The 56,716-nt window shown below is 71.2% G+C and carries 50 protein-coding genes and 4 pseudogenes (2 of these 54 only partly in view); 24 read left to right on the forward strand and 30 right to left on the reverse strand.

What is annotated here, in order from left to right; all coding sequences use genetic code 11:
• A pseudogene (locus AC5WS8_RS08750) lies at positions 1-14 on the forward strand (pectate lyase family protein); its annotated part reaches 286 nt to the left of the window's first position; the annotation flags it as partial.
• A gap of 217 nt (positions 15-231) precedes the next feature.
• Here AC5WS8_RS08750 and metG read toward each other — a convergent pair.
• The 5 genes from metG to AC5WS8_RS08775 form a co-directional block, all read right to left on the reverse strand.
• Positions 232-1,947 carry a methionine--tRNA ligase gene (metG, locus tag AC5WS8_RS08755; RefSeq protein ID WP_496102721.1) on the reverse strand — a complete coding sequence of 572 codons (1,716 nt, stop codon included), beginning with the start codon at positions 1,945-1,947 and terminating at the stop codon, positions 232-234.
• A gap of 179 nt (positions 1,948-2,126) precedes the next feature.
• Positions 2,127-3,770, reverse strand: a complete 1,644-nt coding sequence (locus AC5WS8_RS08760) for a VWA domain-containing protein (RefSeq protein WP_496102722.1) — start codon at positions 3,768-3,770, stop codon at positions 2,127-2,129.
• Positions 3,771-4,153: 383 nt separating this feature from the next.
• Positions 4,154-6,088, reverse strand: a complete 1,935-nt coding sequence (locus tag AC5WS8_RS08765) for an FUSC family protein (protein WP_496102723.1) — start codon at positions 6,086-6,088, stop codon at positions 4,154-4,156.
• 241 nt (positions 6,089-6,329) lie between these two features.
• Positions 6,330-6,749, reverse strand: coding sequence for a DUF7144 family membrane protein (locus AC5WS8_RS08770; protein WP_496102724.1), 420 nt, complete (start codon positions 6,747-6,749; stop codon positions 6,330-6,332).
• A 131-nt stretch (positions 6,750-6,880) separates the two neighbouring features.
• Complete coding sequence (locus tag AC5WS8_RS08775; RefSeq protein WP_496102725.1) at positions 6,881-7,795, reverse strand: hypothetical protein; 915 nt, start codon at positions 7,793-7,795, stop codon at positions 6,881-6,883.
• Between the two features lie 503 nt (positions 7,796-8,298).
• On the opposite strand from AC5WS8_RS08775, the gene AC5WS8_RS08780 reads away from it, so the two are divergent.
• Positions 8,299-9,438 (forward strand): hypothetical protein, encoded by a 1,140-nt coding sequence (locus tag AC5WS8_RS08780; RefSeq protein WP_496102726.1) that lies wholly within the window; start codon positions 8,299-8,301, stop codon positions 9,436-9,438.
• Between the two features lie 230 nt (positions 9,439-9,668).
• Here the strand turns inward: AC5WS8_RS08780 and AC5WS8_RS08785 are convergent, their stop codons facing one another.
• Together AC5WS8_RS08785 and AC5WS8_RS08790 are read right to left on the reverse strand one after the other, a co-directional pair.
• Positions 9,669-9,851: a hypothetical protein gene (locus AC5WS8_RS08785; RefSeq protein WP_496102794.1), complete on the reverse strand. Its 183-nt coding sequence runs from the start codon at positions 9,849-9,851 to the stop codon at positions 9,669-9,671.
• A 152-nt stretch (positions 9,852-10,003) separates the two neighbouring features.
• Positions 10,004-11,848 carry an alkyl/aryl-sulfatase gene (locus AC5WS8_RS08790; RefSeq protein ID WP_496102727.1) on the reverse strand — a complete coding sequence of 615 codons (1,845 nt, stop codon included), beginning with the start codon at positions 11,846-11,848 and terminating at the stop codon, positions 10,004-10,006.
• Positions 11,849-11,998: 150 nt separating this feature from the next.
• On the opposite strand from AC5WS8_RS08790, the gene AC5WS8_RS08795 reads away from it, so the two are divergent.
• From AC5WS8_RS08795 to AC5WS8_RS08820, 6 genes are all read left to right on the forward strand, one after another.
• Positions 11,999-12,277 carry a ribosomal protein L7/L12 gene (locus AC5WS8_RS08795; RefSeq protein ID WP_496102728.1) on the forward strand — a complete coding sequence of 93 codons (279 nt, stop codon included), beginning with the start codon at positions 11,999-12,001 and terminating at the stop codon, positions 12,275-12,277.
• A 102-nt stretch (positions 12,278-12,379) separates the two neighbouring features.
• The gene (nicT, locus tag AC5WS8_RS08800) at positions 12,380-13,501 is read left to right on the forward strand and encodes a Nickel transporter NicT (RefSeq protein WP_496102729.1); all 1,122 of its coding nucleotides are present in this window, start codon (positions 12,380-12,382) and stop codon (positions 13,499-13,501) included.
• 264 nt (positions 13,502-13,765) lie between these two features.
• Positions 13,766-14,695, forward strand: a complete 930-nt coding sequence (locus AC5WS8_RS08805) for a hypothetical protein (protein ID WP_496102730.1) — start codon at positions 13,766-13,768, stop codon at positions 14,693-14,695.
• A gap of 213 nt (positions 14,696-14,908) precedes the next feature.
• A complete protein-coding gene (locus tag AC5WS8_RS08810; RefSeq protein ID WP_496102731.1) occupies positions 14,909-15,943 on the forward strand; it encodes a permease in 1,035 nt (344 codons plus the stop codon).
• Positions 15,940-16,725 (forward strand): TIGR03943 family putative permease subunit, encoded by a 786-nt coding sequence (locus AC5WS8_RS08815; RefSeq protein WP_496102732.1) that lies wholly within the window; start codon positions 15,940-15,942, stop codon positions 16,723-16,725. Before AC5WS8_RS08810 ends, AC5WS8_RS08815 begins: the two co-directional genes overlap by 4 nt.
• Before the next feature lie 238 nt (positions 16,726-16,963).
• Complete coding sequence (locus AC5WS8_RS08820) at positions 16,964-17,497, forward strand: hypothetical protein (protein ID WP_496102733.1); 534 nt, start codon at positions 16,964-16,966, stop codon at positions 17,495-17,497.
• A 10-nt stretch (positions 17,498-17,507) separates the two neighbouring features.
• Here the strand turns inward: AC5WS8_RS08820 and AC5WS8_RS08825 are convergent, their stop codons facing one another.
• The 8 genes from AC5WS8_RS08825 to AC5WS8_RS08860 form a co-directional block, all read right to left on the reverse strand.
• Complete coding sequence (locus AC5WS8_RS08825) at positions 17,508-18,188, reverse strand: DUF6445 family protein (protein WP_496102734.1); 681 nt, start codon at positions 18,186-18,188, stop codon at positions 17,508-17,510.
• A 100-nt stretch (positions 18,189-18,288) separates the two neighbouring features.
• Positions 18,289-19,509 carry a serine/threonine-protein kinase gene (locus AC5WS8_RS08830; RefSeq protein ID WP_496102735.1) on the reverse strand — a complete coding sequence of 407 codons (1,221 nt, stop codon included), beginning with the start codon at positions 19,507-19,509 and terminating at the stop codon, positions 18,289-18,291.
• 263 nt (positions 19,510-19,772) lie between these two features.
• Positions 19,773-20,681, reverse strand: a complete 909-nt coding sequence (locus tag AC5WS8_RS08835) for an SCO2400 family protein (protein ID WP_496102736.1) — start codon at positions 20,679-20,681, stop codon at positions 19,773-19,775.
• 398 nt (positions 20,682-21,079) lie between these two features.
• The gene (locus tag AC5WS8_RS08840) at positions 21,080-21,583 is read right to left on the reverse strand and encodes a hypothetical protein (protein ID WP_496102737.1); all 504 of its coding nucleotides are present in this window, start codon (positions 21,581-21,583) and stop codon (positions 21,080-21,082) included.
• Positions 21,567-22,058 (reverse strand): RNA polymerase sigma factor, encoded by a 492-nt coding sequence (locus tag AC5WS8_RS08845; protein WP_496102738.1) that lies wholly within the window; start codon positions 22,056-22,058, stop codon positions 21,567-21,569. Before AC5WS8_RS08845 ends, AC5WS8_RS08840 begins: the two co-directional genes overlap by 17 nt.
• Before the next feature lie 86 nt (positions 22,059-22,144).
• On the reverse strand, positions 22,145-22,756 hold the full coding sequence (locus AC5WS8_RS08850; RefSeq protein WP_496102739.1) for a class F sortase: 612 nt from the start codon (positions 22,754-22,756) through the stop codon (positions 22,145-22,147).
• The gene (locus tag AC5WS8_RS08855; RefSeq protein ID WP_496102740.1) at positions 22,753-23,181 is read right to left on the reverse strand and encodes a sortase-dependent protein; all 429 of its coding nucleotides are present in this window, start codon (positions 23,179-23,181) and stop codon (positions 22,753-22,755) included. Before AC5WS8_RS08855 ends, AC5WS8_RS08850 begins: the two co-directional genes overlap by 4 nt.
• Positions 23,182-23,815: 634 nt before the next feature.
• Positions 23,816-24,583: a TetR/AcrR family transcriptional regulator gene (locus AC5WS8_RS08860; protein WP_496102741.1), complete on the reverse strand. Its 768-nt coding sequence runs from the start codon at positions 24,581-24,583 to the stop codon at positions 23,816-23,818.
• Between the two features lie 247 nt (positions 24,584-24,830).
• On the opposite strand from AC5WS8_RS08860, the gene AC5WS8_RS08865 reads away from it, so the two are divergent.
• The 3 genes from AC5WS8_RS08865 to AC5WS8_RS08875 all read left to right on the forward strand — a co-directional run bounded on the left by AC5WS8_RS08865 (position 24,831) and on the right by AC5WS8_RS08875 (position 27,135).
• Complete coding sequence (locus AC5WS8_RS08865) at positions 24,831-25,583, forward strand: SDR family oxidoreductase (protein WP_496102742.1); 753 nt, start codon at positions 24,831-24,833, stop codon at positions 25,581-25,583.
• Between the two features lie 190 nt (positions 25,584-25,773).
• Positions 25,774-26,511, forward strand: a complete 738-nt coding sequence (locus tag AC5WS8_RS08870) for a flavodoxin family protein (RefSeq protein WP_496102743.1) — start codon at positions 25,774-25,776, stop codon at positions 26,509-26,511.
• An 87-nt stretch (positions 26,512-26,598) separates the two neighbouring features.
• Complete coding sequence (locus AC5WS8_RS08875; protein ID WP_496102744.1) at positions 26,599-27,135, forward strand: MarR family winged helix-turn-helix transcriptional regulator; 537 nt, start codon at positions 26,599-26,601, stop codon at positions 27,133-27,135.
• 482 nt (positions 27,136-27,617) lie between these two features.
• Here AC5WS8_RS08875 and AC5WS8_RS08880 read toward each other — a convergent pair whose 3' ends face one another.
• The 4 genes and pseudogenes from AC5WS8_RS08880 to AC5WS8_RS08895 form a co-directional block, all read right to left on the reverse strand.
• Positions 27,618-27,821, reverse strand: a complete 204-nt coding sequence (locus AC5WS8_RS08880; RefSeq protein ID WP_007383480.1) for a cold-shock protein — start codon at positions 27,819-27,821, stop codon at positions 27,618-27,620.
• A gap of 228 nt (positions 27,822-28,049) precedes the next feature.
• Positions 28,050-28,388, reverse strand: coding sequence for a MerR family transcriptional regulator (locus tag AC5WS8_RS08885; protein ID WP_496102745.1), 339 nt, complete (start codon positions 28,386-28,388; stop codon positions 28,050-28,052).
• 220 nt (positions 28,389-28,608) lie between these two features.
• Positions 28,609-28,751, reverse strand: a pseudogene (locus AC5WS8_RS08890) (MOSC domain-containing protein); the annotation flags it as partial.
• A gap of 115 nt (positions 28,752-28,866) precedes the next feature.
• Positions 28,867-30,309 carry a helix-turn-helix domain-containing protein gene (locus AC5WS8_RS08895; protein ID WP_496102746.1) on the reverse strand — a complete coding sequence of 481 codons (1,443 nt, stop codon included), beginning with the start codon at positions 30,307-30,309 and terminating at the stop codon, positions 28,867-28,869.
• Positions 30,310-30,495: 186 nt separating this feature from the next.
• On the opposite strand from AC5WS8_RS08895, the gene AC5WS8_RS08900 reads away from it, so the two are divergent.
• A complete protein-coding gene (locus tag AC5WS8_RS08900; protein ID WP_496102747.1) occupies positions 30,496-31,221 on the forward strand; it encodes a DUF4232 domain-containing protein in 726 nt (241 codons plus the stop codon).
• Between the two features lie 407 nt (positions 31,222-31,628).
• A complete protein-coding gene (locus AC5WS8_RS08905; protein WP_496102748.1) occupies positions 31,629-33,035 on the forward strand; it encodes a phosphatase PAP2 family protein in 1,407 nt (468 codons plus the stop codon).
• 125 nt (positions 33,036-33,160) lie between these two features.
• Here the strand turns inward: AC5WS8_RS08905 and AC5WS8_RS08910 are convergent.
• A pseudogene (locus AC5WS8_RS08910) lies at positions 33,161-33,472 on the reverse strand (MerR family transcriptional regulator); the annotation flags it as partial.
• A gap of 87 nt (positions 33,473-33,559) precedes the next feature.
• Here AC5WS8_RS08910 and AC5WS8_RS08915 point away from each other — a divergent pair.
• The 10 genes and pseudogenes from AC5WS8_RS08915 (at position 33,560) to AC5WS8_RS08960 (ending at position 45,678) form a co-directional block, all read left to right on the forward strand.
• Complete coding sequence (locus AC5WS8_RS08915; RefSeq protein ID WP_496102749.1) at positions 33,560-33,934, forward strand: GvpU-like protein; 375 nt, start codon at positions 33,560-33,562, stop codon at positions 33,932-33,934.
• A 447-nt stretch (positions 33,935-34,381) separates the two neighbouring features.
• Positions 34,382-34,912 (forward strand): SigE family RNA polymerase sigma factor, encoded by a 531-nt coding sequence (locus AC5WS8_RS08920; protein ID WP_496102750.1) that lies wholly within the window; start codon positions 34,382-34,384, stop codon positions 34,910-34,912.
• Complete coding sequence (locus AC5WS8_RS08925) at positions 34,909-35,694, forward strand: hypothetical protein (RefSeq protein ID WP_496102751.1); 786 nt, start codon at positions 34,909-34,911, stop codon at positions 35,692-35,694. Before AC5WS8_RS08920 ends, AC5WS8_RS08925 begins: the two co-directional genes overlap by 4 nt.
• A 331-nt stretch (positions 35,695-36,025) precedes the next feature.
• Entirely contained in the window at positions 36,026-38,449 is a 2,424-nt protein-coding gene (locus AC5WS8_RS08930) for a non-reducing end alpha-L-arabinofuranosidase family hydrolase (RefSeq protein ID WP_496102752.1), read from the forward strand.
• A gap of 265 nt (positions 38,450-38,714) precedes the next feature.
• Complete coding sequence (locus tag AC5WS8_RS08935) at positions 38,715-40,448, forward strand: RICIN domain-containing protein (protein ID WP_496102753.1); 1,734 nt, start codon at positions 38,715-38,717, stop codon at positions 40,446-40,448.
• Positions 40,449-41,006: 558 nt separating this feature from the next.
• Complete coding sequence (locus AC5WS8_RS08940) at positions 41,007-41,546, forward strand: hypothetical protein (protein WP_496102754.1); 540 nt, start codon at positions 41,007-41,009, stop codon at positions 41,544-41,546.
• Between the two features lie 68 nt (positions 41,547-41,614).
• Positions 41,615-43,285, forward strand: coding sequence for a M48 family metalloprotease (locus AC5WS8_RS08945; RefSeq protein WP_496102755.1), 1,671 nt, complete (start codon positions 41,615-41,617; stop codon positions 43,283-43,285).
• Between the two features lie 29 nt (positions 43,286-43,314).
• A pseudogene (locus tag AC5WS8_RS08950) lies at positions 43,315-43,452 on the forward strand (VapC toxin family PIN domain ribonuclease); the annotation flags it as partial.
• Positions 43,453-43,904: 452 nt separating this feature from the next.
• A complete protein-coding gene (locus AC5WS8_RS08955; protein ID WP_496102756.1) occupies positions 43,905-44,870 on the forward strand; it encodes a hypothetical protein in 966 nt (321 codons plus the stop codon).
• Positions 44,871-44,982: 112 nt separating this feature from the next.
• A complete protein-coding gene (locus AC5WS8_RS08960) occupies positions 44,983-45,678 on the forward strand; it encodes a class F sortase (RefSeq protein WP_496102757.1) in 696 nt (231 codons plus the stop codon).
• Positions 45,679-46,373: 695 nt separating this feature from the next.
• Here the strand turns inward: AC5WS8_RS08960 and AC5WS8_RS08965 are convergent.
• From AC5WS8_RS08965 to AC5WS8_RS08980, 4 genes are all read right to left on the reverse strand, one after another.
• On the reverse strand, positions 46,374-46,916 hold the full coding sequence (locus AC5WS8_RS08965; RefSeq protein ID WP_496102758.1) for an SMI1/KNR4 family protein: 543 nt from the start codon (positions 46,914-46,916) through the stop codon (positions 46,374-46,376).
• Positions 46,913-47,449 (reverse strand): hypothetical protein, encoded by a 537-nt coding sequence (locus AC5WS8_RS08970; RefSeq protein ID WP_496102759.1) that lies wholly within the window; start codon positions 47,447-47,449, stop codon positions 46,913-46,915. The genes AC5WS8_RS08965 and AC5WS8_RS08970 overlap by 4 nt, the downstream gene beginning before the upstream one ends.
• 40 nt (positions 47,450-47,489) lie before the next feature.
• Positions 47,490-49,478 carry a PE-PGRS family protein gene (locus tag AC5WS8_RS08975; RefSeq protein WP_496102760.1) on the reverse strand — a complete coding sequence of 663 codons (1,989 nt, stop codon included), beginning with the start codon at positions 49,476-49,478 and terminating at the stop codon, positions 47,490-47,492.
• A gap of 336 nt (positions 49,479-49,814) precedes the next feature.
• Positions 49,815-50,432 carry a hypothetical protein gene (locus tag AC5WS8_RS08980; protein WP_496102761.1) on the reverse strand — a complete coding sequence of 206 codons (618 nt, stop codon included), beginning with the start codon at positions 50,430-50,432 and terminating at the stop codon, positions 49,815-49,817.
• A gap of 310 nt (positions 50,433-50,742) precedes the next feature.
• On the opposite strand from AC5WS8_RS08980, the gene AC5WS8_RS08985 reads away from it, so the two are divergent.
• Positions 50,743-51,786, forward strand: coding sequence for a phosphotransferase (locus AC5WS8_RS08985; RefSeq protein WP_496102762.1), 1,044 nt, complete (start codon positions 50,743-50,745; stop codon positions 51,784-51,786).
• On the opposite strand, the gene AC5WS8_RS08990 is transcribed toward AC5WS8_RS08985, so the two are convergent.
• The 6 genes in view from AC5WS8_RS08990 to AC5WS8_RS09015 are tightly spaced (at most 32 nt apart) and all read right to left on the reverse strand, a layout consistent with a single transcriptional unit that may run on beyond the window.
• Positions 51,756-52,817 (reverse strand): glycosyltransferase, encoded by a 1,062-nt coding sequence (locus AC5WS8_RS08990; protein WP_496102763.1) that lies wholly within the window; start codon positions 52,815-52,817, stop codon positions 51,756-51,758. The two genes, AC5WS8_RS08985 and AC5WS8_RS08990, sit on opposite strands and share 31 nt — an antisense overlap.
• Before the next feature lie 7 nt (positions 52,818-52,824).
• On the reverse strand, positions 52,825-53,439 hold the full coding sequence (locus tag AC5WS8_RS08995) for a hypothetical protein (protein WP_496102764.1): 615 nt from the start codon (positions 53,437-53,439) through the stop codon (positions 52,825-52,827).
• A complete protein-coding gene (locus tag AC5WS8_RS09000) occupies positions 53,436-54,296 on the reverse strand; it encodes a PIG-L deacetylase family protein (RefSeq protein ID WP_496102765.1) in 861 nt (286 codons plus the stop codon). The genes AC5WS8_RS08995 and AC5WS8_RS09000 overlap by 4 nt, the downstream gene beginning before the upstream one ends.
• A gap of 32 nt (positions 54,297-54,328) precedes the next feature.
• Positions 54,329-55,060: a glycosyltransferase gene (locus tag AC5WS8_RS09005; protein ID WP_496102766.1), complete on the reverse strand. Its 732-nt coding sequence runs from the start codon at positions 55,058-55,060 to the stop codon at positions 54,329-54,331.
• Complete coding sequence (locus AC5WS8_RS09010) at positions 55,057-55,938, reverse strand: aminoglycoside phosphotransferase family protein (protein WP_496102767.1); 882 nt, start codon at positions 55,936-55,938, stop codon at positions 55,057-55,059. Before AC5WS8_RS09010 ends, AC5WS8_RS09005 begins: the two co-directional genes overlap by 4 nt.
• Positions 55,935-56,716 carry the 3' portion of a glycosyltransferase family 8 protein gene (locus tag AC5WS8_RS09015; protein ID WP_496102768.1) on the reverse strand. Its footprint extends 106 nt past the window's final position, so 782 of the gene's 888 nt are visible here — the last part of the coding sequence; its start codon lies beyond the right edge, outside the window; it ends in the stop codon at positions 55,935-55,937. Before AC5WS8_RS09015 ends, AC5WS8_RS09010 begins: the two co-directional genes overlap by 4 nt.

A 56,716-nucleotide genomic window follows, 5' to 3' on the forward strand; every position in this document is an offset into this window, starting at 1 on the left:
GCGCGGAGACCGACCTCGTCGCCGCGTACAACGCCGCCTCGTCGAAGAAGATCGAGACGACCGTGAACCGGACGCCGACCCTCACCGCGGGCCTTCGGACCTCCGCGAGGAACCTGCCGACGGAACTGACGGGCAGGACCGGTGCCGGGGTTCTCTCCCGGGGATGCGCACACAGCAGAGGCCCGGGAGCCCTTCGGCTTCCGGGCCTCTCAGCTCAGCGTGCCAAGGACATCACTCCGACTCGCCGCCGAAGCGCTCCTTGTACGCCGCCAGGTCCTCGTCCGTCAGCTTGGCGAACAGGACCGGCGGGACCGTGAAGGGGATGCCGGGGGTGACGGCGGTGAGGGACCTGGCCTCCTCCTGCGCGACCCAGCTCGCCGTGTCGTCCTTCAGGTCGAAGGCCGCGCGCATGGCCGCCGAGGACGCCGGGATGAACGGTTCCGAGACCACCGCGTACAGGTGGATCAGGTTCATCGCCGTGCGCAGGGTGAGTGCCGCGCCCTCCTTGTTGGTCTTGATCTCCAGCCAGGGGGCCTTCTCCTCGAGGTACGAGTTGCCGGCCGACCACAGGGCGCGCAGCGCCGCCGCCGCCTTGCGGAACTGGATGGCCTCCATGTGCTCCTCGTACTCCGCGAGCAGGCGCGCGATCTCCTCGCCGAGCCGTGCCTCGGCCTCGCCCGGCGCGCCGCCCTCGGGGACGGAGTCTCCGAAGCGCTTGCGGGAGAACGAGAGCACGCGGTTGACGAAGTTGCCCAGCGTGTCGGCGAGGTCCTTGTTCACCGTGGCCGTGAAGTGCTCCCAGGTGAAGGAGGAGTCGTCGGACTCGGGCGCGTTCGCCATCATGAAGTAACGCCAGTAGTCGGCGGGCAGGATCTCCAGCGCGTCGTGCGTGAAGACACCGCGCTTCTGCGAGGTGGAGAACTTGCCGCCGTAGTAGTTGAGCCAGTTGAAGGCCTTGATGACATCGACCTTCTTCCACGGTGAGCGGGTGCCCAGCAGGGTCGCCGGGAACATCACGCTGTGGAACGGCACGTTGTCCTTGCCCATGAACTGGGTGTAGTGGACGTCCGCGTCCGACTCCCACCACCAGGAGCGCCAGTCGCGGTTCTCCGGGTCCTGGTCCGCCCACTCCTTCGTCGCGCCGATGTACTCGATCGGGGCGTCGAACCAGACGTAGAAGACCTTGCCCTCGGCCGCCAGGTCCGGCCAGGTGTCGGCCGGGACCGGGACGCCCCAGTCCAGGTCCCGGGTGATCGCACGGTCGTGCAGGCCCTCGGTGAGCCACTTGCGGGCGATGGAGGAGGCCAGGACCGGCCAGTTGTCGGCACGCTCGTCCACCCAGGCCTCGACCTCGCCGGCGAGTGCCGACTGCAGGAGGAAGAGGTGCTTGGTCTCGCGGACCTCCAGGTCGCTGCTGCCGCTGATCGCCGAGCGGGGGTCGATCAGGTCGGTCGGGTCCAGGACGCGGGTGCAGTTCTCGCACTGGTCGCCGCGGGCCTTGTCGTAGCCGCAGTGCGGGCAGGTGCCGATGATGTAGCGGTCCGGCAGGAAGCGGCCGTCGGCGTTGGAGTACACCTGGCGGATGGCCCGCTCCTCGATGAAGCCGTGTCCCTTCAGCTCGCGGGCGATCTCCTGGGTGATCTCGCGGTTCTGCGCGGAGGAGCTGCGGCCGAAGTAGTCGAACGCCAGGTTGAACCCGTCGTAGACCGCCTTCTGGGCGTCGTGCGCCTGGGCGCAGAACTCGTCCACCGGGACACCCTGCTCCTTGGCGGCCAGCTCGGCCGGGGTGCCGTGCTCGTCCGTCGCGCAGATGTAGAGGACCTCGTGGCCGCGCTGGCGCAGATAACGGGAGTACACGTCCGCCGGGAGCATGGACCCCACCATGTTGCCCAGGTGCTTGATCCCGTTGATGTACGGAAGGGCGCTGGTGATGAGGTGTCGAGCCATCGCGGGCTGCTCCCGGGTCGATACGTGGGGTGACGGCCGCCGGTTGTCGGGCCGGCTGCCCATCGTCTACGAACCTTGAAATCGTAGCCGACACGGCTACGCCGCCCGCTTCCCGTTTTGTGGGCTGAGAAGCGGGCGGCGTCCTGGAGGGCCTGTGGGAGATCTGAGGGGTGTGGGGGTTACGGGCGCCAGTTCGCCAGTACGCCTTCGTAGACCTCCGCGTCCGTCAGTTCGCGCGGGGTCTCGCCGGCGAGGAAGTGGGACGTGTTGTCCGTCTTGAGCTTGCGGAGGTAGTCGAAGGCCTTGTTCTCCGGGTCGCCGAAGGCGATGAAGGAGAAGAAGAGCTGGGGGTGGCTCTTCGAGGCGTCGGTCAGGGACTGGGTGGCGGGGGTCTTCGCGTCCGGGGCGCCGTCGGTCTGGAAGATCACCAGCGCGGGGAGGTCAGGGTCCCCGGACTTGTCGTGGTGGGCGATCACCGCTTCGACGGCCGCGTGGTAGCTGGTGCGGCCCATACGGCCGAGGGAGGCGTGGAGGGTGTCGATCTTGTTCTCGTGGTCGGCGAGGGTGAGCTCGCCGGTGCCGTCCAGTTCGGTGGAGAAGAGGACGACGGGGACCGTGGCCTCCGGGTCGAGGTGCGCGGCGAGGGCCACGGCCTGCTCACCGAGGGCCTGCGCGGAGCCGTCCTTGTAGTACGGGCGCATGGAGGCGGAGCGGTCCAGCACGAGGTAGACCTTGGCCCGGGTGCCGGTGAGGTGGTGGTGGCCGAGGACGGTGGCGGCGGCCTTGTAGGCCGTGAGGAGGCCCGGGGCGCGGGTCTTCAGACGGGTGAGGGGAACGGCGGGGGCGGCCTCCGGCTCGGTCTCCGCCTCCGGCTCGGTCTCCGCCTCGGCCTCGGGTGTCGTGTCGGCCTGCGGCTCGGGCCGGGGCTCCGGCTCCGGCGTGGCCTCGGGCGTGGCCTCGGCGGGCTCCGGCTGAGGTTCGGGTTCCGCCTTCGCCTCCGGCTGAGCTTCGGGCTTCGCCTTTGCCTCCGGCTCGGTCTCCGGCTCCGGTTCCGGCGTCGCGTCGGCCTTGGACTCGGGCTCCTTCGTCACCTCGGCGGTGGGCTCCGCCTCCGCCTCCTGCTCCGGTTCGGGGTCGGCGTCGGCCTGCGGCTCGGGCGCCGTCTCAGCCCCGGGGTGGGTTTCCTCGGTCACCTCGGCGGCGGGCTCCGCCTCGGCCACGGGTTCGGCCTCCGGCTGGGTCTCCTGCTCCGGCTCGGTCTCCGGCTCCGGTTCCGGCTTCGTCTCGGCCACGGGTTCGGCCTCCGGCTGGGTCTCCTGCTCCGGCTCGGTCTCCGGCTCCGGCTTCGTCTCGGCTACGGGCTCGGGCTCCTGCTGGGTGTCCGGCTCCGGCTCCGCCTCGGCCACGGGCTCGGCCTCCGGCTTCCCCTCGGCCACCGGCTCGGGCTCCTGCTCGGCCGTCGGCTCCGGCTTCGCCTCCGGTTCTGCCGGGGCCTCGGTGGTGGGGGCCGTGTCGGCTTCTGGCGTCGCCTCGGCCGTGGGCTCAGCCGTCGGCTCCGGTGCGGTGGGCTTGTCGGTCACCGCCTCCGCAGCCGGAGGTTCGTCCCTGTGGGTCGACTGCCTCGGTACCGTCACGTTGTCGAACGCCGCCGCCACCAGGTCGTGCTCGTCCGAATGGCCCGACGACTGCGCCGGTACCGCGGGCTCCGCGGCCGTCGCCGTCGACTGGGCCGGGACCTGTGGCTCCCGCGTGGGCTCCTCCTCGGCGGAGCGACCCTTGCGTGAGCGGCCGAACGCGTTCCGCAGGAGAGTGAGAATGCCCATGTGCGCAACCCTTCGCGTGAGTTGATGCCCGTCGATCCCTGGCCAGGACGGACACGTAAGGTTAGCGGCCGAAGGCGGCGATTCCGGGTACCGTCCGAACATCGGAACCGCCGCCTGTCAATACCGCGATTCCGCCGTTACCCATCCTCGGGGGCGAGACGGCTCGGCTCGCGCGGCACGCCACGCCGAGTGCCGCCCAACCCCCGTACGGTTCCATCCGGTTCACCGATCGTTCTTCGCCCGGCATGGCTCCCGCACACCCGACCGTCCCGGCATCACGTCCACGTCAAGGTTTCGTATGGGCAGAGTAAAGGATGCGAGGACCGGCGTCCGAGGCCGTACGGCAGTACGTGAGGCGGTACGGCGCAGGGTCGGTCGCCGGCTCAGTGCGGGGACGCGATCGCCCGTGCCGCCGCCACCTCCTGCCGCAGCGGTTCCAGGATGCTCTCCGCCGGGCCGGTGAGGTCGGTGCGGACCGGGACCAGCACCTCCGTCACCCGCAGACCCTCCGCCAACTCGCGCAGTTGCAGGGTGATCTGGGCGATCTCGGCGGCGGACGGCGGCTGCGCCCCCTGCTTCACCCGCACCCGGGCCGCCGTCGTCGTGTCCACGATCCGTTCCACCGCGACCACCAGCGGCCACCAGGCGGCGGCCCGGCGCCCGGTCGGCGGCGGTTCGGTCAGGGCCCGCTGGAACTCCGTACGGACGGTGGACAGATCCCGGTACAGGCGGCGCCGCATCCGGGCGCGGGAGGCGGGGTCCGCCGTGTCCCCGAACGCCTTCTCCACGTACACCGCCGTGTCGGCGACCGCGGTCGCGAGCCGGTCGCCGACACGCGTCCGCCAGCTCTCCGGCCACAGCAGGTAGCCGGCCACGAGGGCGATCGCGCAGCCGATGAAGGAGTCGACCAGGCGGGGGACCAGAAGAGCCGTGCCCAGGTGGTTCAGGATGTCGGACAGGAGCAGGATCACCGGCGTGATCGCGGCCGTCTGGTAGCCGTAGCCGCGGGGCGTCAGCGCGGGGACGAGCGGGGCGAGGACCACGAGCGTCGGCACGTCCCACCAGCCGCGCGGCACCACGGCGAGCACGACGGCCGCCACCAGCAGGCCCGCCACCGTGCCCAGTGCGCGCAGCAGGGCCCGGGAGAAGACCGAGCCGAAATCGGGCTTCAGTACGAAGGTGATGGTCAGGGCGATCCAGTAGGAACGCGAGACCGGGACCAGGGACACCAGGGCCTGGGCGAGGCCGATGCACAGGGCGAGGCGGAGGCCGTAGCGCCAGGAGGTGCCGGAGAGCAGGACGTTGCGGGCCGTGCGGAAGATGCGGACGCGCAGGGACGCCGGGCGGCCGAGGCGGTCGACGAGGGTGCGGGGGTCGAGGGTGTCAGCCGTGACGACCTCGGCGGCGTGCCGCAGCGCGTGGTCGACGGCGCGGTCCGTCTCGCCGGCGGGGACGGGCAGTCCGAGGTCGAGGGGGGCGCGGCGGCCCGTGGCGATGGCGTCCGCGAGGAGCCGTACGGCGGCGGGGACCCGCCCGGGCAGTGGTCTGCCGTAGTGGTGGGCGGCCGGGGCGGCCTCCACGACCGGTGTGATCGCGTTCAACTCGGCTATCAGCCGGACCAGTTCGGCTCCTCGGCCGTGGTGGCGGGCGCGCCGGCCGAGGATGAGGTCGTAGGACTGGTTGAGGGAGTGGGTGACGGCGAACCGGGCGGCGTCGTAGGCATCCGTCCCGCAGGCGGCGAGCAGGTCGGCGACCGCGCGGTAGGTGTCCGCGACGGCGGCCCGTTCGGGTACGCCCGAGCGCAACGGCCAGGAGAGCAGGGCGAGGGTGAGAACGAGCAGACCGCCCCCGGAGAGCAGCAGCGGGGGCAGCCACCAGGGGTGGGGCAGCGGAAGTCCGGCGCCGATGACGCAGTTGAGGAGCAGCAGCAGTCCGGAGACGGAGGCGACGGCGCCGATCGAGGAGATCAGTCCGGACAGCAGCGCGACCGAGGTCATGGCGGCGACGGCGAGCCAGCCCTGCCCGAACACGAGCGAGCCGATGGTGACGCCGACGGCGCCGAAGAGTTGGGGGATCGCGATGTTGAGGATGCGCATCCGGTACGCGTCCGCGGTGTCGCCGATGACACCGGACAGGGCGCCCATGGAGGCGATGGTGCCGTAGGCGGGCTCCCCGAAGGCCAGTCCGATCGCCAGGGGCAGGGACATCGCGATCGCGGCGCGGACCACGGCGGGCCGGTTGACGGGGGCCTGCTGGGCCTGGAGGTTCCTGACCAGCCAGTCGGGAGGGGTGAGGCCGATGGGGAACTCGCGGGACATGCCCCCATTATCGCTAATGCGTACGAGTGAACCTTTGGGCTGTTCGGCGTCACGTGTGTCCGGTGGACGGCCCCCTCCACGACGGTCGCCTCCGTCGCCTCCGTCGTCCCCACCGCGCCGCCGCCTTCGCCCCCGGTGGACCGGATGCCCGAATCCTCCCTCGAGACGGGGAGTTGTGGGGGCTGGTTGCCGGAGCGGAGAGCGAGGAGGCGGCGCGGTGGGGCGCGGCGCTGCCGGAGTGCTACGGGACCCGTTCCGTGCGCGGTACCGTCACCAGGGACCAGATCACGAAGCCGCCGAGCGCGATGGCGATGATCGACCAGAGCGGGGCGTACGGCAGGAACATGAAGTACAGGATCATGTAGAGGGCCGCCAGGCCCACGCCCACCCAGCGGGCCCACTCCAGGCGCTGCAGGACGCCCCACCCCGTGACCGCCACCAGGGCACCGACGATCAGGTGGATCCAGCCCCAGGTGGTGAGGCTGAACTGGTACACGTAGTCGCCGACGCGGACGTAGACGTTGTTCGTGGCGATGCCGGCGATGCCGTTCAGCACGCCCACGATGCCGGCGACCATCATCAGGACCCCGGCGAACGCCGTGCCGCCGGTGGCCCACCCGGCCTGCCCGGCGCGCGTGGTGGGTGCGGTGTGCTGGACCATGGGTTGCCTCCTCGGGACGGGGCCTTCCCCCGCAGGTTCACCCCGAGGAGGGTCCGCCGCAGGGTGAACCGGTCCGAACGGGTGAGTGCGGAGCCCACGGGCACGGCGCGGAGGCGCCGTCGCCGACCGCGTCAGGCCTGGACCTGCGACGGTCGCTCCGCGGGAACCGGCGCGGGCTCCTCGGACGCCCGCCGGCGCCTCAGGTACCGGCCCGAGAGCCAGGCGGCCAGCGCCACCAGGAGTCCGAGGCCGAGCAGCAGCCACGACACCAGACGCAGGGTCTCGGTGAGCGCGTCGTAGACCGCGCCGGCCGCCGGGTGCGACACGTCCGGCGGCAGGTCCGCCAGCGTCATGCGGCGCCCCACCGCGATCGCGACCCCGAGCAGGGCGGCGCCCAGCGCGGTGCCGAGGCCGGTCGCCAGTACGGCCCGACGGCGGCAGACGGCCACCAGGATGCCGGTCACGGCGAAGGCCGCAGCGGTGACGGGAAGCCAGAAGCCCGCGACTTCGAGCACGTGGAACCCCTTCCGGAACGTCGTCAGGTCCTGTGACTGCAGCAGCGTGATCTCGGTGTGCGTGACGGGGATGCGGCCCGCGAACGGCACGTGCTCGTCGGCGAGCTGCCGTTTCATGCGCTCGGTGACGGGGGCGAGGTCGAGGGTGACGGGCCCGTCGCCGCGGTCGTCGTCGTGCAGGGCGCGCATGACGGCGTCGTGCGCGCTGAGGTTCGCGGTGTCCCAGGCGGCACGGAAGGCCTCCGTGCCCGTGAACGAGCGCACCGCGTCGTGGACGAAGGTGTGCAGGGAGCCCCGCAGGGGCGGGCTGACGTGCACGTCCCGCATGATGCCGTCGGTGACGGCACCGGTGATGGCCTCGCGGACCTCGGCGTCGGAGGCGAGCGGGGCGGTGCTGGCGGCGTAGCGGGCGGCGTCCTCGATGCCGTACTTCGCCCACGCGGCGAGCACGCCGAGCGGCGCGAGCAGACATGCCAGGCAGACCAGTACGGCGGACAGGACGCTGCGGACGCTGCGAACACGTCGGGACACGCCACCAGAGAAACGCCGGCGCGGACGGTCCGCGACCGCATCGCCTGCAAACGGGTGGACGGGCCCGGGCCGATCCGGTGACGGCGGGCGTCGCCGTACGAGCGCCCCGGCGGCTCGGGGGTGGGGGGCTTCCGCTCGGCTGGGCGCACTGGCCGGCGGGCCGCGCCCGTGCGGCGCGTACCGCTCGCACCGGGCGAGACGCTGGCGCCGGTCACGGAGGGGGTGTGCGAGGTGCGGGACAGGGCCGGGGAGTTCTTCCCGCTGCGGGAGACGGTGGCGCGCACCCTCGCCGAGGACCGCGCGTGGCGGACCCCGCTCGCCTGGTCCCGCTGGTGCGCGACGGCACCCTGCACCCTGCCGTGGCCGCCCGGCCGACGACACGACGATCTTCGCGGTACGGTCCTGCCCGCCCGCCGGCCGCTGAGCGTTCCCCGGACTTCGTCGCCCCTTTGCAGGCGCAGAGGTTACGGTGCTGACGTACCTGATCGATGGGGGAGGGAACGATGCCCGGAACCGTGCTGCTGCTCGCGGCCTCGCCGGCGGGCAAGGGGTGCCTGGTGGACGCGGCGTCGGTGCTTCCGGTGCTCGCGGCCGTCGCCCCGCCGGTGCTGTCCGGCACGGACACGGCGAACGTGGTGGAACTCGCCGACCCGCTGGAGCCGCAGGCCGTCCTCACCCGGCTGCGGGCCGCCGCGGCCGCCCCCGTCCCGCTGACCGTCTTCCTCACCGGGCAGCTCCAGCTCGACCGCCGCCAGCACCTGCCGCACCTGGCGCTGGCCCGCACCACCCCGGCCACCGTCCGCTACACCGGCTTCCCCTGGCACTGGTTCCGCGAGGAGCTGAGGCTGCGCGCGCCCGGTTCGACGACCGTGTTCGCCGATCTGCACGCGGATGCGGAGACCTGGCAGCACCTGCGCGGCATCGCGCCGGACTGCGGCCCCGCGGTCACCGTCTACGGCCGCGTCGCCGCACCGCCCCCGCGCCGCGCGGTCGCGGCCCCCGCGTACATGAAGGCCCTCGCGACCATACTGCGCAGCGGCCACCGTCCGGACCCGGCCACCCTCCACCACCAGGCGGTGACCCGGGCGTACCCGGAGGGCGGGACCCGGGGGGACATACTGCTCGCCCCGCACCGGCTGCCGGCGCAGCTCCCTCTCCACAGAAGCCCTCAGCCCGTCCCCGTACCGCCTCCGCCGCCGGCCGCGGCCCCCGACCCTCACGCCGCCCTCACCGCCGCCGTCCAGGACGGCCGGCACGCGGAGGCCGCCGCGCTCGCCGCCCAGTGGGAACAGGCCGCGCTGCGGCAGCACGGGCCCGGCTCGCAGGAGGCACTGCACTGGATGGAGGTCCGCGCCGACCTCGCGATGCTCGCGGGCGACGCGGGCCGCAGCTGCGAGACCTGGCTGACGGTCGCGACCGCCCGCCTCGCCGCCGGCCAGTCCCCCGAGGACCCGGCGGTGGAGGCGGCCGTCGACCGCGCCCACCACCAGTGGGGCCGCATGAGCGATACCACCCGCGCCCGCGAACTGGGGCCCGCGCTCGCTGAGTTGCGTGAACGGGTGCCGGGACGCCGGGAGGGGGCGCTCCGGCACGTCCGGCAGCACCTGGAGGAACTCGGGCAGTCGCAGCGCGTGCCGGGCTAGGCCTGTCTTCCGGATCGGCTCGACGGCCGGGCGGCGACCGGGTCATGCCACCGGGCAGCGTCCGCCCGGGCTGCGCGGCCCGCGCCGGGCCCGGGTCGGCCGTGGGTGGCCCCCAGGGCGGTCACGGCCGGGTGGGCCGGTGCCGGCCCCGGTGGCAGGCCTTTGGGCCGGGGAGCGGGAGGTCGGCGGTGAGGTCCGGCGCGGTGCGTGCGGCGGGGGAGGTCACGGGGTCAGTGGAGGCGGTCCGGGGAACCTCCGGCGGGATCGGGCGGGGTGTGGCCGTCGGGGGTCGCCTGGGCGGGCAGCGTCCGCCCGGGCTGCGCGGCCCGCGCCGGGCCCGCGTTGGCCGCGGTGACCAGGGCGGCCACGGCGACGACGGCCGCCGCCAACCCTCTGACGTGACGCGCGGATATGCGACCGTGGTGCACGGACGGGTGTGGGGGCACGGCGACCGACCTCGCAATGACAGCGGCGGATCAAGCACGTTTGACGCGTCTCCCAAGCTAGGGGCTGGGGCAGGCGCCGGGGAAGAGGCGCAGGACATTCGGCGTGTGCCGGTGGAGGCCTAGGGAGTGACGACCGCGAATCCCCGATCCGGCCGGGTGACGTGGGAGAAGAGGCGTTTCAGCAGGCCCCGGTCCCCCTCCGTCTCGATGCCGGCGAGGCCGTGGCCCGCGAGCAGGCCGAGCAGTTCGCAACGGGTGAGGGTGAGCGTCAGGCCCGCGTGCGGCCTCGGGGTGCGGTGCAGCGGCATGCTGCGGTGGGTGAGCGCGCCGTGCTCCAGGTTGATCCGGTGGCGGCGCTCCTCGTCGATCACCACCAGGTCGATGACCAGATGCGGTTCCCGGGCCGCGCGCGGCCCGTCGATGCGCACCGCGAGGGCGTCGAGCAGCATGCTCACGGTCAGTTCCGAGGTCAGCTCGGGCGTGTCCGAGGTGACGGCGGGGGCGCTCGGCCCCTCGCGCAGCTCCAGGGCGCCGGTCAGGTAGATGTTCCGCCAGGGCCCGTTCTCGGCGCCGTACGCGAGACGTTCGTACACGCCCGCCAGCGTCTGCTTCGCCTCCTCGTCGCCCGGCTCGGCGAAGACCAGGTGGTTGAGGAGGGTCGCGGCGAAGCGCAGGTCCCCGGCCTCCACGTATCGGCGGGCCGCCGCGAGCGCCGCCTCCCGGCCGCCCGCCACCTCCACGTACCGCTGCGCGAGGGCGGCCGGGGGATGCTCCCACAGGTGGGCGGGGTTGCCGTCGTACCAGCCCAGGTAGCGCTGGTGGACGGCCTTGACGTTGTGGCTGAGCGAGCCGTGGTACCCGCGTGCGTGCCAGGCGCGTTCCAGCACCGGCGGCAGCCGCAGCTCCTCCGCGATCTCCGGGCCGGTCATGCCGCTGTTGAGCAGCCGCAGGGTCTGGTCGTGGAGGTACGCGTACAGGTCGCGCTGCTCGGCCAGCAGGCGTACGACGCTCTCGCGGCCCCAGGTCGGCCAGTGGTGGGAGGCGAAGGCCACGTCGTAGCCGTCGCCGAACAAGTCGATGGCCTCGTCGAGGTAGCGGGACCAGAGGCGGGCGTCCCGGACGAGGGCGCCGCGCAGGGGCAGGATGTCGTGCAGGGTGTGCGTGACGTTCTCGGCCAGGCACAGGGCGCGCTGCTCGGCGAGGAGGAAGTTCATCTCGGCCGGCGCTTCGGCGCCCGGCGTCAGCTGGAACAGGATGCGCACGCCGTCGACCGTCTCCGTCTGCCCGGTGCGGGTGATGTCGACGTTCGGCGGTACGAGGGTGACGGTACCGGTGGACATGGTCAGGCCGAGGCCCGTGCCGATCTGCCCGTCGGGAGCCTTCGCCAGCCGTTCGCCGTACATGAAGGCGGCGCGCCGGGACACCGCGGGCCCCGCGTACACGTTCTCGCTGACGGCGTGCTGCAGGAACCCGGCCGGCGCGAGCACCGGTACGCCCGCCTCCGCCTCGCGCGGCAGCACGCCGCGGGCACCTCCGAAGTGGCCGACGTGGGAATGGGTGTAGATCAGCGCGGTGACCGGCCGCTCCCCGCGGTGCCGCCGGTACAGGGCCAGGGCGGCCGCCGCGCACTCGGCGGAGACGAGCGGGTCGACGACGACGACGCCGTCCCGGCCCTCGACGAGCGTCATGTTGGCCAGGTCGAGACCACGGACCTGGTAGAGGCCCTCGCACACCTCGTACAGCCCCTGCCGCGCGCAGAGCCGGGACTGCCGCCACAGGCTCGGATGCGCGGTGCCCGGGCACTCCCCGTCCAGGAACCGGTACGCCTCCCCGTCCCACACCACCCGCCCGTCCGGGCCGGTCACCACCGCGGGTTCCAGGGCGGCGACGAAACCGCGGTCGGCGTTCTCCAGGTCGGTCCGGTCCTCGAAGGGCGGCAGGCCGTCACGGGGCGGGGCGTCCATGCGGCCAGCTTCGGGGCGGGGCGGGCGGCGGGCCAGTGGTGGGGGACCGTTCGAGGTGCCGGGGTGCCGTCACGCGTGTGAGCAACCGCACCCGCACCGCCCCGCGCGCCCGGCCGTGCTCCCGCGGACAGCGGTCCCTACGATCCGAGCATGGACATGCTGATCTTCTTCACGTTATGCGCCCTGCTCGTCGCCGGTTTCGCGGGGATCGAGGCGAAGCTCAAGCGGGCCGACCGCCGGATGGCCCGGGTCGAGCGGAAACTCGACCTGGTCCTCGACCACTTGGGGCTCGCTTCCGACGAGCCGGAGCTCGGCCGGGTCACCGCCCTGCTGCGGGACGGCAGGAACATCGAGGCCATCAAGGCGTACCGCGAGATCACCGGGGCCGGCCTGAAGGAGGCAAAGGAGGCCGTGGAGCGGATGGGGTAGGGGGCCGCGCGACCCGGAGGCTTTACTGCAACTTTCTTGCAAGTAGGATCCTGCTGCATGAAAGTGGTCGGCGCAGCACCCAGAGAAGGAAGGCCTCCCTCCATGCCCCCGTCCTCCCCCCGGATGCGTCTGTCCATCACACGGCAGGAGTGGGGCCGGCTCGGCGGCATGGCCGCGTTCGTGCTGGCCCTGCACGTCATCGGGTGGTTCACGCTCGTGGGGATCGTCGCGCCCGAGCACTACACCATCGGCGAGAAGTCGTTCGGCGTCGGCATCGGCGTCACCGCGTACACCCTCGGCATGCGGCACGCGTTCGACGCCGACCACATCGCCGCGATCGACAACACCACCCGCAAGCTGATGAGCGAGGGGCAGCGGCCGCTGTCGGTGGGATTCTGGTTCTCGCTCGGCCACTCCAGTGTCGTCTTCGGGCTGGCGCTGCTGCTCTCGCTCGGCATCAGGACGCTGGCGGGGCCGGTCCGCGACGACCACTCCGACCTGCACGACGTCACCGGCGTCATCGGCACCACGGTCTCCGGCACGTTCCTCTACGTCATCGCCGCCATCAACCTCGTCATCCTGGCCGGCATCTGGAAGGTCTTCCGGCAGATGCGGTCGGGCGAGTTCGACGAGGCGGCGCTGGAGGAGCAGCTGAACAACCGCGGCTTCATGAACCGTCTCCTCGGCCGCGTGATGCGGTCGATCACCAAGCCGTGGCAGATGTACCCGCTGGGCCTGCTCTTCGGCCTCGGCTTCGACACCGCGACGGAGATCGCGCTGCTCGTCCTGGCCGGTTCGGGCGCGGCCTCCGGGCTGCCCTGGTACGCGATTCTCTGCCTGCCCGTCCTGTTCGCGGCCGGCATGTCGCTGCTCGACACGATCGACGGGTCGTTCATGAACTTCGCCTATGGGTGGGCGTTCTCCAAACCGGTCCGCAAGGTCTACTACAACCTCACCATCACGGGCCTGTCCGTGGCCGTCGCCCTGATCATCGGCACGGTGGAACTGCTCGGCCTGCTCGCCGAGAAGCTCGGCCTGCACGGGGCCTTCTGGGACTGGATCGGCGGGATCGACCTCAACACCCTCGGTTTCGTGATCGTCGGTCTCTTCTTCGCCACGTGGGCGCTCGCACTGGTGGTGTGGAAGGTCGGGCGGATCGAGGAGAAGTGGACGGCGGGACTGGTCCGGCCCGAGCCGCTGCCGGTGGAGCAGACGGTGGAGTAGGGCCCGGTGGGGCGCAGCGCTTCGGTCGCGTGAGCGGAGTGTGCTGTTCCTGATGTGGCCGAAACGTGATGGTGTTCTGAACTCGTCGTGGATTCAACGAGGTTGACACTGCCGCCACTGTGATCGAATATGTGCTCGCGCTGTGGCTCACCTGACCAACGAGCCACCCGCTCCTCTCGACCACTTCTTCCCGCCCACGGTCCCGGCGGCTTCGTGCTGCCCGCTGCCGTCGTCCGGGTCGGGCCGTCAAAGATGGGGGACCGTATGTCCGACACGGGACGTGTCACCGTGCGCCGCCTGCTGGGAACGGGCGCCGCGGCGCTCACGCTCACCGCGTTCACCGGGGGTGCCGCCTGGGCCTCCGGCACGCCCGGTGGTGACGGCTGGGGCCACGGGGGTCGCACGTACGCGTCCGGGAACGGGCCGGGCACCGTCACCGAGGCCGACCACTGCCAGTTCTCCCTGGACGGAAGGGCGTTCACCGACTCCGTCCGGGTCGACGACCAGAACCTCCGGCCCACCGGGGACGGCAAGGTGCACATCAGGGTGCGGGCCGCGGGCGACGCCACGACCTGCACCGCCTCCCTCGCCTCGTACCGCACCCACGGCGCCACCTTCGGCACCTCCGGGCTGCAGGTCTTCCACGACTTCGACTCGGTGACGGTGAAGCAGGGCGAGACCGACTCCCTGGACATCGCGGTGCCGGACGCGGGCTGCTTCGCGCAGGTCGACCTCTACCGCGGCAAGGTGAGGTTCGACGGGAACCTCGGCGCGCAGGACGGCTTCGAGCACGGTGACGTGCCCAAGGGCCCGGACCGCCCGGTCATCAAGGACAAGCTGATCGCGTCCTGGAACGGAGGGACGAAGGACTGCACGGCCCAGCCGCCGGGCACCCCGGCCACCACCCCGCCCGCGTCGGCCCCGGCCACCACCCCGCCCGCGTCCGCCCCGGCCACCCCCGTGACGCCTGCTTCTCCGTCCGCCTCCGTCTCGACCCCGCCCGCCGGCGGCGAGTCGAGCACACCTTTGGCGCCCACCCCGAACGGCGGCACGTCCACCCCGCCCGGCGGTCTCGCCGAGACCGGTGGCGGCAGCACCGCGCTGCCGATCGCCGCGGGCGCGGCGGCCCTGGTCGCGGCCGGTGCGGGCATCGCGGTCGCCACCCGGCGCCGTGCGTCCCGCGGCCGCGCCTGACGCCCCCCGGGCGTTCGCCGACCATCCCCGAAGGGCCCGGCGCTCTTGTCCCCCGGAGAGCGCCGGGCCCGTTTTTCGCTGCCCGGGACCTGTTTGTTCACGGCCACCCGGTGGCAGTTCCGCAGGGTGAGAGCGGCCCCTGCGTGGCGGTGCCGGTGAGGGCGGTCGGACCCCCGCTATGTTCGATCCGAACATCCGACAGTCGGAGCCGGCATGCAGAAGACAGAAGAACTGGCCCAGGAGGCGGAGGCGGCCGTCGCGGTCCCCGCGGCGCCCGAGCGCGCCCCCGCCCGTGGCCGGCCCGCGTTCTGGCCGCTGCTGCTGGCGGCAGCCGTCCTCGCCGGTCCGGCGCTCCTCCTGCTCGGCCGGTGGCTGGACGAGCCCGCGATGCAGGCGTGGCGCACCGTGTGTCTGGCCATCGCCGTGCAGGCGCTGCCGTTCCTGCTGCTCGGCACGGCCCTGTCCGGGGCCATCAACGCGTTCGTCCCGGCACGGGTGTTCAGCCGGGCGCTGCCCCGCCGCCCCGCCCTCGCCGTCCCGGTCGCCGGGGTCGCCGGGGTGGTGCTGCCCGGCTGCGAGTGCGCGTCGGTGCCGGTCGCGAACAGCCTGATCCGGCGGGGTGTCACCCCGGCCGCCGCGTTCGCGTTCCTGCTGTCGGCTCCCGCCGTCAACCCGGTGGTGCTGACCGCCACCGCCGTGGCCTTCCCCGGCAGCCCCCTGATGGTGCTGGCCCGGCTGCTCGCCTCGCTCGTCACCGCCGCCGTGATGGGCTGGCTGTGGCTCTGGCTCGGGAGGGAGGAGTGGCTGCGGCCCGCCGTGCGGCACACCGGGCACCGGCCGGGGCACAGCCGCTGGCAGGAGTTCCGTCTCGGCTTCCAGCACGACTTCCTGCACGCGGGCGGTTTTCTGGTCGTCGGGGCCATGGCGGCGGCGACCTTCAACGTGGCCGTCCCGCGCTCCGTGCTCGAGGTGTTCTCCGGCTCGACCTGGCTGTCGGTGCTGTTCCTGGCGGGGCTCGCCGTCGTGCTCGCGGTGTGCTCCGAGGCCGACGCGTTCGTGGCCGCCTCGCTCGCGGGCTTCTCGCCGGTGGCGCGGCTGGCGTTCATGGTGGTGGGGCCGATGGTCGACCTGAAGCTGATCGCCCTTCAGGCGGGCACGTTCGGCAGGGCTTTCGCGGTCCGCTTCTCCACCGCGACAACCGTCGTCGCCGTGCTGTGCAGTGCGCTGATCGGAGGGGCCCTGCTGTGAAACGGCCCTTCCAGGCGGTCCTGCTCGTCCTCAGCGGCCTCGGGCTGCTGCACGCCTCGCTCTTCACCGACCTGTGCCTGCGGTATGTGAGGCCGGGGCTGCGTCCGTTCCTGATCGCCTCCGGGGCGCTGCTGCTCGTGCTCGGGCTGGCGAGCGTGGCCCTCGACCGCGGCCGGGGCAGGCACGGGGAGCGGGGCGGCCACGGGGGGCACGGCGCGCACGGCGGTCACGAGGAGCACGGCGACACCGGCCACGGCCACGACCACGCCACCGCACCGCGCGTCGCCTGGCTGCTGTTCCTGCCGGCGCTCAGCCTGCTCTGCTACGCCCCGCCCGCCCTCGGCTCGTACACCGCCTCCCGGGAGCCCGCCAAGGCCGTCGCCCAGCAGCGGCACTTCGATCCGCTGCCCGCTGCCTCACCGCTCCCGATGACGCTCACGGAGTTCACCAGCCGGGTGCAGCAGGACCGTACGCAGGCCATCAAGGGGCGCAGCGTCGAGTTGACCGGTTTCGTCACGCCGGGCCGGCGGGAGGGGGACTGGTACCTGACCCGCATCATCTTCAGCTGCTGCGCCGCGGACGCCCAGTCCGTGAAGGTGCGGATCCACGGGTCCCCGGCGCTGCCCGCCGACACCTGGGTGGCCGTCACGGGTACCTGGCACCCAGGCGGGACCCTGGGCACCCGGTCGGCACCGGCCGCCCTGGACGCCCGTGCCGTCGAGCGGGTGGACAAGCCGGTGAACGCGTACACGGACGACCTGCCACTGAGGCCGTCCCGCTGACGCGGTCCCGCTGACGACGTGCCGTCCGGGCGGGAAGGCGGCACCGCCCGCCGTACACCTGGGTGAACCAACGCCCAAGCGCCGCCCATGACTTCACAAGCCGGGGCCTTCGTCCAGATAAACGTTCAACCAAGCTTCTCCCGGTCCCGCAAAGGGGTCTACCCGCATAGACGGCCCGGTGCTGTCATGCTCACGACCGCCCGGAACCGTGCCGGGCACCCCCACCGGGAGACTCCCCATGTCCCGAATACCGCGCCCCCTGGTGACCACCCTGTCCACCCTCGCCCTCGCCGCCGCGGGCCTGACCGTCACCACCGGCAGTGCGCACGCACAGTCGTGCAGCCAGGACTACCTGCCCCTCCCCGACCCCAGCTGTCAGCCCGGTGCCCTCAACCCGGACGTCACACAGGACACCATCGACTCCACGATCTGCGTCTCCGGCTGGACCGCGACCGTGCGGCCGTCCAGCTCGTACACCACCGCGCTGAAGAAGAAGCAGATCGTCGAGTACGGCTACAGCGACACCAGCACAGCGGACTACGAGGAGGACCACCTCATCCCGCTGGAGCTCGGCGGCAACCCCACAAGCCCCGAGAACCTGTGGCCCGAACCGCGCTACGACACGGGCTCCGGCGAGGTGGCCGCCGACAAGGACACCGTCGAGAACACGCTCAAGAGGGACGTGTGCAACGGCGAGGTCGGTCTCGACGACGCGCGCAACGCCATCGCCACCGACTGGACGACGGCGCTGTCCAGCCTCGGCCTGGGCTGAGCCGCAGCCGCTAGGCCATCCAGAAGAACACCGCCGTCATGCGCTTCTCCCCCAGGTCGCTGCCCCAGTAACCGGTGGCGCTGTGCATGATGTTGGCCTTGTACAGCAGCAGCCGGTTGTAGCGCTGCGGCACGCGGACGTCCTCGGTGAACGCGTCCGGTGAGACGTACCGCGTGCCCAGCGCCTCGACCAGGTTGGTGTGCGGCGCCTGCACCATGTTGCCCCCGAGGACGCCGCCCGGCAGGCTCTGCCGGTAGAAGCTCGTGCCGCAGTCCTTGGGGACGTTCGGGCTGAGGTAGAGCACGGCGGCGTACCGGCACAGGGCGCGCGAGTCGGTGTGCGGGCGCGGTTCGCCCTCGTCCTTCCCGACGACCTGGACGCAGTTGTGGTTGAGGGTGCCGCCGCCGGGGGCGGTCTCCTGCCAGAGCCTCTGCGCGCCGGTCTCCTTGCGCACCAGCCGTTCGATCCGGGCGAGTTCGGTCGGCTCGAGACCGGGCATCGTGCGCATCCCCGGCCAGCTCTCCTGTGTGTACGGGTACCCCTTGACCCAGTCGTCCTTGGCCAGACAGCGGGCCCGGACCTCGTCCACGTTCGGCAGCACGTCGTCGAGGATCCAGTAGTCGCGGCCGCGGGTGGGCCTGCGGTACGGCAACACGGGTAGGCGCGGAGGCTGTGGGGGCTGTGGGGGCATGCCGGTGAACCTACAGTTCGGGCCCACCGCCGTTTCTTTTCGTCGGGTCAAGCCTTTGTCATCAACTGTTCCGCTGAGCAGGGGAGTTGGGCGGACCGCGTCACGGTGCCGGCGCGGCCGGGCTCGACTGCCCCGTCTCCTGCGGTGTCTCCGCCGAGCTGCTGTCCGGGCTGAAGACGGACATGCCCACGTACATCGCGGTGAGGAACAGCAGCGCCGCGGAGATCAGCCCCACCGCGCGCGGCCGTCCGGCGACGAACGCGCGCAGCGACGGCCGCGCGCGCCGCTTCCCCGTCGACGACCGCGAGTGGGCCGCACGGTGGCCGGGGAGCGCGGAGGGGAGCTTGTACGTCGTCGCCGGGCCCTCCGCCCGGACCGGCACCGGTGACTTCGGCACCGCGACCGGGGCCGGGACTCCGACCGGTGCCGGTGCCGGTGCCGCTGTCACTGCCGGAACCGGGACGGGGGTGGCGGCCGGGAGCGGCTCCGGGCGGCCCCTCCAGGCCCCGGTGGCGAACCATTCGGCGGCCTGCCGTGCCGTGGGCCGGTCCTCGGGCCGCTTGGCGAGCAGGCCGAGCAGGTAGTTCTCGAAGGCGGGCGGCAGGGCGGCACCCAGCTCGCGCGGCGGCACGGGGGTCGCGTCCAGGTGCTGGTGGAGGATCGCGATCGGGGTGTCGGCGCGGAACGGCGGCCGTCCGGTGAGGAGTTGGTAGAGGACGCAGCCCAGCGAGTACACGTCGCTGGGCGGTCCCGCGGGCTTGCCGAGGGCACGCTCGGGCGCGATGTACAGGCTCGTACCGACGATCTGCCCGGTCGCCGTGAGCGCGGCCGACGGGTCGTCCATGAAGCGGGCGATGCCGAAGTCGCCGATCTTCAGGGTGCCGTGTGCGTCGAGGAGCAGGTTGCCGGGCTTGATGTCGCGGTGCACGATGCCCTGTTCGTGCGCCACGGCGAGTCCGGCTGCCGCCTGGGCGGCGATGACCGCGACCCGCTCGGCGGGCAGCGGCCCGTCGTCGGCCAGTACCCGGGCGAGGCTGTCGCCCTCCACCAGCTCCATCACCAGGAACAGCCGCCCCTCGTGCTCCCCGAAGTCCAGGACGCCGACCACATGCGGGTGGTGGAGCCGGCCGGCGGTCTGGGCCTCCAGGCGGAAGCGGGAGTCGGCGGTGGGGTCGGCGTTCCGGTCGAGCAGCACCTTGACGGCGACGGGACGGCCGAGCATCCGGTCGTACGCGCGCCAGACCTCTCCCATCGCGCCACGTCCGATGGCGGTGTTCAGCTCGTACCGGCCCGCGATCTGCACCTGTTGTTTCATCCTCATGCCGTGAGACGAATGCCGCGCGACGACTCGACCGCCGCCGGACAGGACTCCGCCAGGGCGGGTGAGGGCGGGTGCCGCGGCGGATCACAGCCTACTGGCACGAGCACACGGTTCGATCACGGTCTCCCCCGTCCGGTGATCGCGGGGTGACGACCCGGCCGCACAACTGCCGTGTGTCCGGCACTCCTTGACCCACTCAGCAAACCGCCCGCCCGCAGGAGCGCGGGGGGCGGTGAGGTGCCGCGGTCCGGGTTCGCCGACGGTCAGCCGAGGCAGACGACGAGCAGGCAGAGCTGCGACGGCGAGGTGGCCGCCGGAGGCGAAGCGGTCTGCGAGGTGCCCGAGGTCGTGCCGCCGCTGCCGCTGCCGCTGCCGGATGCCGGGGCAGATGTCCCGGTGGAGGACGATGCGGCGGAGGACGATCCGGTGGAGGACGAGGAGCCCGTCCCCGACTGGGACCGAGAGGTCCCCGTCGGGTGGGTCGAGCCGGTCGTGCCCGTGCCCGCCCCTCCTGTCGTGCCCGTCGTGCGGGTCGTTCGGGAGGAGGTGGCCGCGTCCTGCTGAGCGGCCGGCGTGGTGGGGGTCGTGACCGGCGTGGACCGGCGGGCGAGCTCGGCCGCGGGGGACTGCGCGGCCGGGGCGTGCGAGGCGCGGGCCGCGCCGGAGCGCGAGGTGCCGGAATGGAGTGATATGGGGGTGCTGTACTGCGACGTCGGTTCCTCCGCGCCGCCGAGGGCCGACGCCTCCGGAGCCGGGGCAGCCTGGGCCCGGTCGGTGGTGTGCCGGTCCATCGAGGCCACGGTCAGCCCGCCTCCGACGAGGGCCACGGCGGTGGCCACCAGCGCCTTGCGCTGGGTCTTCTTCCAGCGCGCCGTTCGGCGCCGCCGCGCGGCACGCCCTTCCGGCCTGCGCACCGGGTCTGTCGGGTCGGCGGGCGGGGGGCCGGCCGGCGGGGCCCCGTCGATGTCGGTGGCGGTGCCGATGTCCGGGGCCGTGAACTCCCATGCCGCGGTGGCCGCCGTCGCCGCGGTGGCCGGGGGTGCGGTGGCGGCCGGGTCCGGGAGTGTGCGGCCGTGGCTGGTGACCGGGGCGATGTCGGGGGCGTAGGCACCGCATCCCGGGCACACCAGGGCGCCGTTGAGATGTCGACGACACGAGGAGCAGTAGTCCATTGCGGTCTTCCTGTGTTGGTTCGCCGCCGCCCCGCCGGGCCGCGTTCGCACCTTGAAATCGAACGGCTTGCCACGCTAACGGGGCCATCGAAAGACGGTGTGCAGGCTGTGTGGGGCTCGTGGGGGGATTCTCCGGCGGCCTTGCAGGGGTGCCCTCAATGCCCTGCGGACCGGGGGGCGGTGACGGTGACCCGCAGACGCTGCCTGTCAGGGCTCTGGGCCGTGTGGGCCTCGAGCGCGGCACGGATCCCCGACTCGACGGCGCCCTCGATCCACGGCGGCCGGACCGAGGTGCGGTCACCGGCGAAGTGCAGCGGTGCACCTCCACAGGGGATCAACGGTGACCACCTGAGCGTGCGAGCGCGTCCCGGCCGCGCCACCGCCCGCCGTGCGCCCTTTCAGGCCGGTGGCGTGGTCGGTGTCGCCGACGGTTCCAGCCGTGGCGCGGTCGGTGTCGCCGACGGCTCGGGCCGTGGCGCGGTTCGTGTCGCCGACGGTTCCCGGGCGGCCGTGGGCGGGCCGCTCGGGACGCCGGAACCGCCGGGTCGGGGAGCCGTGGCGGGGGCCGTGGCGCTGTCCCCGGGCGACGCCTGCGGGGAGGGCGACGCCGACGGGCCGGCGGGCATCGGACGACCGCTGGGGGGCGGCGGTGCGAGAGGGACCGACGGGGGCGCGGGTGCCGTGGGCGTCGTCGGGTGGAGCGGCAGGGCGACGAGGACCGCGACGGCGGCGGTGACGCCGGCCCCGGCCGCCGCCCGGAGCAGCCGGCGGCGGGCCGCGGCGCGGCGGATCGTGCGGAAACGGTCGGGGGGCGGGCCGAGGCGGTCCGAGGGCGGCCGCAGGATCACCGTGAGGGGGTCGTCCGCTTCGAACTCCGCGCCGTCGTCAGAGTGTGTGGTCAAGGCTTCTCCTCAGGTGGACGCGGAGCAGTTCCCGGGCCGCGTGCAGGTCGGCCTTGACGGTTCCTTCCTTGCGCCCGGTCAGCGCGGACACCTCCCGGACCGGCATGTCAGCGTAGTAGTGCAACAGGATCGGGACGCGCAGTCGCTCCGGCAGCGACTGCACCAGCAGGCGCACCGAGGGGTCGGCCTGTTCGGGGTGGGAGCGGACGGCGGCCTCCGTGCCGGCGCGGTGCACGGCTCTGCGCTCGCGCTCCAGCTTGCGCCAGTGGTCCCGGACGAGGTTGGCCGCCGTGACGTAGAGGAAGCCTCGGGGCTCCTCCACGGACGTCCAGCGGGCCCAGAGCCGGGTGAACGCCTCCGAGGCGATCTCGTGCGCCGTCTCGTCGTCGTCGACGAGACGGCGGCACCAGCCGGCGAGGCGTGGATAGACGGCGGCGAACAGCTCGGACGCGGCCTTCTCACGGGACCGTTTCAACGCTCTCCATGGTCGTGGGGCACTCGCCGGGTAGGACCCCCGGCCACCGGCGTACGTTCCGGCGGCCCGGGATCCGTCCCGGCGGGTCAGGGGGTGGCGGTGGTCAGCGCGGCGAAGACGATCACGTTGTCGAGGTAACCGTTGCCGCTCCGGGGACCGCCGCAGGTGATCAGCCGCAGCTCCGGGCGGTCCACGTTCCCGTAGACCTCGTCCGCCGGGAAGTCGGCCTTGGCGACCGTCCGTACGGCGCCGACCGCGAACACCGCCGCGGTTCCGTTCTCCAGGCGCGCCACGATCCGGTCGCCGCGGTGCAGCGCCGCGAGGTGACGGAAGACCCCGTCCCCGTAGCGGCCGACCGTGACATGGCCGAGGATGACCGACGGCCCCGCCTGTCCCGGTGTCGGCGAGTGCCGGTACCAGCCCGCCCGGTCGTGCGCGGTGACCGGCGGCACCTGCACCGTGCCGTCCTGGGCCAGCCCCAGCTGCATGAGCGGGGTGTCCACCCCGATGGCCGGGATCTGCAGCCGGACGGGGGCCGAACGCTCCAGCGCGGGTGCGGCTTGCGCGGAGGCCGAGGCAGACGGTGGCGTGCTGCCGGGACGGGTGGCCGGTGCCCGGTCGGCCCGGGGGCCGCCGCAGCCCGTGAGCAGCACGGCCGTCGCCGCGGTGGCGAAGGCGCGCCTGGAGAACGGGGTCATGCCCCGGTCGCCCGTCGGCGACGCACGACGTACACCGCCGCGCCGCCTCCGACGAGCACCAGGCCGGCGCCCCCGCCGATCAGTCCGGGCCACGCGGACCGGGAGTTCCCCGCCGTCACACCGGTGTCGGGCGCGCCCTTGGGGACGACGGAGACCTGGTTGCGGTCCTTGGCCGGCGCGGTGGTCGGGACCGCGCTCGCGGCGGTCGGCGCGGCGGTCGGGACCGCGCTCGCGGCGGTCGGCGCGGCGGTCGGGACCGCGCTCGCGGCGGTCGGCGCGGCGGTCGGCGTGGGCCCGGTGGACGGGGAGGCGGTCGCCGCGGGAACGGTCGGGGTGGGGGACGCCCCGTGGGCGAACGCGGGCACGGGGCCCGCCAGCACGGCGGTGCACGCAAGTGCCATGGAGCTGAGGACAGTTCGGCGCATCGAATCGCTCTCTCTCGTCGGTCCGCCCGGTCGCGGCGGGCTGAGTCACGGATCGAGCGGAGAGACGAAGCGGCACGGCAGCGGGTTGTAAAGAGAAGGCAAAGCCGTCGGAGCGCCGGGCCGCGACGCGGTGGTGCACTCGATCGCGGCGAGGGCGGTGCGGGCCGACCTGCCGACTCCCCGATCGCCGACGAGCCGGCCGGCCGCCTTCATCGCACCGGCCGCCCAGAGGGCCTCCGGCCGGGCGCCCGCGCCGAGTGGTGCGGTGGGCGGGAGTCGGGACGGTCCCGGCCCGACCTGCGTGGACACCCCGGCGCACGGGGGGCCGTACCGGGGCTGACGGCCGTCACCGGGCGGTCATGCCGCCTGACCGGGGGCGCACCTGTCGCCGCTGCGGCGGCAGCGGGCCGCGATCCCCCGCACGACGACAGCCCCTCGTCCGGCGCCGACCCGATCCGCCTCACGCCGATCGCCGCAGCGACGCCCGGCGCGCCCCCGGAGCCGAGCGCACCCGGTCGGCAAGGCCCCGAGGTTCACCTCCGGCGGCGTCCCGCGCAGGGCCACCGGCACCACGGCCGAAGGCGGCGCCGTCTCCCCGACGCCCGGCGGGCTCAGGGCGGGAGGAACCCCCGCTTCACTCTCCGAGCCCGGCGGCACCGGCTTCCCGATCGTCCTCGGCGGCGATGCGGTCCAGCCACTCGCCGAGCAGGGCGCGCTCCCCGGAGGTCAGGGACCGTACTCCGTCGTCCATCAGGGACTTGAGGGCGACGGCGTGCACGGCCGCGGGGTGGGCCCCGGCACCCGGCCGGGCGGCGACGTCGTCGGCCGGGGCGAGCACCGAGTCGAGCACCGCTTCCCGGACGCTGTCGGACAGACCTTCGTAGTCCGAGAGCCTGCCGTCGGCCTGGGCGGCGACGAGGGTGAGCGTCACCCCCATGCCCGAGGAGTGGATCATCGCCGCGGCGGCCTCGACGCCCGTCCGCAGCCGGCCGGCCTTGGCCACCCGTTCGACGATGCGCAGCAGCACCTCGTGGGCGTCACCGGTCACCGCGAACTGCTGGCCGGGCCGCGGTTCGGTGTACAGCAGCCTGTAGAGCGCGGGATTGGACAGTCCGAAGGCCACGTGCATGTCCCAGCCGTCCCGCAGCTGCCGCACGGGGTCGCCGTCCTCGCCCTGGGCCTGCTTGGCGGCCAGATAGGACGCGTATCCGCGCCGGGCCACCTCGTCGAGCAGTCCCTGCATGTCGCCGAAGTGCCGGTAGATCGTCTGCGCCTGCACACCGGCGGCAGCGCTGACCGCGCGGGTGGACACCGCCTCCCGTCCGCCCTCGGCGAGCAGGGCGGTCGCGGCCTGCAGGATCCGCTCGCGGGGGTGCGCCGTCTTCGTGTCGACCGTTGCCATGCGATCGATGATAACGCTTGTATTGAATCAGTGATGTGTTAGCGTTGATATGTCAGCTCGGTTAGCGCCGATATGGCGGCGGCCGGTGACACGCACGCACCACGCCTCCTCGTCCGACCTCGTCCCGAGCTCGCGAACGCTGACCCTCACGGCCGACACCCATATCCACCGAAGCCCGAACCCCCACACCCCACCGAAGCCCGAAGCCCGAAGCCCGAACCCTCACACCCACCGAAGGACGATCACCATGACCGACAACCACACCACGGCCACCACGACCCGCGTCGCCCTGGTGACCGGAGGTTCCGGCGGCATCGGCCGTGCCGTCGTGGAGCGCCTCGCCCAGGACGGCATCGCCGTCGGCGTGCACTACGCCGGCAACAAGACCCGCGCCGACGACACGGTCGCCGCGGTCGCCGCGGCGGGCGGCCGGGCGATCGCGGTCGGCGGTGACATCGCCGACGAGCACGCCATGGCCGAGGCGTTCGATGCCGTGGAGCGGGAGTTCGGGGGCATCGACGTCGTCGTCAACACGGCGGGCATCGCGCTGCTGTCGCCGATCGCCACGCTGGACCTGGACGACCTGGACCGGATGCACCGCACCAACATCCGCGGCACCTTCGTGGTCTCCCAGCAGGCGGCCCGGCGGGTGCGCGCCGGCGGCGCGATCATCAACTTCTCGACCTCGGTCACCCGCCTGCAGTTCCCGGGCTACGGCGCCTACGCGGCGAGCAAGGGCGCGGTCGAGGCCATGACCCTGGTCCTGGCCCGCGAACTGCGCGGCAAGGACATCACCGTCAACGCCGTGGCCCCGGGTCCCACCGCCACGCGCCTGTTCCTGGACGGCAAGGACCAGGCCGTGATCGACAACCTGTCCAAGGCGGCTCCGCTGGAGCGCCTGGGCACGCCGGAGGACATCGCCGAGGCGGTCGCGTTCCTCGCCGGCCCGGCCCGCTGGATCAATGGACAGGTCCTGTACGCCAACGGCGGCCTGGCCTGACCACCCGGTGGGACGCCCGTCCGCCCGGCCGCCCGTCGGCCGGGGTGGCCGCCGACGGGTTCCGCCGGGGCCATTCGGAGGCGTTGTGGTGGCGGCCGTCAGGGGCGGCCCGCAGCCTGGATCCGAGTCCCGGAACGGGATGTGGACGCGCCGCCGAGCGCCGTGCGGCGCAGGGTTCCGGGAGGACCGTGTGACCGCTTCGCCGTCCGCCGCCGACGCACCGCCGGCCCGCTACGACGACCTGAGCGCCCTCGTGATCAACTGCACCCTCAAACGCTCGCCGGAGCCCAGCAACACCCAGGGGCTGATCGACCGCAGCACCGCCATCATGGAAGCGCAGGGAGTACACGTCGATGTCCTGCGGGCGATCGACCACGACATCGCCACCGGTGTGTGGCCCGACATGAGGGAGCACGGCTGGGAGAGGGACGCGTGGCCGGAGTTGTACCGGCAGGTCCTGGCGGCCGACATCCTCGTGCTGGCCGGCCCCATCTGGCTGGGCGACAACAGCTCCGTGACGAAGCAGGTGATCGAACGCCTCTACGCCTGCTCCAGCCTGCTCAACGAAGCCGGACAGTACGCCTACTACGGCCGCGTCGGCGGCTGCCTGATCACCGGCAACGAGGACGGCGTCAAGCACTGCGCCATGAACGTCCTCTACAGCCTGCAGCACCTCGGCTACACCATCCCTCCGCAGGCGGACGCCGGTTGGATCGGCGAGGCAGGACCCGGACCCTCCTACCTCGACCCCGGCTCGGGCGGCCCCGAGAACGACTTCACCAACCGCAACACCACCTTCATGACCTGGAACCTGCTCCACCTGGCCCGGGCCCTGAAGGATCTCGGGGGCATCCCCGCCTACGGCAACCAGCGCACCGCATGGGACGCCGGCTGCCGTCGCGACTACGAGAACCCCGAACACCGGTAGGGACGCGCGACCGTCGCGCTCATGCGGAGGGAAAATGTGTTCCCGTCGGGTGAGTGGGCCGCCGATGTGACGAGGTAGAAAGGACGCATGCCGGAACGCAGGAACCCCGAAGGGGCCATGGACGACGTCGACGCGGTCACCCGGGCGGTGCTGACAGCTTCGCGGCTGCTGGTGGCGGTCTCCGCCCGCTCCCTCGCCGAGGTCGAGGAGCGGGTGACCGTGCCGCAGTTCCGGATGCTGGTGGTGCTGTCCATCAGGGGGGCCACGAAGCTGGTCGCGCTTGCGGACCTGCTGCAGGTGGCGCCGTCGACGGCGATGCGCATGGTCGACCGGCTCATCGCGGCCGGACTCGCCGACCGGCGGGCCAACCCCGACAACCGGCGCGAGACCCTGCTGCAGCTCACGGAGGAGGGGCGGCGCATCGTCGAGGACGTCACCGCCCGGCGCCGTACCGCGCTCGCGGAGATCGTCGAACGGCTCCGTCCGACGGAGCGGCTGGCGCTGGTCGAGGCCCTCAACGCCTTCAACGAGGCGGGTGCCGAGCCCCCGGCGTCCACGGCGGACGACCTGGAACCGCACCCGCTGGGCTGGGCGATGGACGAAGCGGTGGCGCGCGAGGGGTGACGACCCGTACGCATGTACGGAGGCGACGGCATCGGCTCTCGGCGACTGTCATCCCGCGCTCGGGGAGGCCCGTGGGGGCGTCGACGGACGGGCCCGTCGATCGACCGTCGGCAGCAGCTCCGTCAGGGTGACCGGCAGGGCGAAGTCCTGCCGGCGCGGGGTGGAGCAGTGCGCGTACGAAATCGGCCGGAACTGCCACGGGTACGACGGTTCGGCTCATCCGGAATCTCCTCGAGGCGGCGCATCCAGGAATTCCGTCCGGCGGTGGACGGCCGCACAAGGATTCACGAGGATGAGTCGAAGGAAGAAGAAATGAAAATCCGGAACTCCGGCACTCTTGGCGCGCGGCGCGACGGGCCGCGTGGGTCCGGAAATCAGGAAAAGAAATGAGCCGGGGAAAAGAACTGGGGCCCGCACCCCATGAGTGCGGGCCCCAGCCCCATGATGCGCGAGCCGATGACTCGCGACGGTTCGCGTCAGCGTCAGGCGGGAACGATGTTCTCGGCCTGCGGGCCCTTCTGGCCCTGCGTGACGTCGAAGGTCACCTTCTGGCCTTCCTGAAGCTCGCGGAAGCCGCTGGTGGCGATGTTCGAGTAGTGGGCGAACACGTCGGCGCCGCCGCCGTCCTGCTCGATGAAGCCGAAGCCCTTTTCCGCGTTGAACCACTTCACGGTGCCAGATGCCATATTGAATCTCCCTCGGAGGGCAGTGCCGGACTCCGCACTTTACGGAGCCGAGTCGCCGCGATGATCATACCTCCGGAAAGATCCGGAAAGCTCTGCAAAGAAAAATCTCCGGCAACCAAAACTGCAACTGTTATCACGGTAACACAGGTCGGGAGAAGCGGCCACGCGTTTCCGTGTTCGTCCGGCGATTCTCATCCCGCTGGAGTCTGTATATCTGTACTGGCGAGACTAGATATGTGTGCGGCGCTGGTCCGGTGTCCGGTGCATTTCCCGGTTCAGGCGGCGCGCGTCGTCGAGCTGGTCCTCGAGGAAGACGATGCGGCACGCCGCCTCGACGGGGGTGCCCTGGTCGACCAGCTCACGGGCGCGGGCGGCGATCCGCAACTGGCGGCGGGAGTAACGGCGGTGACCGCCCTCCGAACGCTGGGGAGTGATCAGTCCGGCTTCACCGACGGCCCGTAGGAATGCGGGGGTGGTACCGAGAACGTCGGCGGCCCGTCCCATGGTGTAGGCGGGATAGTCGTCGTCGTCGAGGTTGTCGGCGGCAGGGGCGGTCTCAGCGGGCATGACACCTTCGTTTCGGGGACGTGGCCGGGGACCTCGAGGTGGGCGGCACCCGTGCTCCGACGGATTCCTCACCATCTGCGTCGTGCGCCAACCCTAACGCCGGCGGGACAGGACATGTGGTCTCGCTGTGACAGACTTCCCCCTCCCCGCGCACTCGGCGTGCGAAGCGGCCCCGCTCCGGTGCCGGCTCCGCGGCGCGGTCGCGGTTGCTCGGGGGTCGGACCCGGTCCAGCGGCCGACCGGGCCCCTCGGGAAGCTCCACCTCGATCCATCGCCCGGGCGGACCACACCACCGACCCTCACCACGCTCATGATTCCGGCCTTCCGCACGACGTTGCCCTCCTCGTCGCGGCCGACGACCTGTTACAGCAGACCGTGTTCGACGCGGCTCGACCGGGGCGAGGAGGCGACGCCGGGTGCACGGCGTGGGGCCGGTCTGCGGCGTCAGCGGTCGGCCGCACGCTGCGCCGGGTCCCTGTCAGCTCTCCCGTTTGATCCACTCGCTGCCGCCCAGCGGGTAGTCGTAGCCGGGGCGGTCCGCGTCGGCACTCGTGCGGAACGGGGTCCCGCCGGCGTCGATGTGGACGGTGCCGCGGCGGCCGCCGCTGGACCAGTCCAGGGTGAGGTCCCACCGGACGTCGTGCGCCGCCGTGTGGGCGGTGACGTAGAAGACCTCGGGGTCGGACTCGCTGACCTTGTAGGGGAAGTCGCGCTGGCCGTTCTTGACGGCGACCGTGGGGCTGCCGTTGTCGAGGTCGACGTCGAACGACGCGGTGTCGACGCCACCGCCGCAGCCGACGCCCATCGAGTAGTCGTTCCAGGCGAGGGGAGCGCCCTTGCTGAGGACGCGTACGTGCAACGCCTCCAGGACGACGGTGTCCGCGCCGGTGCCCTGGACGGTGAGGGCGACCCGCTGTGCGCCCGAGGACACCGCCCCGTACGCGGCGGCCCACCGCGGGGCGTCCTGCTCGTTCGCCGGCGGACCGACCTGCTCGGGTCCGCTGTCGACGAGGAAGTGCTGGCTGCACGGGTTGTCGTAGACGTAGGGACGGGTGGCGACCGTGAGCGGGACGGCTCCGGTGGGCTGGGATCCGCCTTCCTTGCCGCCGTCCTCCGGAGTACCGCGCCCGGCGCCCTCGGACGCGGTGGCGGAGGCGGTGGCGGAGGGTGATGTGGACGGCTTGTGCCCCTCCGCGCTCGGGGACGGGGCGGCGGACCGCCTCCCGGCGTCCGCCGTGCCGGTGGTCCCGGCGGAGGCGCCGGCCGTCTGCCGGGCACCCGTGTCCTTTCCGTCGCCGAAGGTCGGACGCACGGTGAGCGTCACGGCTCCCAGCACGGCGGCCACCGCGACGGAGGCGATCAGCAGGGTGCGGCGACGACGGGGGCGAGGCCGCGGCGCGGACCCGTGCGGCACGTCGACGACAACCGGCTCACCGTTGTGGCCCTCGCTCCGGCCGGGCGATGCCGGTGAGCCGGGACCCGCCGTTCGGACCGTTTCCGGCGCATCGAAGGCATCGGCAGCAACGGCAGCATCGTTGGTGGCGGCGGCATCGACCGCGTCGGTCCCCTGGGCCGCCTCGACGGAATCGGTGGAACCGGTGGAAACGGTGGAACCGGCCCCCTGAGCCGGCCCCGCCGTCGCGGCCTGCTCCGCCCTGCGCCCTCGTGCCGCGTCCGCCAGGATCCAGCGCCGGTGCAGCTCCACCAGTTCCTGCGGCGTTGCCCGGCAGACCCTTGCGAGGCGCTCCACCGGTGCGTACTCGATCGGCACGGCGGTGCCGTTGCAGTAGCGGTGCAGCGTCGACGTACTCATGTGCAGCCGCTTGGCGAGCGCCCCGTAGCTCAGTCCGGAACGGTCCTTGAGTTCGCGCAGCAGCCGCGCGAACTCCTCCGTCTCCTCGGCACCTGTTGCCTCCCGCACCCCTGCCTCCGTCCCCCCATGTTCCAGTCGCCCGTTCCAGGGCCACCGCCTTCTCCCCGGTCAGAGCGCGTTTCGGCGTTCCAGCGTCCCCAACTGCCCGCCATGCGTGGCGGTTGGGACGGATCACCGCACAAGCTTCGGTCATCCAATCACCACCCCCCCGAACACCGAAGGGACACCGCCCACATGTCCAATCCCGGAACCTCCCGCACCCGTCTCCTCGGCGCCGCCGCGACCGTCGTTCTCGCCGCGCTCTCCCTGACCGCGTGCAACGACGGAACAGGTGTCCGCGATCAGGGGGCATCGGCGGCCGGCACCACGACCGTGGACTCCTCTTCCGACGCTTCTTCCCCCGACTCGAACTCCAACTCGAACACCGGCTCCGGCTTCTCCTCGCACGCCAAGCCCGGCACCGCCGCTGCCGCCACCACCACGGGGCCCCGCACGCACACTTCTGCGTCGAAGGCGCCCGGCTCCCCCGGCAAGCCGGTCACCTGCGAGGCGTCCAACACCCGGACGGTCGCGGCCCCGCTGAACCGACCCGTGAACCACATGCTGCTCACGGTGACCAACACCGGTGGCAGGAGCTGCTACCTCTACGGCTACCCGGCCGTCCGCTTCGGCGAGGCCCAGGCCGTGCCTCCGGTCATCGAGGACTCCCAGCCGCAGGCAGTGGTCACCCTCAAGCCGGGCGAGTCCGGCTACGCCTCCGTCAGCCTGGCCGCCACCGACGGCAGCGGCTCGAACGGTCACACCGTGAAGTCCCTGACCGTCTACTTCCACGGCCGCTCCGGATACGAGAGCGTCGGCGCGGGCGCTCACCCGGCGCTGCCCTCCAGGGGTGTCTACGTCGACGACTCGCTCAAGGTCACGTACTGGCAGCAGTCGATGGACGACGCCATCGACTGGTGAGGCCTGAGCGCGCTCGGACAAACGTGGCCCATCGACCGAGGATGCGTACCACAGGCCCATTGACCTGCACAGATTCGCTGTGCTTCCCTCGGCGGACGGAACGCCTGGAGCACAGGTGGCATTCAGGGGGATCAAAGGCGCATGAGGTGTCCCAGGACGTCCAGCGCCCATTCCCGGAGCCGGCGCGTGAGGCGTGGCGAGACGGCGTGGCGAGACGGCGGTGAGAAGGCGGTGGGGCCACGCGTTCCGTGCCGCACCGGGAACGAGGCCGGAACCCGGACTGTGGTCCTTCCGTCTTGCCCTGTCGGACAGGCTGTTCTCGTGGGGGAAGAAAGCGGCCCCGACCGGAAGGTGACGAACGGAACCCAGCCCGACCTTTGACCACCATCTAACAAATCGGCCGAAAATTGATACGCATACCAACGCGGGTTCTCCCGCGAACAGTCAACAGAAGCACGTCCTCCGGGTGGCGCCACCCACGGGCGGGACTCTGGGCCCTGGCGGCTGTCGTGGTCCTCGGTTTCCTCGTCGCGATGGAGATCGCCGCGCATCGCTACGGCCTGCCGGGGCCGGTCACCAATCAGGCGCGAGAGGTCGTCTTCCCCCCGAAGTCGGGCTTCCTGCTGTACGCCGGCATGGCGTTGATGATGGTGGTGCTCACCTGGCGGCAACGGTTCATCGCGGCTGGTGCCGCGATCGGCATCGACGTCGCCTTCTCGGTCGTCCGGTGGGCGGTCGGCGCCGAGGTGACCGGCGGCCACCCCTTCGGCAACGGCGCGCTGTGGGTGATTCTGGGCTGTGCGGTCATCGCCGTCACTCGCCGCACCGGCCAGGAACGGGTCCTGCTGCTGAAGGGCGTCGGGCTGGGCCTGCTGCTGGTGGCCGGCCGCAAGGCCGGCGACACCTGGCTGCTCATCACCTCGAGGACCCGCCCAACGGTGCTCGACCAGTACGTGGCAACCGCCGATCACGCGTTGGGCAACCCGTCGTGGCTGGTGGGCCGGATCGTCACGGCCACCGGCCCGATCGGCTTCAATCTCCTCGACATCGTCTACGGCCAGCTCGCCGTGGCCGCGGTCGTCGTCGCCCTGTATCAACTGCGCGACGTGGCGGCCGAACGCCGCTTCCCGCGCCATCATCTGGTGCGCACCTTTCTGGTGATCGGCGTCCTGGGGCCCGCCATCTACATGATCTTCCCGGTGGTCGGGCCGGTCTTCGCCTACGGCACCGGTGCCGAGCACTGGGCGACGGTCAGCCTGTGGTCGGAAACGCCGCCGGTCGGCCACTGGGCGGTGCCCGACCTGTGGCCGCAGACGCCGCCGCCGATCCATTCCCCGCACCCCGTGTCATACGACGAGATCACGCCACGGAACTGCATGCCCAGTCTGCACACGGCCTGGGCTGTCACGATCTTCGTCCATTCCCGGAACGCCCCACGGTTTCTGCGCCTCGCAGGCACCTTCTGGCTCGTTGCCACGCTCACCGCAACGCTGGGATTCGGCTACCACTACGGCGTGGATCTCATCGCCGGCGTGGTGTTCGCGCTCACGATCGAGGCAGCCCTGCGCTCGTTCGACCGCGGTTGGGACCGGTCAGGGGTCCAGCTGGTCGCTTACGGTGCGACGGTCTTCGCCGCGCTCTTGGTGTCCTATCGTTGCCTGCCGTTGGAGATGGCCACGTACCCGTGGGTGTCCGCGCCACTTCTCCTCCTGGCGATGGCCTCGGTGGTCCTCGGCTACGTACGGACCGCCGCACTGTGGGAACCGAGGGCCGCACCGGCACGGCCACCGGAACCGCAACCCGAGCCGATCTGAACGCGACCACCTGCAAGAGAGGCAGGCACTGCTGCCGTTGACGCCGAGATGGTCACGTCGCCACCGGCGCCGGCCCACGCTCCGGCCGGGCAATCGGATCCGGACATGGCCGACTGGCGCCCTTCGCCGGCGGCACGGCGGTACTCGGCGTTGACGCGCTGCGCTTCCTCCCACCGGTCCTCGAGGATGACGACGCGGCACGGGGCCATGATCGGGGTCCCCTTGCCGACGAGCTCGCGGGCGCGCGCGGCGATCCGCAGTCGGTGGCGGGAGTACCGGCGATGTCCTCCCTCCGAGCGGAGCGGAGTGATCGGACGAGCCTCACCGAGGGCTCGGAGGAAGGCCGGGGTGGTGCCGGGCATCTCGGCTGCCCGGCCCATCGTGTACGCGGGGTCGTCGTGGTCCGGACGATCAGTCAGAGGGCTGTCCGGCGTCATGTCGGCTCGCTGTGCAACGCGTCGAGGGGCCCTGGTGCCGTACGGCACCAGTGCCCGTACCGGGTGGGCCGCATAAGCTCTGCTGTCATGTCGAATGCTGATGAGCTGCTCGTCGCCATCTCCGCCGCGGTGGAGTCCGAGCGAAGCAATCAGATGTCGCTGACCGTGGTCGTCGGCGGCGCCGTCATCACCGGCCGGCTGGCTCCCGAGGCCGTGTGGAGGGAGCGGGTGGCGGAGGTACTGATGGACTCGGACCGTCTCGGCCCGTTCTCGGAGGTCTTCACGCGCGGCCCGCGAGGGAACCGGACCGGTCGCGGCGAGGCGCCCACGCATCTGCACTTCCATCTCGCCCGGATCCTGCAGGGAAGCCTCGGCATCCCGGAGACGGGCGGTATGTACCGAGTCGCGATCAAGGACGTCAGCGCATGGACCGTAGGTGATCTCAGCTACGTCGATCGGTGAGACGGCTGTCTCCGGCCCGCAGCCCGGCCCGCAGCTTCCGAGCGGACGGCGACACAGCGGGGGGCTCTGCCCACGCGCGTCGGCAGGGCCCCCACCGGAAGCGCGAAGCCGACGCCGGCCATCCGGTCGGCGTCGGCGAGAAGCGTTGGCCCGACGTCGGTGAGCCGGCAGTCCCGTCCGCCGATGGCACCGGCTGTGGCGGGGCGCTCAGGATCATCGACATCTACGGGGAGCGGCTGACCGTCGACGGCATCGCCGTGCGGACGTCGCGCAGCCGACTGCCGTCCCGTTCGCCCGGCCTTGACCAGCCCGCCGGACGGCCTTTACCGGCCCGCAACCGAGCACGACCGCCGTTCGAATCCCGGGCTGGGCACTGTTAGGCTGCGCCCCCTGTTGTTAAACATGCAACCAACGCGCACAGCATTGCCAGGAGAGGGCGACGGAGGGATGCTCCTCGACGACGCGTCCGCAGAGTTCAACGAATTCTTCGAACGCCACTATGCCGAACTCGCCCGTCTGGCGCACCTCCTGACCGGCGAGGCCGACGCGGCGGACGACCTCGCGGCGGATGCCCTGGTCGCCCTGTGGCAGCGCTGGGACCGGTTGCGGCAGGCCGACCACCCGCTCGCCTACGCCCGCGGTGTGGTGGCCAACCTGGCGCGCGGACGGACCCGCAGCGCGGTGCGCGAGCGACTCCGGATCACGCTGTTCTGGGCCCGCAGCTCCGAGAAGGTGGAGGGGCCGGACGTGGCGGCCGTGCTGGACGTCCGCGCGGCGCTCGACCGGCTGCCGTTCCGTAAGCGCGCCTGCGTGGTGCTGCGGCACGCCTTCGACCTGTCGGAGAAGGACACGGCGGCAGCGCTGGGCATATCGGTCGGTACGGTGAAGAGCCAGACCTCGAAGGGAATGGCCGAGCTGGAAAGGATACTGGGCGCGCGAGCGGTCGGGGACCTGGTGGCAGGGAGGAGGAACCGGTGAACGAGGAGATCGCCCGTCGGCTGCGCGAGGCCGCCGAGGCCCACCGGCCCGACCGTGCGAGGATGCTGGCCCGGGTGCAACGCGGCATGGCCGACCCCGCCGTCCGTCACCGCGCGCGGCCGTTCGCGAGGTCCGGGACCAGGGTCGCGCTCGCGGGGCTCGCCGCCACCGGCATCCTGGCGACCGGCGGCCTCGCCGTCGCCGCCATCGTCGGGCACGCGTCGCCGCCGGCGACCGTGACCACGCCTGCCACCCCGTCCCCGACGGTCAGCTCCCCACACCCGACATCGCGCCGCCCCACCCCCGTCGCGCCGGCCCCGGCCACCACCTCGGGCAGCGCGCGCCCGACTCCGTCGGCCACCGGTCCATCGCCGACCGCCGGCGAGAGCCGGAACGGGCCGCTGTGGTCGGCCGGCTCGGTGGACCCGCACAGCACCGTCTACTGGACGCAGAGCAACCTCGCCCTCAAGACGACCCGGCCGCTCACCTCGCTCACGGTCGAGATGCGGATCGTGCAGACCGGCGGGGTGAAGACCACCGGCACCTGGCAGACCCTGCCGAGTGCTGACTTCACCGTCACCGCCCAGGAGACCGACGGCACGCTGGTCTACCGCTGGGTCCTCAAGCCTGGCCTGACCGTGCCGGCCGGGAGCTATGAGTTTGCCGCCCAGTTCAACAACGGCACCGGCGTGCGCAGTGCCGCGGGCGACGGCTACCGCGTCGACGCGCAGGGTTCAGGCGGCTCCGCGTCGGTCCGGGGAGGGTTCGTCCCGACCCGGTGAACGCCGCTGTGCGGCAAGGGGACGAGCCCCTTGCCGTACAGCTCGACGGTCGAGGAGATCCCGGTGAGGCGCTCCCGGTCGGGTACCAGCGGGGCAGGTGTTGCCGGGCTGGATGCCGTCCCGCGGCGAAGACCCGCGCGTGCCAGGCGCACCGGCACACCCGTGTGGACCGCCGTGCCGTTGAGGACGCCGGTCAGCTCCGCGGGCGAACCGGGTGGGGAAGGTGACGGCGGTCGTGGACATTCCTCCTTCGGTCACGGCAACCTTTCTGTGCGTGGCGGCAACTGACGGGTAACCAGGGCCGGATCAAGGCCCGCTGTGCCAGAAGGACATGCCGTTGTCAGATCAGAACCGCTCTCATCGCCGCCGTCCGGCTACCCGCCGTGTGATCGCCGCCGCCCTGGTCCTCGCCGCAGCGGGTGCTGCCGTACCTCTGGTCGCTCGGGCCGCACGCACGCCGAACGCCCGCACGCTGGCCGCTGCAGCGGGCGACGCCGGCCGCTACTTCGGTACGGCGGTGTCCTCGGGCAGGCTCGGCGACTCGACGTATTCCACCATTCTCGACCGGGAATTCAACATGATCACCCCGGAGAACGAGATGAAGTGGGACACCACCGAATCCTCCCGCGGGTCGTTCAACTTCGCCCCTGCCGACTCGATCGTCAGCCACGCCTCCGCGCACGGGCAGCGGGTGCGCGGCCACACCCTGGTGTGGCACTCGCAGCTGCCCGGCTGGGTCAGATCCATCACCGACGCCAACACCCTGCGTAGGGTGATGGACAACCACATCACAACCGAGATGAGCCACTTCAAGGGCAGGATCTACGCCTGGGACGTGGTCAACGAGGCGTTTGCCGACGGCGGCAGTGGCCGGCACCGAAGCTCGGTGTTCCAGGACGTGCTCGGCAACGGCTTCATCGAGGAAGCCTTCCGCACCGCTCGGGCCGCCGACCCCGCGGCCAAGCTCTGCTACAACGACTACAACATCGAGAACTGGACCGACGCCAAGACGCAGGGCGTCTACGCGATGGTCAAGGACTTCAAGTCCCGCGGTGTGCCCATCGACTGCGTCGGCTTCCAGAGCCACTTCGGCGCAGGCGGGCTGCCGGCCGGTTTCCGGACCACGCTGTCCAGGTTCGCCGCGCTCGGTGTGGACGTCCAGATCACCGAGCTCGACATCGCCCAGGCGTCACCGACGGCGTACGCCAACGCCGTCCAGGCGTGCATGAACGTCGCTCGGTGCACCGGCATCACGGTGTGGGGCATCCGTGACAGCGACTCCTGGCGTACCGGTGAGAACCCGCTCCTGTTCGACGCGGCCGGCAACGAGAAGCCCGCCTACGGCGCGGTACTCACCGCCCTGGGCGGCAGCAGCGGCACGCCGGGCGGGGGCATCGCCTCCGGCACCGTCTACACGCTCTCCGACGTGGCCGCCGGACGCGTTCTCGACGAGCCCGCGGGACAGAAGGGCAACGGCACCCCGCTTCAGGTGTGGGACGCCAGCGGTGCCTCCAACCAGCAGTGGCGGGCCGGCCGGAACAGCGACGGCTCCTACACGCTGACCAACGTCGCCAGTGGCCGGGTGCTGGACGAGCCGGGCAACCAGACGGGCAACGGGACGAGGATGGAGGTCTGGGACGCCAACGGCGGCGCCAACCAGCACTGGCGGGCCGGCCGCAACAGCGACGGCTCCTACACGCTGACCAACGTCGCCAGCGGCCGGGCGCTGGAGATCCCCGGCGGTCGGACCTCCAACGGCACTCCCGTCCAGATCTGGGACTCGGGCGGCGGCGCCAACCAGCACTGGAGCTTCAGGCCGTCGACCCCGACAACGCCCACGCAGACGGGCGGCTCGTGTGCTCTGCCGTCGACGTACCGCTGGTCGTCGACGGGTGCGCTGGCGCAGCCGGCGAACGGGTGGGCCGCGCTGAAGGACTTCACGAACGTGGTGTACAACGGCAAGCACCTGGTGTACGCGTCGAGCGTGTCGGGATCGTCGTACGGCTCGATGGCGTTCGCACCCTTCACGAACTGGTCGGACATGGCGTCGGCCGGCCAGACCGGGATGCGCCAGTCCGCGGTGGCGCCCACGCTGTTCTACTTCGCGCCCAAGAAGATCTGGGTGCTGGCCTACCAGTGGGGTGCGTGGCCCTTCATCTACCGCACGTCGAGCGACCCCACCGACCCCAACGGCTGGTCCGCGCCGCAGCCGCTGTTCACCGGCAGCATCCCGGGCTCCGCTCCGATCGACCAGACCCTGATCGGTGACGGCCAGAACATGTACCTGTTCTTCGCCGGTGACAACGGCAGGATCTACCGGGCGAGCATGCCGATCGGGAACTTCCCGGGCAACTTCGGCTCGTCGTACACGACGGTCATGAGCGACTCGACGAAGAACCTGTTCGAGGCGCCGCAGGTCTACAAGGTTCAGGGGCGGAAGCAGTACCTGATGATCGTTGAGGCCCGGGGTGCGACGGAGCAGCGCTACTTCCGCTCGTTCACCGCCTCCGGCCTGAGCGGTGCGTGGACCCCGCAGGCCGCCGGCGAAGACCACCCCTTCGCCGGCAGGGCCAACAGCGGTGCCACCTGGACCAACGACATCAGCCACGGTGACCTGGTCCGCAACAACCCCGACCAGACCATGACCATCGACCCCTGCAACCTGCAGTTCCTCTACCAGGGCAAGTCGCCTACCGCGAGCGGCCCCTACGACCAACTGCCGTGGCGGCCGGGTCTGCTTACCCTGCGGCGCTGACCTGCCTGTCGCCGTGCCGCGCCTCGCGGCGACGGGGAAGCGGTCAAGGCGGAAAAATCTGTGGGCTTCGCGGCAACCTTTTCGGCCTGCCCGGACCACTCAGTGGTGTCCGGGCAGGTGGTCCGGTCAGATGCAACGGGCGAAAGAGAGCACAGAGTTGTCCCTTGAACGAGATCACAGACATGTCGCTGGCCCACCCACGTCATCGGTGGCGTCCCGGGCCGGTGGCCGCCGTGCCGGCGGCAACGCCTGCGGTGGTCGCCCGATGCATCGCGCCCGTCGGTTGTTCGCGCGTCGGGGCTTCTGGGCGGCCGTGGTCATGGCTGTCGTGGCCGGCTCCGCCGTTGTGGTCAGCACCGCCTCAGCGCAGACCGTGGATCCGAAGACTTGGTATGTGCTGGTCAACCGCAACAGCGGCAAGGTGCTGGATGACCGCGCCTACGCCACGAACGACGGCGCGGCGGTGGTGCAGTGGGCGCGCCACGGCGGGACCAACCAGCAGTGGCGGTTCATTGACGCGGGCGACGGGTACTACCGGCTGCAGAACCGGAACTCCGGCAAGGTGCTCGACGACCTCGGCTGGTCGAAGACCGCTGGCTCCGACATCGTGCAATGGAGCGACCGGAACGGCAGCAACCAGCAGTTCAAACTGGCGAAGTCCTCGGACGGCTACCTGCGGCTGATCAATCGCTTCAGTGGCATGGCAGTCGAGGTCCGCAACGCCGCCAAGGCCGACGGGGGCGACGTCGTCCAGTACCGCGACTGGGGCGGCGCCAATCAGCAATGGCAACTCGTCCCGGCCGGGAGCGTCGACAAGGCCCGCACGCCCACCGCGCCGGACGGCCGCGTTCCCACCAGCCAGGCTCCGAGCGGCACGCGCCCGTCGTCGGCGTCGCCTCCTACGGCCGGTGACGGCAGCTCGACGAAACGCTTCATGGGGAGGAGCACGGTGCTCATCGGCGGCTCGATGTCTGACGCCTCGGCGAACTCCGCCCCGTTCGACGTGCGGTACGCCTATGTGCACAGCCGGCCCGCGCCGTCGTCGGACTACTATTCGGCATCGCGTTGTCAGGATGCGTGGACGAACTGGTGGGGCTGCTGGGGCGGCAGCACCACGGCGCCCGGCAACTACGTGACCTGGTCGGACGCCCACGTGGCCCAGGCGACGTACAAGGGCAGCCCGCGCCCGCAGAAGTTCCTCTGGACCTGGTACTCGCTGCGCGACCTCGGTGATCTCGCGGGCGAGGGCGACGGTCCGGGCGAGGTCAAGGCCATCAACAGGGTCGACCTGCTCACCCGGTACCTGAACGACTACCGTTTCTTCCTGCAGAAGATCGGTACCTCGCACGACATGATCGACCTTGAGCCCGACTTCTGGGGCTACGTCCGGTCGCTCGGCGATCCACACCAGGTTCCCGCGCAGGTCACGCGCGCAAATCCGACGGATTGCGGATCGCAGGAGAACAGCGCCGCCGGACTCTCCCGCTGCCTGGTCGACATGGCGCACAAGTACGCGCCGAACACCGCTGTGGGGATGCACCTTTCCTGCTTCGACTGGGAGTACAGCACCCAGAAATGCGTCAAGGACTATGCGCACCTCGGGGCACAGAACGCCGACTTCCTGGTCTCCGATGTGACGGACCGCGATGCAGGCTGGTACGCACAGCCGGCCCACGGCGGCCGTGACACCTTCTGGACCGACCAGAAGGCCGCCGCCCGTCTGGCGTTCTACAAGACGATGGCCGAGTCCGTGGGCAAGCCGGTGGTCCTGTGGCAGATCCCCGTGGGCAACATGGCGCAGAACAACACCCTGAACCACTACAAGGACGACAAGGTGGACTGGTTGTTCGGGCACATGGACCAGGTGGCGAACGCGCATATCGCCGGCCTGCTGTTCGGTGCAGGGCAGCAGGAACAGACATCGATCGAGACCGACGGCGGAAACCTGATCAGCAAGACGATCGCCTATCACAACTCGGGTGGTACAGCGCTCAAGTAGGCGGAGGTGCGCACCCGATCCCATCCCTTCGATGGGATCGGGTTCGTCCTCCTCGGCGCGGTGATGTGGAACGCCGCGCCATTCCCCAGGCAGAGGCCCCCGTGGGGGATCGCGGAGTTGCTGGACCAGGCCGCTCCGCCCCGGTCTGGCTCGGGTGGCCGTGCCGGGCGGGTTGCACCACTGTTGACCGTGGTTGTCCACTCTGACGGGCGCGCTGAGGGCACGGGGTGCGAGCCTCTTCGCCGAGGCCCGTCCGGTCGCCTGCGGACAGGCCGCCCGAGCGGCCACGGAGGTGTGCTGGAGCGTCGGCCGAGGGCGCCGGCCTCGCCGGGCGGCGTGATCGGACGGTCGTCAGGAGCAGCGACCTGGCGCCCGCAGAGCACGTCGTGCCCGGCCGGGGCGGTGATCAGGTCCGCCGTGGCGCCGGGCTGTCTTCGGTCAAACCACTGCGCTGCCTCGGCGGCGTATTGCACTATGACTGCGATCGGATGATCCGTTGTGCTTCACCGGGCGGGCTGGGCCCGGCCGTCAATTGATCACCGGCGATCCGGGAGTGTGATGGGACGGACGTGGGGGCAGCAGGACACCGTCCTGCTGGCGCGGTGCGCGGTCGATGCGGTGGCCCCGGAGGAGCTCTGGCTGCTGGAGACGACGGCTGCGGTGTACTTTCGGCGGCCGTGGCGGGGGCGGCGGGACCGGAGGACCGACGACATGCTGGGCTTCGGCCTGGGCGAGTCGGTGTCGGCGATGACCATGACTGCCCTGGGAACGGCCCAGGCCGTCGTGACCTTTCTGGCAGCGCAGACGGTCCAGGCCGCCCGCCAGGAGTCGTCGGGAGTGCTGGGCGAGTGGATGAAACGCCTGTTCGGTGGACTGCGCCCGGGCCGCCGCGCCGGGGAGGACGGCGAAGCGGTCGGCGGCGAGGCGGCCGACGCTCTTCCCACCGACGCGGTACCGCTGAGCCAGGCAGTGTTGCGCGAGATCCGCAGTGTCGCCTACCACGAGGCGAAGAGGCTGGGCGTCCAGCACGATCAGGCGGAGCTGATGGCGGCGGCCATCGTGGGCAGGATCGCGATGGGCGAACAGGTGCCGGAGTGAGCCGGCGGCCCGCCGTGGCTGCCGATCCGTTCGCGGTGCCCGCGGCGCTTTGGCCACGGTTCCTGCTGATGGCCGTCTCCGTCGTGGCGGCCGCCGCCGACCTGGCGGGCCTGCTGGCCGATACGGTTCCGCCGAGTCCGCTGATGAGTTCGAGCCGCTGCCGGGGGATGCTGTTCGCCGCCGCGAAGGGGCCGGATGCGAACAAGGAACTGGCCACGCTCTTTGCGTACCACGACGAGTGCTTCATACCGCCCAACCCGCTGCCGATCCCGCCGGAGCTGGCCGTCCTCATCGTGGTCGGGGCCGGATGTTTGGTCCTGTACTGGCTCGCCCCCTACGGGATCATCCTCCGCCGTGGCCTCGTGCGCATCGACCGCATTCCGGAGCTGAGCCCCGAACTCGCGGACCTGGCGCGGACGGCAGGCATCCGGGTGCGGTTCCTCGGCGATCCGCTCAACCGCGCGATCGGCGGCCTCGCCTTCGGACACGTGGGCGGACGCCGTGTCGTGCTCAACCGGGGACTGATGGCGCTGGCCCGGACCGACCGGCCGGCGTTCCGCGCCATCGTGCTCCACGAGCTCGCCCATGTCCGCGGCGGCGACCTCGACGTCAGCCACCTCACGGTGACTCTCTGGCGGGTGTTCGTGGGCGTTCTGCTGGTGCCTCCCCTGCTGCTCTTCCACAGCGACATCGACGGCGCCGACCAGTCACCGCTGGGAGCGGTCGGCTTCTGGGGGCAGCTGATCGCCCTCGCGATCGTGGTCCTCCTCAACCACAACGCCGTCCTGCGTGAACGGGAGCTGTTCGCCGACGTCCGCGCCGCGCACTGGAGCGGCAGCGGGGAACCGCTGTCCGCGGTGCTCGCGGCCGCCGAGAGGGTGGAGCGCGGTGACGATCCCGGCACGTCCGCACGCCGGAGGTCGTGGTGGGGGCGGTTGTGGCGCCGTCTGCGCGCGTTCCATCCACTGCCGGCGGCACGCCGCCGGGCGATCGCCGATCCCGCCCTGGCACTTGCCCCGAGCGCATGGCAGTGCTTCGCCGTCGGTCTCACCATCGGCCTCACCTGGGCCCCGGTGCTCAAGAAGGTCTCACGGGGGTTGGCGCGCCTGGGCGTGCCGTTCACCATGCGGGAGCTGCCCCTGGGTGCCATGACGTCGCTGCCCGTGGCCGTCGTCCCCGCAGGTGCCGTGGTGGCCCTGGCCGTGTGGCGGACGCTCCTCGCAGGACACGGCCTGCGCCCGCTGGCCAGGTCCCAACTGTTCGGTCTGGCCGTGGGCGCGGGCATTGCAGCCGCGGGACTCCTCACCGACCAGGACGCCTTCCTGGGGCCGGGTATCTTCGGCCTGAGCCTGCCGACACGCGGCGTGTGGTGGGGGCTGATGACCCTGCTGAGCTGGGCGTGCGTGGTCTGGATGGCCCTGGCCGCCCTGGCGTGGCGGTTCGTGCTGCGAAGCCACCGGTCGACGCGCATCGTGTCCGTGCTCGGCTCGTCGCTGGGCGCGGTGGTGTTCGGGCTGGTGCTGTCGTGGGCGTTCAGCCTCCGGGTGGAGTTGGGGATGGTGGGCCTTCCGCCACGGCAGTTCCTGCGGCATGCGTTCCACCGCGACGCACACCGGCTGTCCCTCTTCCCCGGCCACACCGTGACGCTCACGCTCGTCGCACTGCTGATCGCCTTTCCGCTCGCCGGTCTCGCATCCGCTACGGTGGTCCGCCTTCGCGGCCGGAGCGGGCACGGCTGAGGGAGAACGGCAAGGCGGCGGATCCGAGTGCCGCCCAGCCCGTCCGTGTCCGCTACCGCGCGCTGGAACTCGACCTCACCGACGCGGTGAACGTGGCGCTCGCCGCCGACCACGACACGGACGCGATGCTCACCCTCGACCGACGAGACGTCCGGGCCGTACGCCCTGAAGCCTCGGGCACCGTGGGCATGTCGGTCTCCGGGCATCTGTCCGTCAGCGTCGACGCCATGATCGGCATGATCGAGCACAAGGACGACGTGAGCCTGTCCGCTTCGATGCGGGATTTGCACCCGGGATCTCTTCGTCCCGAAGCAACTCGGGCGAGTGCTCTGCCTCGGCTCTGTGCCCTCCTCGCCGGCGGCGACGGTTCTTGGGTGTCCGCAGTTGTCCGCCGCTGTACGTCCTCGTTGTCACGCGGTTGGACACGCAGGCGACCAGCGCTTGAGCGCGCTGTTACACGGTGGTGACGGTTCCCGTATCGATCAAGGTTATGTGATCAGTCACACTAACCGCATCGCACACCGCAAGGGCCGAAACCGGGGGCCGGACGGAGAACCGCGGGGCGATCTCCATGCTTCACCACTCTTGTCATCCCTGTGTCATCCCTGGGGGGATCACCATGTCTGCCGTGCTCGCGCGCCACCGCCTCACCCTCCGTGCCGCCGTCGCCACCGCCGCTCTCGCCGGCGCCTTGCTCACGCCGGCCGTCGCCTTCGCCGCCGACGGCCAGTCCGGCACAGACACGCACTGCACCGCGACGCAGACCATCCCCTCCGCCTTCGGCGGCTGGACGGTCGACCTGACCAACAGCCTCTCGGCGGGCCCCAAGGCCGTACTGAAGGACGACAAGGGCAAGACGGTGTCCACCGTGGACCGCGCCCACCCCGAGGACCTCGCCAACGGCCTCAAGATCAAGAACGCGGACACCACCTCCCCGCTCTTCCTCGACCGCTCCCAGGGCGACCCGGCGCCGTGGCACCAGACGCCGTTCCCGGCCCTGCCGAAGGACTGCGTGGGGACGGGCACGGGCAGCGGTTCCGGCACGGGGACGGGGTCCGGGTCGGCCGCCGGTACCGGCACCGGTACCGTCACCGTCATCGGCAAGTGCACCGTGATGCAGACCATTCCCTCCCGCTTCGGCGGCTGGACGGTCGACCTGACCAACAGCCTCCGTAACGGACCGAAGGCCGTGCTGAAGGACGGCAAGGGCAGGGCGGTGTCCACCGTGGACCGCAACCGCCCGGAGGACACCGTCAACGGCCTGAAGATCGAGAAGGCCTACAGCACCGCCCCGCTCTTCCTGGACAACAACCAGGGCGGCGACTCCCCCTGGCGCACGACGCCCTTCCCGAAGCTGCCCAAGGGCTGCGTGAACACCGGCACCGGCACCGGCGCCGGTGAGGGCACCACGCAGACCACCACGGCCACCCAGACCAAGGTCGTCCCCACCGGTGCCGTTGCCGCGGGCGCCGAGGGCACCGGCAGCTCGCAGGACACCGCGCTGCTGGCGGGCGGAGCGGTCCTGGCCGCGGGCGGTGTGGCCGGCCTCGGTTACGTGGTGCGCCGCCGCCGCGCCGGTGTCTGATCCTGCGTCACCACCGCACCTGGCGGGCCACCGGTCGTCACCGGCGGCCCGCCTTCCACGTCTCCCCCAGGCGACTCCCCCCAGGACAGCCAGGAAGCCCCGAGGAACCCCGATGAACGCGCCCCCAGCCCAGGACGCCCCGCCCCCGCCCTCCCGCAGTCGCCTGCGCTGGATCGCGGCCACGGCGGCGGCAGCACTGGCCGTCGGCGGTTGGATGACGGTCATCGCCATACACTCCGGCACCACGGCGCCCGCCGCGCACGGCCCGGCAGCGAACATCACCGTCTCCGCCCCACCGCCGTCGCCCGCATCCGCGTCCTCGCCCACGTCCTCACCGGCTCCGCTGCCTGCATCCGCCCCCGTGCGGGTCCGCATCCCGGCCGCCGGCGTCGACACCTCCCCCGTCCTCCAACTCGGCCTGGCCGCCGACGGAACCGTCCAGGTGCCGTCCGTCGCTCAGGCCGACCGCATCGGCTGGTACCGGGAGGGCGTCACCCCCGGCCAGACGGGTCCGGCCGTACTCATCGGCCACTTCGACACCGTCAACGGGCCCGCCGTCCTGCGCAACGTGGCGCGCGTGCGTCCCGGCGACACCATCACCGTCGACCGCGCCGACGGCTCCACCGCCGTCTTCGAGGTACGCACCCTGCAGCAGGTGGACAAGAAACACTTCCCCACCCAGCGGGTGTACGGCGACACCTCCCGCCCCGAACTGCGCGTCATCACCTGCGGCGGCGACCTGCGCGCGGGCCACCGCCCGGACAACATCATCCTGTACGCCGACCTGGTACGAACCTCCGCGAGCTGAAACTCGCAGCGGGACGTGGCGGCCGGGCTCGACGACATGGTCCGCGCCGAGCGTGCGAAGAACCACAGCGGCGACCGCACGCACCACAACGAGAAGCCCACCCGTAGCTGACAGCGGCCTCATGGTGCGATTGTGGTGGGTCCGCCGCTCACCGGTCTGGACAACAAAGAACCCCCGGGTCTCTGACCTGGGGGTTTCGCATGGAGCGGGTGACGAGAATCGAACTCGCGCTCTCAGCTTGGGAAGCGACGGCGCTTGAGTGGCGGCACTGCTCCTGACCTGGGAATACGCCGCCTACGCGGCAGTTTGGAGCGCTGGTTTCGCACCGCTGTTCACCGTGGTTGTCCGGTCTTATGGGCACGCTTTGGGCACGAGCCCGCACGGGGATGCTGCGCGGGGCCCGGCTGCTCCGCTGCGTTCCCGCACCTGCAGGTGCGGGATGTCCCCCCAGCGCGTCGGCTTGCAGATGCACACCCCGTCGTACGCCGGGGGGACGCAGCGGCTGGCCGAGGATGCGGCTGGTCTGATGGCAGCTACGGCAGTACGGCGTGCCGTCAGCCGGTGTCTGCGGTGCGGGCGCTCCAGCGCTCCTCCACCTTGGCCAGGCGCCAGTGGGCGACTGGTACAGCAGGACGGCAAGGACAGCCACTTCGACCAGAGCGATCGTCTTGCAGGTCAATGTCTCGTGCGACTTCTCAGCCGCACGCCGCGAGGCGGCGTGCGGCGTCGAGCCAGGGCGTGGGTTGCAACCCGTCCTCGGCCATCATGACCTCCTCCTCCCACCAGCCGGTCCCGTCCAGCCAGGAGGCCAGCCACTGGGCCACGGACGGCGAGTCCAGGAACCACGCGTCGGCCCAGTCGTCAGGGCCGGCATTCGGCTCGAAGAGGAGAACGGGAGCGTCGGGGGCCAGGCAGTCGACAGCGGCGTACATGCCGCAGCCCCAGTCCAGGATCGGCAGCACGCCGCGCGGCCAGTATTCCGAGCGAGCGTCTCGGAGCGGCCCGTACTCGGATACGGCGGTTCGCCCGTCGCCGACGAGCGGCAGAAGGGTGTACTCGGGGCCGAAGCCGCCGTTGGCAACCTGGAGGTACAGCAGGCGGAGCACCGGCGGCAGGCTGAAACCGAGTACATGCTCGGCGTCGGCGATGTCCTGTTCGCTGACGGACGGGGCAATGGCCCCTGCCTCCCGCACAGCGCGGTCACGCACACGCAGCAGGAGCTCGGACAGGTCGTTCATGCAACTGCCTCTTCGATGCTGAGATGCCGGGCGATGATGTCTGCGGACTCTGGCGCGAGCCGGTAGATCCCCTGCAAGCTCAGCGCCCGCAGGAGCCGGCCGTCCTCGACGTACTTGAGCTTCCGCTCACCCCGGCGCGAGGTGAAGCTGAGGTGTTCCAGGTGCTCTCCGGGCAGCGGCCGGTCGAACCTGAGCGGACTACCGGGCGGCCCCAGCACGACCTCGGAGATGCAACCGCCCTTCAACGGGCGCCAGTGGATCAGCTTGGGGTAGTCCTCGTCGGCCAGTTCTGCACCGGCCCTGTCATAGTCGACGATCCGCTGGACCTCGATCGAGCAGACCGGGTACACCGCGGCCTGCCAGGCCCGAACGGCGAAAATCCGGTCGCCAGGCGCGACGCCGGCACGTCGGAAGCTCGGACGCGACTGATGGGGACCGCCGAACAGCACCGTCGGGCGCTGCCCTGTGAAGCCTTCGCGTATAAGTTCACGGCACAGGTCATTGGTCCACAGCACGGTGTAGGAGTTCGCCACGGCCCCGAACATAGCGGCGGGCACCGACAGCGCTTCCCGGCTACCGGTCCAGCAGGTGTTGCATGACGGTTTCGGGAACAGCCGGGTTCGCGGCGGCGCAGGCGGCGGTTGCGGTGTCGCGCAGGAGGGCTGCCAGGACGCGGGTGGGCAGGCGGGGGTCGGCCGCTGCTTCGTCCCTGATGCCCTGGTGCGGGTCATCGAGCAGGCGGATCACGGATTCGCCGGACAGGCGCTGGTCGCGCAGGGCGCACCAACGGACACCCGGGTCCGCGTCCCTGCTGAACTGTTCCACCAGCTCGACGGTCGACTCCGGATCGAGGAGAGCGAGCTTGCGCGTAAGGGGGTTGGGATCGTCCGCGTAGCGCATGGTCCCGTGCCGGGGGAAGTTGGGGTGCTCGACCATCCGTGCGGCTGAGTAGCCGTTCCAGCTCTGCACCATTTCCAGTAGTACGTCGGCCGGAGCCTGGGCGCAGTGTTCGGCCAGGAAGAGCCGGACGACCCAGTCCTCGTCGTGCGCCAGCAGGTCGACCACGTCGGGTGGCAGGTTCTTCGCCCAGGCGGCGCTGCGGCGGAGCATCACGTGTGCGGAGGTGGCGCAGCGGCGCATGGCCTCTTCGTCGTCCTCCAGTTCCCGGACCCACGGGAGCGGGTTGCAGCGGGCCTTCGGGTCGAACTCGATCGCTATTCGGGAGCGTTCCGCTTCGGTGAGGTCTGGGCGGATGGAGACCAGCCAGCGGACGTGGGGGTCGGGGTCCTGGCCGAGCAGGGCCACCAGATCGGCGTCCAGGTTCGGGTTTTGCGCCGTGGCACTGTGCAGTTCGGTCTCGGTGCCGTGGACCAGGTTCTCGGCCAGCTCGCGGGCGAGCATGCAGGTACGGGCGGCACGTTCTCGGTGCCTGTCGCTGGGGAGCTCGGCGAAGTCAGCCGCCGAGAGTGGCGTGGAGCAGTGGTGCCTGAGAACGGCTTCGGCTCGTACCCCGGCGTCGGGATCCGCGAGGAGGGCTGCCTGCGCCGAGGGGACCAGGTGAGTCCAGGCGCGCGGGGCGGCTGCAACGCGCACCTGGGGGTCTGGGTCGACGGAGAGTGCGGCAAGATGCCGCACCGGCAGGTCGCGGTGGAGAGCCAGTTCGGCGCGTACGCGCGGGCTGGGATCGGCGGCGAGCTGGGCGTACGTCGCATCGGTGAGTGGTGATCGGCAGTCCACGGCGCACGTGAGGAATATCCACCGATGACCGGGGTCGGGATCGTGGAAGAGTTCGGCGCGCTGTTCGGCGTTGAGCAGCCATCGTTCTGCCAGCCCTTTGCGTACTCGCCATTCGGGGTGCGCGGCCCAGGCCCGGACCACGTCTTCGGGGAGTTCTCGGTAGATCAGCCAGGACGGGAGCCGCTCCTCGGGGCCGACGTCGAGGAGACGGAGCAGCACGGGCGCGGGCGCGGCGCGGTTCCTGGCCAGCCCGTCGCGCCACGCTGCGCGCAGCCCGGCCGGGGCGGTCTTCCACCGCAGGATGGTGTTCCAGCCGGCCTTGCGCTCCTGCGCACTCTCCGTAGCCCGGGCCTGTGCCGACGATTCCAGCCAGTCGGTGAACGGGGCGATGGCGACGAACCAGACCGCGTACTCTTCGGTGGTGGCGCCCAGAACACTCTCTCCGTCCAGGGACATGGCCACGAATTCCGGTTGGCCCGGCTTCGAGCCGAGAAACCCGGCCAGATCCCAGCGCTCCGCCAACCGCACTCTGGTCCAGTGGCCGCGCTCGCAGCATGTGCAGCCCTGGTTGGCGACGCTGATCAGGAACTCCCCGTCGGTGTTGATCACGTCGTGTTCGACAGCGAGCCGGTGCCACTGCTGGTTCAACTCGGCGACCAGGTCGGGATGGCTGTTCGGCACAGCGAGCGTGGGCTCTGCGTTCCCTGCGATCACCGGCCGCCAGGCGGCCGCTGCGGGCCGCGCATCGGAGACCCGGCCGTGCCCGACTACCTCCAGGCCGGCACGATGAAGCAGTTCACTCAGTGCACTCCTGTCACCCGTCACGACGGCCATCTTCCTCTACGGCCAATGGTTCGAACCTGCGAACCTATGGCCTGGTCCGTCGCCGACTCGGACAAGGCCCCTGCGCCTCCAAGGGCCGCGAGTTGGGCCGTCGCCGAGACAGCCGGGCCTCCCCGCTGCGAGCCCGCTCGTAAGTGCTGGCATCAACGCCGTGGGACACCGTCCCGTCCTTGGTTACCTCGATGTAGCACAGCGCCCTTCGCCGTGTACGGGAAGTCTCCGCCTACAGATGCTGCGCTGCGGGGTTCCATAGTGCCCCTTCGGCTGGCGGTGCCAGGCCCACTGACTGCCAAGGACCAGTGCTCAAGGTGATCCTGGCTACCGGTTCTTCTTGCGCGATGCCTTTGCCTGCTTCTGCTGCCGCTTCCTGGCCTGCGCGGCTCGCTTTTGTGCCGCCAGGGCTCTGCGCTCTGCCGGGGAAAGCATGGCTCGGCGGAACGCCGAGTCCATCAGTTGCTCATCCTCGCCGAGCCACGCAGGGGCCTTCCCAGTTATTGTCTCGTCGTTTGCGAGAGCGGCGGTGAGTTCGTCCTGCAGGTCCGCAGCGCGGTTGTAGTTGATGATCTCGATGGGTGCGCCGTAGACGACTCCGGGGCCAGCTGCGGTTTGCTTGAACGCGTAGTCGTTGTAGGCCACTATCGCGCCTCCGCTACCCCGGGCGTCCCCCTTGGGTAGGTTGGCTCCGTACATGTCCGAGGCTTCGCCTCGGCGGCCTTCCGGGCTGCTCAGGAAGGGGCAGACCATCGCAGCGTAGATCATGCACGTCCGATGGCCCGGGGCCTCGCCGGTGGGCGCTGAGTTGAGGAACTCCTTCCCGACACCCAGTACGGCGCTGATCATCCTGGCCTCGTCTCCGTCGACGACCCGCCACACCGGTCCTGGCTGCATCTCCTTGCCACAGACTGTGCATCGACGCTCTTCGACGCACAGGAACACCCGGCGCATGCTGGTGTTAGCAAACTGCGGGGCTCCGTCCTCCCATGGGGTGATCGCCGGGACGGGGTACCCGCGGTCGTCTTGAGGACGCGCTGCGATGCCAGTAGGCATGGTGACGTCGGTAACTCGCATTCGGCGACTATATGACCGGGTGGTGCCACCTTGAGTATGGATCGGGCACATATCGCCTGCCCGAGATGCCGGGGGCCAGCACGCGACCGACGTCGGAGATCAAGCCGCTCAGGGAGCGAGGAGGGCGTTCGAGTGATCGTCGTGCTGGGATGGGGTGTGCTCGCGTATCGTCCGTGGGGTGATTGATGCCACCGTGGCGGCCCGAAGCGATATCGCCGACAGTGTGCTCGGAGAGCTGATCGATGCCTTTGGTCTCGGAGACGTGCGGGAGCGTCTTTATCTCGCTGATGGGTTGATGAACGCCAACTGGAGGCTGAACACCTCCGCCGGAAGGTTCGCTCTGAAGCGGGTCACGGATGTCTCGCTGGAGCGGTTGCAGCGCAATCTCGGCGTGCTGGCGGCCCTCGCTGCCGACGGTGTCCCGGTGAGTGCCCCAGTCCCCACGGCCTCGGGTTCGCCGGTGGCTCAGGTCGGGGGTGGTGCCTGGTGCCTGTTTCCGTGGGTGGCTGGCTCACATGTCCGGGGTATTGATCTCAGCCCAGCCCGGGTGAGTGCGCTGGGCGCGCACCTGGGGCGTCTGCATGTGAGCCTGGGCAGGGCTTGCGATCGAGGGCTGCTCCCCGGCGTGCCAGAGACGATCACCGCGGACGTCACGTCGCCAGAGCGAGCGGTGGAGAAGGCCGAGCGGCTGACCGCGGCCGTAAGCGACAAGGGCACAGGCAGCGACTTCGACCAAGCAGCTGCTGCCTCCTTGGACCACCGGCAGGCCCTCATCTTCAAGTACGCCGATCACCGTCCGCGATCGGGGACGCCTGGAGGTGACCACGGGTGGACGCATGGCGACGTGCAGTACCGAAATCTGCTCTGGGAAGGCGGGGGACTTGCCGCCATCCTGGACTGGGACCGGATCGCGGTGCGTCCGTACGCGGAAGAGGTCGTACGGACGGCGCAGGTGCAGTTCGGCGTGGGCGGGATGTTCGACCTTGCGCGGGTGTCTGCGTTCGTCGAGGGCTACCGGTCCGTGGTGCCGCTGGAACCGTCTGCGCTGGTGGATGGTGCTCGGCGGCTGTGGTGGAAGCGGATGACGGATTTCTGGCAGCTGGAGTTCCACTACGACCGCGGTGACTTCTCCTTCGACGACCTGTTCACTGCGGACGAGGCACTGCTGCACTGGTGGACGGATCGGCTTGATCAGGTCGAGGACGCGTTCGCCGCAGGGTAGATCCCAAGGCGTTCGAGGTCCGGCAGGCGGGGGCGGGTGAAGGTGCTCGCTCGTCGCTTTGCCTGCTCCCCCAGGGTGTGGTGATCGGCGGCGCGGATGGCCTCCGCCCACTCCTTCGCGCTGGCCTCGGCGGAGAGCAGTATCCCCGCATTGTCTATGGCTTCGGGGATGCCGCCACGGTCGGTGCCGATACTCGGGGTCCCGTGCAGGGCAGCTTCGATGATCACGCGGGGGAAGGCGTCCTCCACCGTGGAGGGCACGAGCAGGAGACGGTGGCTGCGGTAAAGGGGACTCATGTCGTAGACCCGCGGCACGTAGGTCACGTTGGGGTAGCCGGCGAACTGTTCGGCGGTGTTCCACCAGCCTTCCACCAGCGTGAAGCTCTGTTCGGGCATGTGGCGGATGAGCAGGTGCAGGAGGTCGGCGCCTTTCGCCGGGATCGGGTTGACCATGAGCACGGCCCTGGTCCGCTCTCGGCGGCGCTGCCCCGGCTCCGGCGGTGTGAAGGGCGGGTAGAGGACGGACAGCCGGGTGCCGTCGCGCCGGGGTGCACGTCGGAGAACGAACTCGGAGACGGCCAGTCCATGGTGCGGACGGCCGTCGAGGACACCCAGTCCCGTCCTGGACACCGAGTGCAGGATGCCTGCGACGAGGACGGTGGGGCGGGCTCGGGCAGCGATGTCGGCCGCACCTTCCTGCGAGGTGAACACCACATCCGGCCGCACCCGGGACAGCAGGCTCCACAGAGCTGACATGATCCGCTGCTGCGGTACTGCGATGCAGTCCACTCCGTTCCACTGGTATCGAAGCTCCGCCTGGGACTCCTCGTACGCGGTGTCGTGCTCGTCGAGGAAGGTCCGCACCTGGACGATCTGTGGGGTCTGGTGCCAGGGCGTTTGGTGGGAGCCGAGGTAAACCGTGTGCCATCCGGCTGCCGTGAGTTCTTCGGCGAGGAGTTGCTGGGTGACCTCGGCTCCGCCGATGAGGAGCGGTGGCGGGGTGCGCCGCCATGCGAAGAGGGCTGTGGGCATGGGCCGGTCACCTGGTCCAGTACGTGACGAGGGCTTCCACCGCGTGCGCGACCGCGTCCGGGCTGGTGTCGGCGGGGATGACGGTCACTTCCCGCGATACCGGCGGCTGCGATGGAGAGACGAAGTAGTCACGCGTGTGGGCGAGGAACGCCGGCTCGTGGAGGAAGTATTCGGACTCCGCCGCTGTGTGCCCGGCCGCCTTGCGGCGCAGGGCCAGCTCTTCGGCCGACACGTCCAGGTAGAGGGTGTGGTGGGGGCGCAGGAACGGCAGCTCCTGGAGGCGGTCGCGCAGACGGTGGTGGACGTCGTAGCCGAACAGGGCGTCGAGCGCGTGGGCATGGGCCAGGAGGGTGTCCACCGAACGATCGAGGAGGACGACGGGCTTGGCACCGACGAGTGCCCGGCGCACGCGAGCGCCTTCGATGCCCATGAATGTCTCGAACGCGGCGAGCTGTTCGGCTGCGGATGCGGTGCGGGCGGGCGGGATGTCGGTGCGACGGGCGATGTGCTGGACGTAGCAGTCCGAGACGAAGGCCCGCTCCTCGATGCCGCGTGTGCGCAGGTGGTGTATCGCGGTGGACTTCCCGGAGTATGAGGGCCCTTCGAGCGCGATGATCTTCACAGCGACTCCGTCCGGTAGAAGCGTTCGGCGAAGGTTCCCGTGCGGCTCAGGAGGTCGGCCGCTGTGGTCCAGGCGTGCCGGATCGGCCTGTACATCTTCCGTGCCGGGTGCATCTGCGAGCCGTGCATGTGCAGCACCGTGACCTTGTCGAGCACGACGTGCGTGATGTCGACGAGCTCGGGGACCAGGGCGGGGCAGGTGCGTGCTCGGAAGAGGTGCTTGTCGCAGCCGGCCAGGGCGTAGGTGGGCCAGAACGCGAGGTCCTCCCAGAACCAGAGGCATCCGAGTCGTACTGCTGCCGCGTGTACGAGGAGGTGGTCGGGGTGGCGGGTGACGGCAGCAGGGGCGAGGAGTTCGGCGCCGGGATGGGCTTGGACGATCTCGCGGAGTTCGTCCGTGATCCGGTTCAGGCGGTCCTGGTCGAACGGGCGGAAGGGGGGTTCGGCGTCCTTATGGCCCAGGAGGATCCGGTTGGCGGCGAAGGGTGCCAAGGCAGCGGCGCCTTCCCGGTTGCGCAGGTCGGATACGGCGGACTCGGTGCTGTACGTGTTCTCCAGAGCTGGGTGGACGCTGGTGGAGCGGGTGAACACCGTGGCCACGGTGAGCGGTCGGGTATGGGCGAGGAAGGTTCCGGAGGCGGACAGGGCGAAGTCGTCGTGGTGCGGTTCGATGGCGAGCACCGGGCGGCCGGCCGGGCGGCGCATCTCGATGAGGTAGCGATGCCCGCCATGCGGGGCCTTGAGTTCGATGATCCTGTGGTCGTGGGCGCGGTGGCGTTCGGACAGGTGCTCGGTCCACCGCTGGTGGGTGTGCATGAGGTCGTCGGGGAAGGTGTAGATCCCTTTCGCGTTAGGCACGGGCGGCGTCACGGTCATGGTGGGCTCCGGGGTCATCGGACGGTGGTCTGGTACCAGTGGCGCCACATGCGTGGCGAGTTGAGCCGCAGCCGGGCGGTGACGGGGTTCTGCCACCACAGCATCCGGAGGCTGGACCACTGGTCGTAGCGGCGGGTGGAGGGGCGTACGCGCAGCTCGTCGAGGATCACGACCGGTGCGTTCTTGGTGCGGCCGTGTGTCGTGAGGCGGTGGAAGAACTCCACGTCCTCGCTCATGAACAGGTCGTCGCGGTATCCGCCGACCGCGTGGAAGGCCGCTGCGGTGGCGAACTGGGCGACGCCTTGTGCGCCGCCGTGGTTGGTGCGGTAGTGGTCCCAGTAGGCGCAGAGCAGTCGTGCGCCGAGCCGCTTGGGTGTGTAGAGGGGTGGGATGGCCCCGCCGACGGCGCCGTTGTCCATGGCGGTGGCCGCGGCGGTGATCGCTTCCATGGGCAGGGCGACGTCGGCGTCCGTGAAGAACAGCCTGCGGCCTTCGGCGGCAGCCGCGCCGGTGTTGCGTACCCGGCCGATGTTGCGGACGGTCTCGCTGATCACTCGGACGCCGAAGGAGGCGGCCATGTCGGCGGTGGTGTCTGTGGAGGCGTTGTTCACCACGATCACCTCCCCTCGTTCGCCGCTCGTCTCCTGCCAGCGTTCGAGGGAGGCGAGGACGGTGGGGAGGTAGCGGGGCAGATAGGTCGCTTCGTTGTGGGCTGGAATGACCACCGTCAGTCCAGGGCTGGTCATCGGGGTGTCCCTTCGCTGCGTAGCGTGCGGAAGAGGTGCGGTGTCTGACGGCTCAGGTCGGCCAAGCGGTCCGACCACAAGCGGCGGCTGGTGCCGGGCGAGGCGTGGACCCAGCAGCGCGCGGTATGGACCACCACCCACGCCGAAAGCCGGGCATCGTTCAGGGGTGCTGCGTAGGCGTCGAGCAGCGTGCGGCGGTCCCACGGTGTGTGGGTCGCGGTCATGACGAGGGCGTGGGCGACGTCCGCTTCTCGCAGGCCCGGCGCGGCATCGGTGAAGTCGACCAGGTAACGCGTGCCGCGCGGGCCGGAGAGGACGACGTTCTCGAAGTGGATGTCGCCGTGGCACCACACGCTGGGTGCTCTGTCCGGCGTGTCGGCGATGACGGCGAGGGCGGGGCCGATCCGGTTCAGCAGGTCGGGTGGGCAGCGGCGGGCCAGGGAGGAGACCGAGTCGAAGAACGGGCGGCGGGGCACCGCCTGCCTGACGGGTGCTCGGTGCAGGCGTGCGAGGAGTCCGCCGAGGTCCTTGAGGGCTTGGGTATGCGGGATGTGGCCGGAACGAACGGCGGCACCCAGGGTGTGCCGGCCGAGGTCAGAGGTGATGAGCGCGGTGGCCCCCTCGCTGGAGATGGTGCCGCTGCCGAGCACCTGCGGGACGGGCACAGCGACTCCTGCAGCGCGGATGGCGGTGGCCTCGGTCAGCGCGTTGCGGCGGGTGGTGTGGTCGTACAGCTTCACGATCACGCTTCGGTCGTCGCTGAGGCCGGCCCGGAACACGGCCGTCCGGGAGCCCGCCGACAGGCGCTCCGCAGTCCGGGCGGGTGTCCCGAGGAGGGCGCTGCACGCACGCGAGACCATGGCGGGCGGCAGGGTCATCGAAGCCCCGTCGGCTCGGGATGGGCGGCGCCCAGCGCGCGGACGTGTCGCAGGGTCCGCTTCAGGAGAGTGCGGTACTCGCGTACGTCGTCCGTACCAGGACAGTCTGCCTGCCACGGTTTCTCCGGGCCCACGAAGTGGATGAGGCGGGCGGATGGGTCCGGCCGCAAGGGGCGGGCGATGATGCGGCGTACCCAGTCGCCGCGTTCGAGGTACCGGCCCACCTCGAACCGGTTGTATGCGGCGTCGGCCGCCCGCACGCGGCCGGTGTGGAGGAACCATAGGTTCAGGGCGTCCTGGTCGTTGTGGAGGATGTGCTGCCGGTGTCTGGCCAGGGCCTGCTCGACGCCGCGGCGGATACGTGGCAGATCGGCGGTGTGAGCCCACAGGAGACCGGCGTTGTAGTAGGGGCGGTCTCTCAGACGCGGCCAGCGTTCCGCGGCACCCGGCAGGGCGGGACAGCGGCCGACTGCCGGGTTGAACTCGTCGCGTACGGCGCCGACCTCGCCGGGGTGGAGCGCGTGGAGCGGGGTGGTCAGGTCGCCGCGGACCAGGACGTCGGCGTCCACGTAGATCAGGTACGGGCGGCGCACGAACTCGGGAGTGAACTCGAAGCGCAGATAGGTGGTGACGGTGATGTACGAGGTGTCCGCCATTCGTGCGGAGCGGAGCGGGGAGCGGCGTGCCAGGGCGAAGGAGCCGAAGCCGACCCGTTTGGCGAGGTGGGCCAGGAGTTGCACCTGGGGCGATCCGAGGTCGAAGGTGAGGAAGCGCAGCG

The sequence above is a fragment of the Streptomyces sp. PTL18 genome, from assembly GCF_059510295.1.

Excerpts from the sequence above, each read along its gene's own strand:
- AC5WS8_RS08760 (WP_496102722.1), bottom strand. The coding sequence starts at position 3,770 with ATGGGCATTCTCACTCTCCTGCGGAACGCGTTCGGCCGCTCACGCAAG.
- AC5WS8_RS08900 (WP_496102747.1), top strand. The coding sequence starts at position 30,496 with ATGTCCAATCCCGGAACCTCCCGCACCCGTCTCCTCGGCGCCGCCGCG.
- AC5WS8_RS08765 (WP_496102723.1), bottom strand. The coding sequence starts at position 6,088 with ATGTCCCGCGAGTTCCCCATCGGCCTCACCCCTCCCGACTGGCTGGTC.
- AC5WS8_RS08790 (WP_496102727.1), bottom strand. The coding sequence starts at position 11,848 with ATGGACGCCCCGCCCCGTGACGGCCTGCCGCCCTTCGAGGACCGGACC.
- AC5WS8_RS08935 (WP_496102753.1), top strand. The coding sequence starts at position 38,715 with ATGCATCGCGCCCGTCGGTTGTTCGCGCGTCGGGGCTTCTGGGCGGCC.
- AC5WS8_RS09010 (WP_496102767.1), bottom strand. The coding sequence starts at position 55,938 with ATGACCCTGCCGCCCGCCATGGTCTCGCGTGCGTGCAGCGCCCTCCTC.
- nicT (WP_496102729.1), top strand. The coding sequence starts at position 12,380 with ATGCCCCCGTCCTCCCCCCGGATGCGTCTGTCCATCACACGGCAGGAG.
- AC5WS8_RS08820 (WP_496102733.1), top strand. The coding sequence starts at position 16,964 with ATGTCCCGAATACCGCGCCCCCTGGTGACCACCCTGTCCACCCTCGCC.
- AC5WS8_RS08930 (WP_496102752.1), top strand. The coding sequence starts at position 36,026 with ATGCCGTTGTCAGATCAGAACCGCTCTCATCGCCGCCGTCCGGCTACC.
- AC5WS8_RS08825 (WP_496102734.1), bottom strand. The coding sequence starts at position 18,188 with ATGCCCCCACAGCCCCCACAGCCTCCGCGCCTACCCGTGTTGCCGTAC.
- AC5WS8_RS08855 (WP_496102740.1), bottom strand. The coding sequence starts at position 23,181 with ATGCGCCGAACTGTCCTCAGCTCCATGGCACTTGCGTGCACCGCCGTG.
- metG (WP_496102721.1), bottom strand. The coding sequence starts at position 1,947 with ATGGCTCGACACCTCATCACCAGCGCCCTTCCGTACATCAACGGGATC.
- AC5WS8_RS08955 (WP_496102756.1), top strand. The coding sequence starts at position 43,905 with ATGTCTGCCGTGCTCGCGCGCCACCGCCTCACCCTCCGTGCCGCCGTC.
- AC5WS8_RS08960 (WP_496102757.1), top strand. The coding sequence starts at position 44,983 with ATGAACGCGCCCCCAGCCCAGGACGCCCCGCCCCCGCCCTCCCGCAGT.
- AC5WS8_RS08780 (WP_496102726.1), top strand. The coding sequence starts at position 8,299 with ATGCCCGGAACCGTGCTGCTGCTCGCGGCCTCGCCGGCGGGCAAGGGG.
- AC5WS8_RS08940 (WP_496102754.1), top strand. The coding sequence starts at position 41,007 with ATGGGACGGACGTGGGGGCAGCAGGACACCGTCCTGCTGGCGCGGTGC.
- AC5WS8_RS08945 (WP_496102755.1), top strand. The coding sequence starts at position 41,615 with ATGGCCGTCTCCGTCGTGGCGGCCGCCGCCGACCTGGCGGGCCTGCTG.
- AC5WS8_RS08865 (WP_496102742.1), top strand. The coding sequence starts at position 24,831 with ATGACCGACAACCACACCACGGCCACCACGACCCGCGTCGCCCTGGTG.
- AC5WS8_RS08805 (WP_496102730.1), top strand. The coding sequence starts at position 13,766 with ATGTCCGACACGGGACGTGTCACCGTGCGCCGCCTGCTGGGAACGGGC.
- AC5WS8_RS08795 (WP_496102728.1), top strand. The coding sequence starts at position 11,999 with ATGGACATGCTGATCTTCTTCACGTTATGCGCCCTGCTCGTCGCCGGT.
- AC5WS8_RS08850 (WP_496102739.1), bottom strand. The coding sequence starts at position 22,756 with ATGACCCCGTTCTCCAGGCGCGCCTTCGCCACCGCGGCGACGGCCGTG.
- AC5WS8_RS08835 (WP_496102736.1), bottom strand. The coding sequence starts at position 20,681 with ATGGACTACTGCTCCTCGTGTCGTCGACATCTCAACGGCGCCCTGGTG.
- AC5WS8_RS08965 (WP_496102758.1), bottom strand. The coding sequence starts at position 46,916 with ATGAACGACCTGTCCGAGCTCCTGCTGCGTGTGCGTGACCGCGCTGTG.
- AC5WS8_RS08830 (WP_496102735.1), bottom strand. The coding sequence starts at position 19,509 with ATGAGGATGAAACAACAGGTGCAGATCGCGGGCCGGTACGAGCTGAAC.
- AC5WS8_RS08920 (WP_496102750.1), top strand. The coding sequence starts at position 34,382 with ATGCTCCTCGACGACGCGTCCGCAGAGTTCAACGAATTCTTCGAACGC.
- AC5WS8_RS08810 (WP_496102731.1), top strand. The coding sequence starts at position 14,909 with ATGCAGAAGACAGAAGAACTGGCCCAGGAGGCGGAGGCGGCCGTCGCG.
- AC5WS8_RS09005 (WP_496102766.1), bottom strand. The coding sequence starts at position 55,060 with ATGACCAGCCCTGGACTGACGGTGGTCATTCCAGCCCACAACGAAGCG.
- AC5WS8_RS08990 (WP_496102763.1), bottom strand. The coding sequence starts at position 52,817 with ATGCCCACAGCCCTCTTCGCATGGCGGCGCACCCCGCCACCGCTCCTC.
- AC5WS8_RS08915 (WP_496102749.1), top strand. The coding sequence starts at position 33,560 with ATGTCGAATGCTGATGAGCTGCTCGTCGCCATCTCCGCCGCGGTGGAG.
- AC5WS8_RS08880 (WP_007383480.1), bottom strand. The coding sequence starts at position 27,821 with ATGGCATCTGGCACCGTGAAGTGGTTCAACGCGGAAAAGGGCTTCGGC.
- AC5WS8_RS08875 (WP_496102744.1), top strand. The coding sequence starts at position 26,599 with ATGCCGGAACGCAGGAACCCCGAAGGGGCCATGGACGACGTCGACGCG.
- AC5WS8_RS08860 (WP_496102741.1), bottom strand. The coding sequence starts at position 24,583 with ATGGCAACGGTCGACACGAAGACGGCGCACCCCCGCGAGCGGATCCTG.
- AC5WS8_RS08885 (WP_496102745.1), bottom strand. The coding sequence starts at position 28,388 with ATGCCCGCTGAGACCGCCCCTGCCGCCGACAACCTCGACGACGACGAC.
- AC5WS8_RS08770 (WP_496102724.1), bottom strand. The coding sequence starts at position 6,749 with ATGGTCCAGCACACCGCACCCACCACGCGCGCCGGGCAGGCCGGGTGG.